Raw genomic sequence first — 55,541 nt, forward strand, 5'->3', positions numbered from 1 at the left:
CTTCGGTCAGGTTGGCGATGACCTCGGCGCGCTGTTCGGCGCGGCTTTCTTCCAGGATGGCGCGGCGCGAGACGACGATATTGCCGCGGCGACGGTCCATTTTCAGGATCTGGAAGGGCTGCTTCAGACCCATCAGCGGGCCTGCGTCGCGCACGGGGCGGACATCGACCTGGCTGCCGGGCAGGAAGGCCACGGCGCCGCCCAGATCGACGGTGAAGCCGCCCTTGACGCGGCCGAAGATGGCGCCTTCGACGCGCTCTTCCGCGGCATAGGCTTTTTCCAGGCGGTCCCAGGCTTCTTCGCGGCGGGCTTTCTCGCGCGAGATGCTGGCTTCGCCGCGGGCGTTCTCGACGCGGTCAAGGTAGACCTCGACCTCGTCGCCGACGGCCAGCGTGGCGTCTTCGCCGGGGTTTGCGAATTCCTTCAGATCGACGCGGCCTTCCATCTTGTAGCCGACGTCGATGATGGCCTGGCCCGCCTCGATGGCGATGACCTTGCCCTTGACGACCGAACCTTCGTCCGGGGTGTCGATTTCGAAGCTTTCTTTAAGGAGGGCTTCGAATTCCTCCATCGCAGCTTTGGTGCTCATGCGAACAGGTTTTCCTTTACAAGTTTTTCTGGCCATGCGGTTGGCTCCGCCGGTCTTTATGGATGCCTTGAACGCGCAAAGGGTCGCGGCTTGCGGCCCGACCCCTTCGTGATGTGGCCGGTTCCGGCCCCGTCGCTTGTTCAGACCGGCGCCATATAACCGAAACCGGGCGATATGGCAAGCAAAACCGGCAATTCAGGCAGCACCGGCGATCTCGTCCGCAAGGGTGCGGACCAGCCGGGCGGCGGGCATGGCGCGCGCCCGCGCCGCCCCCGTCCCGGCCCAATGCGCCGCGTAATCGCTGCCGCCGGCCACGGCATGCAGCGCCTTGGATGCATCGTAGGCAAGCGGGTAATCGGGCGCCTCGGGCGCGCCCTCGGCGGCACCCAGCCGGGTCAGGCGGTTTTCCAGCCCCCGCGCCGGACGGCCCGAGATCGCGCGGGTCATCACCGTCGCTCCACCCTGCCCCAGGCGCTGGCGATAGGCCTCGTTTGCCGCCGATTCCGGGCAGGCGACGAAACCCGTGCCCATCTGCACCGCCGCAGCGCCCGCCCGCAGGAACCGGGCCGCATCCGACCCGTCCATGATCCCGCCCGCCGCGACCACGGGCAGGCCCAGCGGCAGCAGCCGCGCCATCAGGGCTGCGGTGGAAAGCTGCTCATCCGCGCCGTCGGGGTCGAAGATGCCGCGATGGCCGCCGGCCTCGTATCCTTGGGCGATGACCGCATCGAATCCCGCGTCGCGAATCGCCTGCCCTTCCTGGACCGAGGTCGCGCTGGCGATCAGCATCGCCCCCGCTTCGCGCAGCGCGGCGGTGATTTCGGCACCGGGCAGGCCGAAGTGAAAGCTGACAAGCGCGGGCCGCGCATCCAGAACGGCGCGCAGCATCGCCCGATCCCTGCGCAGGCTGGGATAGATCTCGGCCAGCGCGGCGGGCGGCGTGGCGCCGTGGCGGGCGAATTCGGGGGACAGGTAATCCAGCCAGGCCGCTTCGCAGGCCGCATCGCGCCGGGCGGAATCGTGCCAGAACAGGTTGACGCCATAGCGATTCGAACCCAGCAACCGCGCTGTTTCAGCCATCACCCGCGCGGCATCCGCCGCCTTGGAGGTGCCAAGGCCAAGCGTGCCAAGCGCCCCTGCCCCGCTGACCTCGGCAGCCAGCAAGGGCGTCGCAATGCCCGCCATCGGGGCCTGGATGACGGGAACGGACAGGTCGGAAAGCTGGAAACGGGTCATCGCTGGATCCTTTGCTGCACAAGGGCGATCGCCTGCGCCACGGCCTCGTCGATGGTCATGGCGCTGGTGTCCAGTACGGTGGCATCCGCCGCGGCGCGCATGGGGGCGGTGTCGCGGGCAGCGTCGCGGGCGTCGCGTTCGCGCAATTCGCGCAGGACGGTGGCCTCGTCCATGCCCAGTTCGGCCGCACGACGCCGTGCGCGCACCTCGTCATCGGCGACGACGTAGATCTTGGCCTCGGCCTCGGGGCAGATGACGGTCCCGATGTCGCGCCCGTCCAGAACCGCACCCGGACCCGAACGGGCAAACTGGCGCTGAAAGGCCACCAGCGCGGCCCGCACCTCGGGGATGGCGGCCACCTGCGACGCGGCCTGGCCCGCCGCCGCGCTGCGCAGGTCGTCGCGCGCAAGATCCTCGGGCGTCAGGCTTTGCGCCACTTGCACCGGATCCCCGCCCTTGACGCCCACGGCGCGGTAAAGCAGGCCGGTGTCCAGATGGGCGAAACCGAAATGCCTCGCCAACGCGCGGGCGATGGTGCCCTTGCCCGAGGCTGCGGGGCCGTCGATGGCGATGGTGAATGACATGTCGAACCTCGCGCCGTGTTTCCTCGCCCTTTGGGCGGTTCTGCTCTCTCGCCCTTCGGGCGGTTCTGCTCTCTCGCCCCTCGGGCGGTCCTGGTTTCTCGCCCTTCGGGCGGTCTTTGCCTCTTCGTCCCGCCCGGACTTTGCGCCCCCATCTCGCACAGGGTGCCCCCGATGGTCCAGACCCGTTACGGGCGCGCTGCGGAAAACGAGTTGTCCTTCAGGCCGATTTAGACCAAACCTCGAAAGGGTGAATAACGAGGAGTGCATCCGGCCATCTCGTCGTGGGCCGGTTATCCGTTTATGATTAACTATGTCGAACGCCTGATGTATGCCCCCACGATCGATGAGGCATGGAAAGCCCTGACCGACCGCTTGCAGGAACTGGGCGTGCCCTATGCGCATTACGCCCTTGCACGCGTGCTGGATTCCCACGCCGAGCGGCTTTGCACCGATGTCATCACCCTGTCCAACCTGGAACCCGAGTTGCAGGACAGGCTGTCGGATCCCGAATATGTCGCCACCGCGCCGACGGTCCGCTGGCTGCATGAGCATTCGGGCATCATCACCTGGGACTGGGTCCGCGAACGGCAGGCCAGGGGTCTGCTGACCAGCGCCGAGGAACAGGCCTTCACCAGCCTTGCCCAAAGCGGCTTTCAGGCAGGCTATGCCATCGGCATGGCGGGGATCGCGCCGCGCCTCAACGGCGGTATCGCCATATATGGTCCGCGCGGCATGACCCAGGACGAGATGGACCGGATCTGGCGCCGCCACGGGCGCGAAATCGTCGCGCTGGTCGGGCTGGCGCATATGCGCTTTGCCTCGCTGCCCTCGAACCTGGCGCTGGACCAGTTGACGCCGCGTCAGCGCGAGGCGCTGGAATGGGTCTCGCACGGGAAAAGCAGCCAGGAAATCGCCCGGATCATGCAGCTTTCCCCGGCAACGGTCGAGAAACACCTCAGGCTTGCGCGGCAGGCCCTTGGCGTCAGGACGACGGCGCAGGCGGTGATCCTGGCGATGGCGCGCAACCAGATCTTCATCGGCGACCGCAAACCCCCGCAGACCGCGCTGCCGCTGCTGCAACTGGTCTGAGGCTGCGAGCGGGTCCGCCGCGACCGCGCCAAAGGAGCCGGGCCATTCCGGGATTTCCCGCCGGTCCCCCGAACGTCCCGAATACAGCGGATCTTGCGCATTTCAGGACAGGGAACCGACATTCCCCCTTGCTGAAAACACCTTGACGCATTGGCCAGGAATGCAAAGGCGCCGGACCTTTCGGACCGGCGCCTTATCTTTCGGCATATGCCGGACGGATCAGCCGCCCGTGCGGGTCTTGGCGACCTCGGCAGCGAAATCTTCCTCTTTCTTCTCGATGCCCTCGCCGACGGCGATGCGGGCATAGCCGGTCACTTCAAGCCCGGCGTCGCGGGCCGCCTCGGCCACGGTCACATCGGGGTTGATGACGAATTTCTGGCCCAGCAGGGTGACTTCCTCGAAGAACTTCTTCATGCGGCCTTCGATCATCTTCTCGATCACGGCCTCGGGCTTGCCGGATTCGCGGGCCTGCTCGGACAGGACCTGCTTTTCACGCTCGACCAGCGCGGGGTCAAGGTCGGCCTCGGACAGCGAAGCGGGGCTGGTCGCGGCGATATGCATCGCGATCTGCTTGCCGACTTCCTGCGCCTTGGCGGCATCGCCGTTCAGCGCGACCAGGACGCCGATCTTGCCCATGCCTTCGGCAGCGGCGTTGTGGACGTAGGACACGATGGTCTGCCCTTCCAGCACATGCATCCGGCGCAGGGTCAGGTTTTCGCCGATACGCGCGATGGCGTCGGTCACGACCTGCTCGACCGGGGTGCCGTTCAGATGGGTCTGCTTCAGCACTTCCACCGTCTCGCCGGTGGACAGGGCCACGTCGGCGATCTCGCGCACCAGTTTCTGGAAATCGGCGTTCTTGGCGACGAAATCGGTTTCCGAGTTCAGTTCGACCGCCACGCCGCGCCCGTCGCGGACCGCAACGCCCACCAGCCCTTCGGCAGCGACACGGCCCGCTTTCTTGGCGGCCTTGGCCAGACCCTTGGTGCGCAGCCAGTCGATCGCGGCTTCCATGTCGCCGTCGGTCTCGGTCAGCGCCTTCTTGGCGTCCATCATGCCCGCGCCGGTCGTTTCGCGCAGGTCCTTCACCATCGCAGCGGTGATAGCCATCGGATGTCTCCTTGCTTTTCAATGCGTCAGGCGGGGTTATCCCCCCGCCTGATGTCAAACGGATGAACCAGAGGCCCGGATCAGGCTTCGGCCACAGCCTCTTCGGCGGCTGGCTCGGCCAGTTCCTCGGCGGGCGCCTCGTCCAGCGCGCCAAGATCGACGCCGGCGGCGCCCATCTGGGCCGACATGCCGTCAAGTGCGGCGCGGCTGACCAGATCGCAGTAAAGCGCGATGGCGCGGGCAGCGTCGTCGTTGCCCGGAATGATGTAGTCGATCCCCTTGGGCGAGCAGTTGGTATCGACCACCGCCACGACCGGAATGCCCAGCTTGTTGGCTTCCAGGATCGCCAGGTCTTCCTTGTTCACGTCGATGACGAACAGCAGGTCGGGCAGGCCGCCCATGTCGCGGATGCCGCCCAGGCTGGCTTGCAGCTTGGCCTGGTCACGCTCCATCCCCAGGCGTTCCTTCTTGGTCAGGCCTTCCGCGCCTGCGCCAAGCGTCTCGTCGATGGCCTTGAGGCGCTGGATCGACTGGCTGACGGTCTTCCAGTTGGTCAGCGTGCCACCCAGCCAACGGTGGTTCATGTAGTATTGTGCCGACTTTTCAGCGGCTTCGGCAATGGCTTTCTGCGCCTGGCGCTTGGTGCCGACGAACAGAACGCGCCCGCCCTTGGCAACGGTATCGCGCACGACCTTCAGCGCCTGCTCCAGCATCGGAACGGTCTGGGTCAGGTCGACGATGTGGATGCCGTTGCGGTCGCCATAGATATATTGCGACATGCGCGGGTTCCAGCGCTGCGTCTGGTGGCCGTAGTGAACGCCAGCTTCCAAAAGCTGACGCATCGAGAAATCGGGAAGCGCCATATCATGTCCTTTCCGGTTTGCGCCTTGGCAGGGCTTTCAGGGCATTCGCCCCAACCGGTGGACCTTTGGCGGATTTTTCCCGCCTCGGCCCGACCCTGCCTGTGAAGTGCCTGCGATCTAAGCCGGCAGACCGGGATTATCAAGGCATAAAATAGTGTGGATTTTCAGCATCTGCGGTAACCGCCGGTTAACCCCTGGCTGCCATGATGCAGGCAAGGAAAGGATTCGCAGATGATTCATCGCAAGACGGGACCGCCCTCAAAGCGCGGCGAAGGCCGCCTGCTGGCGTCGGGTCCAGCGCAGGTCCAGACGGACGCCCTCATCGGTGATCCGCTCGCCGGTCACGACGCCCTGCTGGTGCAGCCAGGCGCGGCGGCGCCCGTCGTGCAGGTCAAGGGTGACGCTGGCGTCCGCCAGGGGATCGTCCAGCGCCACGGCCAGCGCGGATTCGATGGACAGCAGCAGGTCGTCCAGCCCCTCGCCCGTCAAGGCGCTGACGGCCTGAACGCCCTCGGTCCGGGCGTCGGTCCGGCGCAACGCCGCGCGGGTTTCGGGGCCAAGCGCGTCGATCTTGTTCCAGACCTCGATCAGGGGAACGTCCTCCTCGACCCCCAGGCTTTCCAGGATTTCGCCGACATCGCCCGCCTGCTCCTCGGTCTCGGGATGGCTGATGTCGCGCACATGCAGAATCAGGTCGGCCTCCAGCACCTCTTCCAGCGTGGCGCGGAAGGCGGCGACCAGCTGATGGGGCAGATCGCTGATGAAGCCCACCGTGTCGGAAAGAATCACCTGCCGCCCCGAAGGCAGCCGCAGGCGGCGCATGGTCGGGTCGAGCGTGGCGAAAAGCTGGTCCTTCGCCAGCACCTCGGCGCCAGTCAGTCGGTTGAACAGCGTGGATTTCCCGGCGTTGGTATAGCCGACCAGCGCCACGATCGGATAGGGCACCTTCGCGCGCGAACGGCGATGCAGGTCGCGGGTGCGCACGACGCGGTCAAGCTGGCGGCGCAGGCGCACGACCTGCTCGTCGATGGCGCGGCGGTCGGCCTCGATCTGGGTTTCGCCGGGGCCGCCGACAAAGCCAAGCCCGCCGCGCTGGCGTTCAAGGTGGGTCCAAGCCCGCACCAGCCGCGTGCGCTGATAGGCCAGCGCGGCCAGTTCGACCTGCAAGACCCCTTCGCGGGTCTGCGCGCGGTCGGCGAAGATTTCCAGGATCAGCGCCGTGCGGTCCAGGATCTTGACGCCCCAGTCGCGCTCCAGGTTGCGCTGCTGCACCGGCGTCACCGGCCCGTCGATCAGGACAAGGTCGACCCCTTCGCCATCGGCCGCCGCAGCAAGGTTTTGCGCGATTTCCCGACGCTTGCCGGAAGAAAACAGCATCCCCGCGTCGGGGTTGCGCAGCCGGACGACCTCGGCACCCTCGACGGTGATGGCGGGCAAGGCATGGGCCAGCGCCACCGCCTCTTCCAGGGCCAGATCCGCCGAGCGGCGGGTGCGCGCATTGCCCAGATCGGGATGCAGGACATAGGCCCGTGCAGGGCGGGCCGCGGTCTCTGTCGTTTCGCTCAATCAGTCCTCGCCATCGTAAAGGCTGATGGGCTGGCCCGGCATGATGGTCGAGATCGCATGCTTGTAGACCAGTTGCGATTGCCCGTCGCGGCGCAGCAACACGCAGAAATTGTCGAACCAGGTGATGACGCCCTGCAACTTGACGCCATTGATCAGGAAGATCGTGACCGGAACCTTGTTCTTGCGAACATTGTTGAGGAACGCATCCTGAAGATTTTGCTTGTCGCCGGCCATCTAAGCCTCCCGGTTCCGGTTTTATTTTCCCAACTGATAGGTGAGCGCGCGGGGGCATGCAAGACAGCGCAGCGATTTGTCTTGCAGGCCGGGCGGTTTCTAGCGCCGCCAGATCTCAGGGTTGAAAAGGGCAAGCAGGGCCAGCGTCTCGATCCGGCCCAGGATCATGGCACCGGCAAGGATGGTTCTGGCGAAGGCGGGCAGCCCGGCCCAGCCGCCCCAGGGGGTGCCCGCACCGCCCTCGATCACCGGGGCCAGGGAAAGGGTGCCTGCAAGCTGGCCGGTGTTCGTCAGCGCGGCGATGGCAAGGATGGTGGCGTCCTCGAACTCGATTCGCTGCAAGGACAGCAGGCTGACGATCACCGCAAGCGACAGCGCGAAAAGCATGAAGAAGACAAAGGCCAGGAAGGCGCCCTCGCCCCGCATCCACCGGGCGGTCCGTCCGCCCCCGCCGACGGAATGGGGATGGGGCAGCTTTTCCATTTCCCGCAGCGCGTGGGCGGCAAGGGCGTGGACGCGCAGCAGCTTGACCCCACCCGCCGCAGTCGCGACCCCGCCGCCCATGATCGCCAGCCCGGCAAGCAGCAGGCCCGGCGAATCAAAGCCCGACCATTGCCGCGCGCCCGGCCATTCGACCGAATTCCAGCCGGTCGTCGTCAGATAGCTGAGCGCGTTGAACAGCCCGCCCCAGGCGGCCGCCAGCGCCCGGACCGGCTGACCGGCGTGGCCCGGATCGGGGGCTTCGATCACCTCGATGAAATGGCGGGCCAGCAGGATCAGCGCGACCAGCACGACGACGCCCGCAGCCAGCCGCAGTTCGGGGTCGTGGCGCAGGGTTTCGCTGCTGCGCAATTCGGCGCCTCCGGGCCAGAAGCGGCGCGACAGGGCAAGGATCAGAAAGGCGAAAACCGCCACCTCTCCGGCAATGCCGCTGGCCACGGGCGCGACAAGGATGCCGCTGGTCGAAAGCGTGCCCATCGCCCGGCCAAGCGCGGCAAGGCCGGGATCGCCCAGCATCAGCAGCAGCACCCACAGGCCCAGCGTCAGCCCGGCATAGACGGGGGCGACGGCGGCACCGGCTTGCAGGATGCGCATGGCCGGATCCGCGCCGCCGGCGCGCGGCGCGCCCAGGCGGTGGCCGCGGTCGGGCACGATCTCGAACCCGCCGATCCGCAGCGGCGCCATGATCGCGGTCGCCGCGACCAGCATGAACAGCCCGCCCAGCCACCCAACCAGCGCCCGCCACAGATGCAGGGGCGCGTCCAGCGATTGCGGTTCATGGAGCGAGGCGCCCGTCGTCGTCAGGCAGGACACCATTTCCCACCAGGCATTGAACAGGCCGGTTTCGGGCAAGGCGATCCACAGCGGAACGGCCAGGATGACGGGCACAAGCGTCACCGCCGCCAGCAGGTTCAGCAGCATGGCCCGCGTCCCGACGGCAGCGGGGGCGGCCAGCCCCGTCACCGCGGCCAGCGCCAGCAGCACCCCCGCCGAGATGGCGAAGGTGCCCGCCATCCGCCCATCCCCCAGGGCAAGCGAATAGGCGGCAGGCACCAGCATCGCCAGCGCCCCGATCGCGGCCAGCAACACCGTCAGCGGCAAGCGGGCAAGCAGGCGCATTCCGCCCCCTCAGAAGAAATCGATCGAGACCTGCAACAGGCGCTCGACCTCGGGCACGTCGCGGGACATGGCGAAAATGACCAGTATGTCGCCCTCGTCTATGCGCAGATCGCCATGTGGTTTCAGCAGCTTGTCGCCCTTTTTTACCGCGCAGAGCAGCGCCCCCTCGGGAAATTCGACATCGCGCACCAGGCGCCCCGAAACGGGCGAGGTCGAAAGAGCCTGCGCCTCGATCACCTCGGCCTCGGCATCGCCGATCAGGTAGATGTCGCGCACCCGCCCATGCCGGACATGGCGCAGGATCGTCGACACGGTCGTCGTCCGGGGGTTGACGAAGGCGTCGATGTTCAACGCGCCCATCAGCGGCATCATCGTCGGATCGTTGACCAGGGAAATCGCCAGCCGCGCACCGGCCTGCTTGGCCCGCACCCCGGTCAGGATATTGGTATTGTCGTCGGCGGTCACGGCCACGATGGCGTCGGCGCGAGCGATTCCCGCCTCGTCCAGAAGATCGGCCGACAGCCCGTCGCCGTGCAGGACGACTGTGCGGCGCAGGATCTCGGCGGCTTCCTCGGCACGCGCGCGGTCGCGTTCGATCAAGCGGCAATGGATGCGCTGCGGCAGGGCTTCCAGCGCGCGGGCAACGGCAAGGCCGACATTTCCGGCGCCGACGATGACCACCCGTTCCTGTCTTTCGGGCGGCTTGCCGAAGATCTCCAGCGTGCGGTCCAGATCCTGCGACTGGGTGAAGATATGGACCTGATCGCCTTCAAAAAGCTGATCGCCCGGCTCGGGCGCGAACAGGCGGCCATTGCGGCGGATACCGGCGACCAGCGCGCTGAGCGTGGGAAACATCTCGTCAAGCTGGCGCAGCGGGGTGTTCAGGACAGGGCAATCCGGGTCCAGCGCAATTCCCAGCAGATGCAGCCGCCCGTCCAGGAAAACCTCGGCGTCGAAGGTCGAGGGGGTCGTCAGCCGCTGCATCACCGCCTGCGCGACCTCGCGTTCGGGGCTGATGACGACGTCGATGGGCAGGTGGTCGGTGCGGTAGAGATCGGAATGAATCGCCTCAAGGTAGGCGGGCGAGCGCAGCCGGGCGATCTTGCGCGGCACCTGAAAGACGCTGTGGGCGACCTGGCAACTGACCATGTTCACCTCGTCCGAATGGGTGGCGGCGATGACCAGGTCGGCGTCGCGCGCGCCCGCGCGGTCAAGCACGTCGGGATGGCTGGCAAATCCGGTGACGGCGCGCACATCCAGCACGTCGGCGGCGCGGCGCGTCAGTTCGGCATCGGTGTCGATCACGGTAACGTCGTTGCGTTCGTTCGACAGGTGGCGGGCGATGTTCCAACCCACCTGGCCCGCCCCGCAAATGATGATCTTCATGCAGCCCTGCCCGCCTTTCGCGCCACTGCCCGCAGCCTATCCCAAGACGAATCGTTAACGCAAAGGGGGACGGAACAGAACAGGGTTTCGCCGGTCAGCCGCCATCGCCTTCGACGCGCACACCGCCGACGACGCCAAGGGATTTCAGCTTGCGGTGCAGCGCGCTGCGCTCCATCCCCACGAATTGCGCGGTGCGGCTGATATTGCCGCCGAAGCGGTTGATCTGGGTCAGCAGATATTCGCGCTCGAACAGTTCGCGCGCCTCGCGCAGGGCAAGGCTGGTGATCTGGGGGCCAAGCGCCAGCACGTCGCTGGCATCCACACCGCCCGACTGCGCCTCAAGCTCGGACGGCTGGATGGGATCGGCGCTGTCGGCCAGGATCAGCACCCGCTCGATCACGTTGCGAAGCTGGCGGATGTTGCCGGGCCAGTGCATGGATTGCAGCGCGGCGACGGTGTCTTCGGGCAGGTCGCGCAGCGGCAGGCCCTGCCCCGCGTTGAACTGGCGGATGAAATATTCGGCCAGCAGCGGAATATCCTCGCGCCGGTCGACCAGCGAGGGCACGGCGATGGGAACCACGTTCAGCCGGTCGAACAGTTCCTGCCGGAAACGCCCCGCGCCGATTTCACCCGACAGATCGCGATTGGTCGAGGAAATCACGCGCAGATCGACCCGCACCTTGTCGGCGCCGCCCGCGCGGGTGAATTGCTGTTCGGTCAGCACGCGCAGGATCTTGGGCTGCGTGCCCAGCGGCATATCCGCGACCTCGTCGAAATAGATCACGCCGCCGTGGGCCTGTTCCAGCAGGCCCGGCTCGACCCCGCGGTCGGGGGTTTCGCGTCCGAAAAGCACCTCCTCCATCCGCTCGGGTTCGATCGAAGCCGAGGAGACCGTCACGAAGGGCCGGTTCGCGCGCGGCGACAACGCATGGATATAGCGCGCGGCCAGTTCCTTGCCCGTGCCCGGCTCGCCCGTCAGCATGACGCGGCCATTCGACTTGGCGACCTTGTCCAACTGGTCGCGCAGCCGCCGGAAGGCGGTCGAGTTGCCCAGCATGTCGGCGGGCCGCGCCTCGCCCCGTTTCAGCGTCGCGTTTTCGCGGCGCAGGCGGTTGGTTTCCATCGCGCGGTTCACCACCACCATCAACTGGTCGATGTTGAAGGGCTTTTCGATGAAATCATAGGCCCCCTGCTTGATCGCGGCCACGGCGATCTCGATATTGCCATGCCCCGAGATGATGATGACCGGCACATCGGGGTTGTTGCGCTTGACCTGCTTGAGGATGTCGATGCCGTCCATGCGGCTGTCCTTCAGCCAGATGTCCAGCACCATCAGCGCAGGTTCGGCGGCGTTCAATTCGCTCATGGCCTGGTCCGAGTTCGCGGCAAGCCGGGTCGTGAACCCCTCATCCTGCAAGATATCCGAGATCAGCTCGCGGATGTCCTTTTCGTCGTCGACAATCAGAATATCGTTCATTTGATCGCTTCCTGCTCGTTCTTGCTGCGCCGGCCCGACAGGCGCAGCGTGTGACGCTCGCGCAGCAGCTTGATTTCAGCCATTGCCCCCTGACCGCCGGGGGCGTCGGTCAGCACGAAGGTGCCGCCATGTTCCTCGACGATCTTCTTGACGATGGGCAGCCCCAGCCCCGTCCCGCCCGGCTTCATCGTCACATAGGGATCCAGAAGGCGGCTGCGGTCGTCGGGCAGGCCGCCGCCGTTGTCGATGATGCGGATTGTGACATCGTCGGGCTGCGCGTCCAGCATCACGTCGATCCGCGGGAACCAGCCTTCATCTGATTGGTTTTTCGCATATTCGTCAACTGCTTCCCCTGCGTTCTTCAACAGGTTTGTAAAGACCTGATGCATCATGCCGGGATCGCAATCGACGATGACGGGATCGTCGGGAATATCGGCCTGCAAGGCGCCGCGCAGCGCGTCCTGCTGGATCAGCGCGGCATCGCGCAGAAGCATGGCCAGGTCTGTCTCCTGCCGGTCGGGTTCGGGCATCCGGGCAAAGCGAGAAAATTCATCAACAATACGCCGCAAGTCATTGGTTTGACGGATGATGACTTCGGTATATTGCTCCAACGCCTCGCGTTCGTCCCCGGCGATCTTGCCGAATTTGCGCCGGATGCGTTCCGCCGATAGCTGGATCGGGGTCAGGGGGTTCTTGATCTCATGCGCGACGCGGCGGGCGACGTCGCCCCATGCCGCCATACGCTGCGCGCTGACCAGTTCGGTCACATCGTCGAAGGCGACGACATAGCCCTCAAGCCCGCCCGCCGCACCGCGCCGGATGGACATGCGCACCAGCAGGCTTTCCACGCGCCCGTCCCGCGACAGGCGGATTTCGTCCTGCACGGTTTCGGCCACCGAATGCGACAGCCTTTCGAACAGCGGCGCGAATTCGGGCACCGCCTCGCCCAGCAGGCGGTCGTGGTCGCGTTCGGGCACCAGCCCCAGAAGCCGCATGGCCGAGCGGTTGAGAAAGTCGATCTCGCCCGCCGCATCCAGACCGATCACCCCCGAGGTGACCGAGGACAGCACCGAATCGAACAGCCGCCGCTGGTCGTCGGCGGCGCGGTAGCTGTCCATCAACTCGATCCGCTGACCCTTGAGCTGGCGGGTCATGCGGTTGAAGGATTCGCCAAGGGTCTGGATCTCGTCCCCGGTCTGCGTCTCGGGGATTTGCAGGTCCAGATTGCCTTGCCCGACCTGCTCGGACGCCGCCGCCAGCCGCCCGATGGGCCGCGACAGCCGTTCGGCGAACCACAGCCCGAACCAAGTCGCCGCCGCCACCAGAAGCAGCGCAAACCCAAGATAAAGCAAGGAAAATTCCAGCAGGACCCGGCCGCGTTCCTGTTCCAGCCGCTGATATTCGCTGACCGTCAGCCGGGTGTCGTCCAGCAAGCCCAGCAGGCTGCCGTCCACGTCGCGCGTGACGTAAAGGAAACGGTCCGGGATCGGCGCAAGCGGTACCAGCGCGCGGAATTCGTTGTTCGGCCAGTCCTCGATCAGGACCATGCCGCTGGCGTGGGATTCGTTGAAATCCTCGGCCGAGGGGGGTTCATACCAGAACTGATAGCTGCGTTCGCCCCGCGCGCGGATCTCGCCCCGCCCGTCGATGACATAGGCCTCGCGCAGGCCGCGCTGGATCTGGCCCTGCAACTGGCCCAGCAGCAGGCGCAATTCGCCGTCGTCCAGCATGGGATTGGCACGGGCGGCCTGGCGCAGGGCACCCGCCAGCAGTTGGGCGTCGTTGGTCAGGTCGCGGCGATGTTCGTCCTGATAGGCCTCGGCGGCGGCAAGCGAACTGGACACCACCTGCTGCACCCGGTTCGAGAACCAGCCCTCCAGCCCCATGATGAAGGTCAACCCGGCAAAGACCGCGACCAGGATGGTTGGCACGACCGCGATCCCGGCAAAGACGGTGACCAGCCGCATGTGCAGCCGCGACCCCGCCGCCGACTTGCGCCGGGCCATGACGATGCCGGCCACGCGCGCGACCAGCATCCCCGACAACAGCAACAGATAGATCAGGTCGGCCAGCAGGATCAGCCGCAACGCGGTGCGGCCCAGGACGTCGCGGGTGATCTCGCTCATGGCAAGGAAGGTCAGCGCGACCAGCACCGGGCCAAGCACGGCCAGCCCGACGACGGCCACGTTTTGCAGCTTGCGCTGGCGGCGCAACTGCTCAAGCCGTTCCCAGGTTCGCCGTGTCAACGCGCCTGCCACTTTCCCGCCTCCACCGCTTGGCGCGGTTTTTTGCGTGGCCTCTGCGTGACGATCACGCGGCCATCTGTGGCGGTTTTACATCAGTTTGCGACGCCGTGTCACCTCAATATTCAGCTCGGTCAGTTTCTTGCGCAGGGTATTGCGGTTTATGCCCAGCAGATCGGCGCAACGAAGCTGATTCCCGCCGGTCGCATCCAGCGCGATCTGCAAGAGCGGCCTTTCCACCTCGCGGATGATGCGGTCGTAAAGCCCGGCGGGGGGCAGTTGATCGCCGTGCAGGTCGAAATAGCGTTGCAGATGCCCCTCGACCGAGCGCGCCAGCCGCATGTCCGCCGGATCGCCGAAAGCCGGGTCGGCCATCGCGCGAACGGGCTTGAGGGCGACAGGCTCGGGCCGGGGCGCGCTTGGCGCCGGCGTGACCGAACTCGGGGCGGATACCTGCGCCCCGCCCAGCGCCGCCTGCGCTTCGGCCCCGGTGATTTCCGGCCCGGCTGCGGTCAGGGCAAGGCGGCGCATCAGGTTTTCCAGCTCGCGCACATTGCCCGGAAAGGGGTGGGCGCGGATCAGGGCCGTCGCCTCGTCCGACAGTTCGCGCCGGGGCAGGCCCTGCGCGGCGGCGCGCGCCAGCAGATGCGCGGCCAGCGGCGGGATGTCGTCGATGCGCGAACGCAGCGGCGGCACGTTCAGCGTCACCCCCGCCAGCCGATAGTAGAGGTCCGCGCGCAGCCGTCCCATCGCCAGATCCGCCTGCGGCTCGGGTCCGGTGGTGGACAACAGCCGGGGGGCATGGGCGCGGTCGGTCCCGGTTTCCCAGCTTTCGACAAAGCCGATCAGCCGGGCCTGCGCACCGGGATCGAAGCTGGCCGGATCCTCGATCAGCAGCGTGCCCCCCCAGGCCACCTGGCCCGCGCGCTGGATCGCATCCTCGCCCGTATCGGCCGAGGTCAGGGTCGCCATGCCCGCCTCGCGCCGGTCGGAAAGGTCGTGGAAGGAACGCGCCACCATCGTCTTGCCCACCCCCGGCTCACCCGCGATCATCACGGCCAGGTCGGCGTTCAGCACACGGGCGACCAGCCGGAACAGGCCCTGCATCGAGGGCGCATGCCCGATCAGCGGCATCGTCGGATCGGGGGACTGGGCCGCCGCATCGGGGGCGCCATCGCCGCCGGGGCGCAGGTCCGCCCGCCGCACCCGCCGCGACAGCGCCTGGCCCGAACGCGCCATCAACTCGGGCAGATCGAAAGGCTTGGGCAGGTAGTCGAAGGCATCCGCCTCGGTCGCACGGATGGCGGTGACGATGGTGTTCTGGGCCGAGATCACGATCACCGGCAGGTCGGGGCGCAGCTTGCGGACGGCGGGGATGGTGTCGATCCCGTTGCCGTCGGGCATCATCACATCGGTGATGACCAGATCGCCCCGCCCTTCCTCGACCCAGCGGACCAGTTGGGCAAGGCTGCCGGTCGCGTGGACGCGGCAACCGGCACGGGTCAGCGCCTGCGTCAGCACCGTGCGGATGGTGCGGTCGTCATCTGCGATCAGGACTGTGCCGTCCATGTTGGGCCTTCCTTTCGTGGGTCTTGCGGATGGTTCATCGGGACCTCATGCCTTGGCCAGCGAGATGCGCAGGACCGTGCGGCCCGGCCGCGATTCCAGCGCCAGCCATGCGCCGTGGTCGGTCAGGATCTTGCTGACCAGCGCCAGCCCCAGCCCGGTGCCGTTCTCGCGCCCCGAGACGAAAGGCTCGAACACCTCGTCGGCGATGGTGTCGGGGATGCCGGGGCCGTTGTCCTCGATCTCGATCTGAAGGGGCAGCGACAGGCCCGAGGGGTTGGCGTCGCTCGGCGCCAGCCGCAGCGCGCCGTCGTAGAAGCTGCGCAGCCGGATCACCCCGTCGTCGCGGCCTGCCCGCGCAAGCGCCTCGGCGGCGTTCTTGACCAGGTTCATGCAGACCTGCACCAGTTGGTCGGCATCGGCCAGCGCGGGCGGCAACGAGGGGTCGTATTCCGTCACGATCCGCATCCCGCGCGCAAAACCGACGGTGGCAGAGCGGCGCACCCGTTCCAGCACGTCGTGGATATTGACCGGGGCAAGGCGCGGGCCGGTGGTGTCGCCGAAACGCTCGACCTGTTCCAGCAGCTTGACGATGCGGCGCGATTCATCGACGATCAGGTCGGCGAATTCGCGGTCGCGCGCGCCAAGGTTCATCGCCAGCAGTTGCGCCGCGCCGCGTATGCCGGCCAGCGGGTTCTTGATCTCATGCGCCAGCATGTCCGCCATGCCGATGGCCGAACGCACCGCCGAGCGCACCGCCGCCCCCTGCCCCAGCCTGCTGACCCCGTCCATCGGCGTGATCAGCACCAGGACCGAGCCTTCGGGGCTGTGACCGGGACCGATGTGGACGCTGGCCAGATGCGAGGAATGCCCCCCGGTGCGGTCGCCGATCTCGAACCGGACGCTGGCATGGGTCAGCACGTCATGGGCGGCGCGGGCGCGCGCGATCAGCGGGGCCAGCGGGGGAACGATGCGCAGCCGGGCCTGCATGGCGGGGCCTTCCAGCATCTGCCCCAGGGATGAGCGGACCGAGACGTTCAGGAACGGCTCGGCCAGGTCGTTCATCCCGGCGATGCGGCCCTGCGCGTCGATCACCAGCGCGGGCAACGGAAGCCCCGCCCAGTTGGGACCGACCCTGGCCGGGACGAAACCGTCAGCCATCGCCGCCCCTCGTCGCATCGGCAAAGCCCGCGCGGATCGCGGCAACGGTCGCCTGGGTGCTGGGCGCGCGCAGCAATTCGTCCCGGTTGGGGGCGGCATTGGCCTCGGCATACCAGCCCAGGTGCTTGCGCGCGACGCGCAGGCCAAGATCGGACCCGTAGAGGGACAGGATGTCGTGATAATGCGCCTCGACCGCGTCGGCCAGCGCGTGGCCCCGCGGCACCTGCGGCGCGGGTGCGCCCCACAGGTCATGGGCGATCTGTGCCAGCCGCCAGGGCGCGCCCTGCGCGCCCCGTCCGACCATGACCGCATCCGCGCCCGATTGCGCCAGCGCGCGGCGCGCGCTTGCCGCATCGACGATATCGCCATTGGCGACCAGCGGCGGAGGGTCCGGCAGGTTCGCGACGGCCTGTTGCACGGGCCGGATCGCGACCCAATCGGCGCTGCCCTTGTAGAACTGCGCGCGCGTGCGGCCATGCACGGTCAGCATCCCGACCCCCGCCGAGGCCGCCCGACGCGCCAGCTCCGGCGCGTTGAGGCTGTCCTCGTCCCAGCCCAGCCGCATCTTCAGCGTCACCGGCAGATCGACCGCGCCCAGGACCGCATCCACCAGCGTCAGCGCATGGTCCAGATCGCGCATCAGCGCAGCGCCCGACAGGCCGCCCGTCACCTTCTTGGCCGGGCAGCCCATGTTGATGTCGATGATCCGCGCGCCCATACCGGCCACGATCCGCGCGGTTTCGGCCATCGCGCCCGCCTCGCGCCCGGCGATCTGGACGCTGACGGGCAGCGCGCCCTCGGTCAGGGCCTTGGCGCGCACGGCGGCGCGGGTCGAGGGGCGCGGCGTCACCATCTCGGTGGACGCCACCATCTCGCTGACCATCAGCCCCGCGCCGTGGCGCGCCACCGCCCGGCGAAAGGGCAGGTCGGTGATCCCCGCCATCGGCGCCAGGAACACCGGCCAGCCCAGCGCAACGGGGCCAAGCGTGATCGGGCGGACAGGGGTGGGCGTGGTGGTCGTCATGGTCTCAACTCGTATGCGCAGGGGGTCGGGGCAGGAACAACGGGCCGCGAAGAAAGCCGCGCCCGTCGCGAAAGCCGCGGCCGGTTGCGTGTTATTTAGGCGTTCTGCACGAAAATTGTGCAAATCACATCCGCCGCGATCTCGCAACCGTGAGGCGGACGTGCCATATTGACGCTGGCGCAGGCCAGAGCAAAGGCTAGTCTGGCGCGAAAATCCGGGGCACAGCAGGAAAACGCCATGTTCTTGTCGGTATTCGATATGTTCAAGATCGGCATCGGGCCGTCGTCCTCGCATACGATGGGACCGATGGTGGCGGGGTCGCGCTTTCTGGACGCGCTGCGGGCGCAACCGTTCCGCACCCAGGGGCTGCGCGCCAGCCTGCACGGCAGCCTCGCCTTTACCGGCAAGGGCCACGCGACCGACCGCGCCACGATCCTGGGGCTGGCCGGTTTCGTCCCCGAGACGATGGACAGTGACAAGGCCGAGGCCGCGCTGGCTGCCAACCGCAAGTCCCGCATCCTTTCGCCCGACGGCCTGGGCGATCTGCGCTTCGACCCCGAAATCGACCTGGTGCTGGATTACGACCGCACCCTGCCGGGCCATGCCAACGGCATGATCCTTTACGCGACCGACAGCCAGGGCGACGTGATCTTTCAGCAGGTCTATTATTCCATCGGCGGCGGCTTCGTGCTGACCGCCGAGGAACTGGAGGCCCGCGGCGACGACACCCGCAGCGACGCCGCCCCCCGCGTGCCCTACCCCTTCGCCAGCGCCGCGCAGATGCTGCAGATGGCGCGGGAATCGGGCAAGCCCATCGCTGCGATGAAGCTGGAAAACGAGCTTGCCTTTCGCAGCCAGACCCAGATCCGCGAGGGGATCGCGCGGGTCTGGCAGGTCATGCGCGACTGCATGGAACGCGGGCTGACGACCCCCGGCACCCTGCCCGGCGGGCTGAACATCCCCCGCCGCGCCCCCGCCATCATCGAGGCCCTGCGCCGCGAGGCGGGCATGAACCTGACCGCGCCCCATGTCATCAACGACTGGATTTCCACCTATGCGATGGCGGTGAATGAAGAAAACGCGGCAGGCGGGCAGGTCGTGACCGCGCCGACGAACGGGGCGGCGGGGGTGGTGCCCGCCGTCATCCGCTATTGGCTGGACCATGTGCCCGGCGCCTCGGAAAAGGCGCTGGCTGATTTCCTGCTGACGGCAGCAGCGATCGGCGGGCTGGTCAAGCATAACGCCAGCATCTCGGGCGCGGAATGTGGCTGCCAGGCCGAGGTCGGCAGCGCCAGCGCGATGGCGGCGGCGGGGCTGGCCGCCGTCCTTGGCGGCACGCCCGAGCAGATCGAGAACGCCGCGGAAATCGCGCTGGAACATCACCTTGGCATGACCTGCGACCCGGTCGCCGGGCTGGTCCAGGTGCCCTGCATCGAAAGGAACGGCCTTGGCGCGATCAAGGCCATCAGCGCCGCCAGCCTTGCCCTTCGCGGCGACGGGCGCCACTTCGTGCCGCTGGACGCCGCCATCGAAACGATGCGCCAGACCGGGCAGGACATGTCGGAAAAATACAAGGAAACCTCGCTTGGCGGCCTTGCCGTCAACGTCCCCGAATGCTGAACCGTTTCGTCGGCATGCGCCCGCTTAACGAATTCGTGACCCTGCCATCCGCGCTTGCCCACGGGCGGGGGTTCCTGTAGCCAGAATGCAAGAAAACACGTGGAACGGGGACAGATTGACATGAAATTCCACCCGGCACTTGCCGCATTGTCGATGACGCTGGCCGTGGCCGCTTGCGGCGATTTGCCCTTTGGCCAGTCCGAACCCGAAACGCCTGCTCATTCGGGACCGCCCACGGTTTCCCCGCTGGATCAGCCCATCCAGACCAGCGACGAAGGCCGCGCCATCTCGACCGCCGAGGCGGCGACGATGAACACCGCCCTGTTCCGCGCATCCGGCAACGGCGGCGCCTGGGCGGTCACCGTGGGCAACGACATGGCTGTGCTGGAACGCGCGGGCCAGCGTTCGGTCGGCGTGCCGGTGCGCCGCATCACCTATGCGCAGGGGGTCGAGTTCATCGGGCAGATGAACGGCCGGACCTTCACCGTCAACATCCGGGCGCAGGAATGCACCGAGGCGGGTTCCAGGCAGAAACAGCCCTTCACCGCCCGCGTCTCGGCAGCCGGCCAGCGGCTTGAAGGCTGCGCCGGGCCGACCGATACGATGCCCACGGCGCAGGTTCGTGCCTCGACCGGCGCGCCGGCAGCGACGCGGCGCGCAACCCCTGCCCCGGCGCCCGCCCCGGCACCGGCAGCGGCATCTCAAGAAACCCCCGCCGAGGCCGAGGCCGAAACGCCCGACACCGCCAGCGAAACGCCGCAAGCCACGCCGCAGACGCCCGCCCCGGCAGCGACGACGCCTTCGTCGCCGACACCTGAGGCCACGCCCGAAGCCGCGCCGCAGGACGATGGCGATCAGGCCCCCGCCGCCCCGGTCCTGCCCCGGACCACCCCGTCCGAGGATGCGCCGGGGCAGGAAGCCCCCGCCGCGACCACCGGAACGGGCGGCGCAGCGACGACGGGCGGCAGCGCGTCCGATACGGGACCCTCCACGGGCACGAATGGCGCAGGGACGACCGGCGGCAGCGCCTCGGGCACCGGAACGGGGGGCACCGGAACGGGAACGACCGGCGGCGCGGAAACCGGCACGACCGGCAGCAGTCCCATCCTGCCGCTGCCCGGCGATACCGGCGGCGACGAAGAGGACGAATAAGCACCGCCGCGCCCCCGCGGCAACGCCGGGGCGCGCGTATCTGGCAGCCAACAGCAAGGACGCGATCTCGGAAGGACCCGCCATGCCACTCAAATCACCACTGACCCGCAGGTTGCTGGCTTCGGTTCTGCCCGTCTCGATGCTGCTGGGCATCGGGTCGGGGGCCGCGCTGTCCAACCCGCTGATCGGCCAGAACATGAACAGCTACGGCCTGCCGGGCGGCATCGACACCCCCACGGCTGAAATGCTGCCCGATGGCACGCTTGGCGCGACGCTGTCCTATTCGGATCTGGCGCGGCGCAATACCGTCGTCTTCCAGGCACTTCCCCGGCTGACCGTCGCGCTGCGCTATGCGCGCGTGAACACCGACCCCGAACAGGGCGGCGACCGGCGCGGCTATGTCTGGGACCGCAGCTTCGACCTGCGCTATCAGTTCCTGGACGAGGACGAAAACGGCTGGCGCCCCGCGATGGCGGTCGGTTTGCAGGACATGATGGGGACCGGCATCTTCAGCGCCGAATACATCGTCGCGACCAAGACGATCACGCCCCGCCTGCGCGTCAGCGCGGGTCTTGGCTGGGGGCGGCTGGCCACGACCGGGGATATCGGCTCGACCTTCGGTTCGCGCCCCGCGCCGGACGACGGGCTGGGCGGCAAGCCCAATTACAAGGAATGGTTCCGCGGCGATGTCGCGCCCTTCGTCAGCGCGACATGGCAGGCGACCGACCGGCTGAACGTCACCGCCGAATATTCGGGCGACAATTATGCCTGCGAGACCGGCCTGACCGAGGATTGCCGCCGCCGAGAATGGCGCAGCGACGGGGATGAGCTGAAGAACAAGCTCAACTTCGGTTTCACCTACCGGATGGGCCAGCATTACCAGCTTGGCGGCTATCTGCTGGGCGGCAAGCAGGCCGGGCTGCAATTCAGCGTGGCGATGAACCCGCGCGACGCGGCCTATCCCTCGGGGCTGGAATCCGGCCCTGCCCCGGTCCGCCCGCGCCCCGCGCCCTCGGCCGATCCCGAAGGCTGGTCGGGTGCATGGGCCAGCGACCCGACCGCGCAACCCGCGATCCAGAAGGCGCTTGGCGATGCGCTGGCCAAGGAAGGCCAAACGCTGGAAAGCATGGCGCTCAGCGCCAACCGCGCCGAGGTCCGCATCCGCAATACCCGCCATATCCAGCAGGCCGAGGCGATCGGGCGCACCGCGCGGCTGATGACGCGCGCGCTGCCGCCTTCGGTGGAAACGCTGGTCATCACCAGTTCCGAGGACGGGCTGCCGACCTCATCCGTCACCCTGCGCCGTTCGGATGTCGAGCGGCTGGAGAACACCGAGGCAGGCCAGATCGCCAACGCGGCCACCCTGACCGATGCCAATCCGCGCCCCGGAGACCTGGTCTATACGCCGGGTCTTTATCCGAATTTCCGCTGGGCGTTGCAGCCCTATTTCTCATCCTCGCTGTTCGATCCCGACGACCCCTTCCGCTACGAGATCGGGGCCGAGGCGCGGCTGCGTTACGAAATCACGCCGGGCCTGCTCATCTCGGGGACCGTGCGCCAGCGCGTCCTGGGCACCACCAAGCAGGAAGGTCCGAGCGGCATGTCGCCGGAAGATTACCTGAAAGATGGCCGCGACATCGACCCCAGGACCGGCGTGCCGCGCGTGCGCTCGGACAGCCGGATGTATGCGGGCAACAAGTCGCCCACCATCCCGGAACTGACGCTGAACTGGTATGCCAAGCCGTCCGAGGCGGTCTATACCCGCGCGACCGTAGGCCTGCTGGAACGCACCTATGGCGGCGTTTCGGGTGAGGTGCTGTGGTATCCCGTCAACTCGCCCCTGGCCATCGGGGCCGAGATCAACCACGTCAAGAAGCGCGACTTCCGCAATGCGTTCGAGTTCCGCGACTATGAGGTGACGACCGGCCATGTCTCGGCCTATTACGAGCTGGGCAACGGCTTTCTGGCGCAGATCGACGCTGGCAAGTATCTGGCGGGCGATGTCGGCGCGACCGTCACCATCAGCCGCGAATTCGCCAACGGCTGGCAGCTTGGCGCATGGGTCACCAAGACCGACATGAGCGACAGCGACTTCGGAGAAGGTTCCTACGACAAGGGCGTCAACATCTCGATCCCGCTGGCATGGGGCACGGGCGATCCTTCGCTGCGCCGCGTGGGCGGTTCCATCCGGTCGCTGTCGCGCGACGGCGGTTCGCGTGTGCGCGTGGGTGGCCGGTTGTATGAGACGGTCCGCGACAGCCACTCGGGCACGCTTTACCAAGGTTGGGGGAAATTCTGGAGATGATGGGCAAGTTCACCCGCGGCGCCTGTGCATTGGCCGCCCTTTCGCTGCTGGCGGCCTGCGGCAACGACAGGTCGCAGCAAAGCGCGTCGCCGCTTGGCATCCTGGGCCAGGTCGCGTCGCAGGCCATCGCCGAGCGCAACGCCGAACCAGCGGCGGCCCCCCGCAGCCCCTCGGACATCGCGGCCGAGGCGCTTTCGGTCAACCCCGGCCCCCTGATCCTTGTCGGGCTGGAAAGCATGGGCACCACGCAGGCGATGGCCATGACCGGCCAAAATGGCGACATGCGCACCTACATGACCCCGAACGAACAGGCGCTGATCCTGCGAAACGGGATGCTGTCCGGCACGCGGGGCCTGGGCAACGACCTGTCGGTGGCCGAGGCCGCGCAATCGGCGGCGCTGATCCGCGCGGGCCGCAGCGGCCAGGCGCAGCGCACCATGCGCTACTACACCGGCGACGGGTTGGAACGGCCCCTGCCGATGACCTGCACCATCGGCCCCGGCCCCAATGCGGGCGTCATGGTCGAAAGCTGCGAGGGGCTGGGCGCGTCCTTCCAGAACAACTACATGGTCTCGGGCGGGCAGATCACGGTTTCGCGCCAATGGATCGGCCCGGCGCTGGGCTATGTGACGATCCAGACGCTGCGTCCCTGACGCAAGCCCTGACGACAGCGAAAGGCCCGCCACCGGCAACGGTTGGCGGGCCTTTTCATTGCCCTGACGGGTCGCGGCAAGGCACGGCGCAAAAGAAAAGGGCCGACCCGAAGGCCGGCCCCGATCAGGCAATGCCCACCGATTATTCGACGGTGGTGTCGCCGCCGTTGTCATCGTCGTCCGATGCGACTGCGGCGATGATGCCCAGCAGCAGCAGAGCCGGCACGATGAGGCCAGCATTCGAGGAAGCCGGACGCTCTTCGACAACAACAGGCTCGACTTCGACGACCGGGGCGACGTAGCCACCAGCCAGAGCGGTCGATGCGGTCATGCCCAGAGCGAGGGCAAAAGTAGCAAATTTGGTCATGATCATGCTCCGTTCAGTACTTATGAAGGTTGCCTGGACCGGCAACATCCAAGGGACAGTTGCACAATCCCAGTTACTTGGAAAGCCGGATTGAGATGCCCGCGCTGCGGCATCGGGCCAAGTGTTGCATTATAGCCAGAGTTGGCGGCATCCGCGCACAACTTGGTGAATTCGCACGATTTTGCCGATCCGGGGATCACCGGCATCACGTCCGAAACGGCGCGCAATCCATTGTTATCAAATGATGAATAACAGCACGATCGTTCTGAAATGGAAACCGTGCCGTTTCGGTGTCCCAATCCGCCTGGCACCTTTCGCGGGCTGGCGCGTTAACAGCCGTCAACCCGCATTGTCGTCCTGCATCGACAGGCCCGCCGGGCGCCTCTCCGTGGCGGTTTCCTGCCGGGATCTTGCCCCGAGAATGCACGCGAATCGCGCCCGAAGAGGGGGAATCAGACCGTCAGGCGCCCGAATCCGCGCCCGCTGTATCCGCGCCTGCGGCCCGGCATGCGGGGCACAGGCCCAGCAGTTCGATGGTTCGCCGCTCGATCAGGAAATCGCCTTTCGCCGCCAGCAGCTTCAGCGCGTCGTGCAGTTCGGGCGTATCGGCCTCGGCCACGGTTTCGCAGTTGCGGCAGATCAGGAAGGCGGGCGAATGGTCATGGCCGGGCGTATGGCAGGCGGTATAGGCGTTCAGCCGCTGGACGCGGTGGGCCAGTCCCTGCTCGACCAGGAAATCCAATGCGCGATAGGCGACCGGGGGCTGGTTGCCGAAACCGTCTTCGGACAGGCGTTGCAGCACCTCGTAGGCACCCATCGCGCGATGCGTTTCCAGCAGGATCTCAAGCGCGCGGCGGCGCACCGGAGTCAGGCGCGCGCCCGCCTTCTTGCTGCGCTGCTCGGCCGCGTCCAGCATGGCGGCGGTGCAGGCGTCATGATCGTGGTCGTGAAACGGATCGACCGGCATTCCCTCATCCCCCATCGTGATCCTTGCGGTCATCGCCGGTGCGGCCCGGCCAGGGTCTCTATAACCCAAGCTGGGCGGCAAGGCCATGCCGGTAGAATCGGGGGGTTTCGGGGAACAGCCCGGCATCCTGCGCTGGCGTCACGGGGAAACCTGCAACGGGGCGCTATTCAAGCGACTGAATATAATACGGAAAAAATGGGATGCGGCAAATTTTCGCTGCGGATCCTTATTCCCGACTATTTCCCTTTGACATTCCAGAGAGTTTTAATCAGATTAACCATAGCGCGACACTGAGAGGACACGCAAATGACTGCGACACGCCCAGCCGAATTCACCCGCCCAGGGATCACCGCCCTTCACCGCCTGCCCGAACATGATGCCACCGAACTGACCAACGGCGGCAATCAGGCGCTGATCGTCCTGGGCGATCAGGTCTATAACCTGCGCATCACGCGCGCAGGCAAGCTCATCCTCACGAAATGATCTCTCAGCCGCGCGGCTTGCGCGGTCCGGTTCCCTCGGGACGCGCCCTCTGATTGGGGGCGCGTCTTTTTTCTGCGCCGGGCTTGCCTGCGCGCGGCTTGTCAGACGCCTGTTTGCCTGCCCCCGATTTACCCGCCGCCGATTTACCCGCCCACGGCTTGCCCCGCTGTCCCCCAGGCGCACCCGCCTTGCCATCCCCGTCGCGGCGCGCGAAGGGCTTGCGGTCGCCGTCTTCACGTTTGCGGAAAGGCTTGTCGCCGTCACGCCGGGCAAAGGGTTTGCGTTCGCCGTCCTCGCGCTTGCGGAAGGGCTTGCGTTCGCCGTCGCGCGCATCGGGCCTGCGCTCGTCCCCGTCGCGCCGGGCAAAGGGTTTGCGTTCGCCGTCTTCGCGCTTGCGGAAGGGCTTGCGTTCGCCGTCGCGCGCATCGGGCCTACGGCCCTCGGCGCCCCGGCTGCGAAAGTCGCGCGGGGTTTCCTCGGCCTCGCCCGTCAGCAGCCCGCCAAGCTGGTCGCGCAGCACCTTGCGCCGGACCTCGCGGACCTCGTTTTCCTCCATCCCGACCAGCTTGAAGGGGCCGTAGCCGATGCGGATCAGGCGGTTCACCGTCATCCCGACATGGGCCATCGCGCGGCGAATCTCGCGGTTGCGGCCCTCGCGGATGCCGACGGTCAGCCAGGCGTTCGCGCCCTGCTGGCTGTCCAGCTTGACCTCCATCGGGGCGAAATCCTCGCCCTCGATGGTGACGCCGCGGCGCAGCGGGTCGAAGGTCAGGTCGGTCGGGCGCCCGTTCACGCGCACCCGATAACGCCGCAGCCAGCCGGTCGCGGGCAGTTCCAGCCGCCGCTTTAGCTCACCGTCATTGGTCAGCAGAAGCAGCCCTTCCGAGTTCAGGTCCAGCCGCCCCACCGTCATCACGCGCGGCAGGTCGCGCGGCAGCGCGTCGAACACCGTCTGCCGCCCCTTCTCGTCCGAGGCCGAGGTCACCAGCCCGGCAGGCTTGTAGTAAAGCCACAGCCGCGTCGCCTGCGGCTCATCCAGCGGCTTGCCATCGACCGCGATCCGGTCCGAGGGCAGGACGTCCAGCGCGGGGCTGGCGATCTTGTCGCCGTTCACCGTGACGCGGCCTTCAAGGATCATGCGCTCGGCCTCGCGCCGGCTGGCAACGCCCGCGCGGGCCATCACCTTGGCGATGCGTTCGGGGGTGGTTTTCGGGGCAGCAGTTTGGGGGGCGGGGGTGGTTTCTTCGGTCATCGCGATCTCCTGCGCATCTCTGCGGTGGCAAAGCTGGTGCTTTATACCCCAACGCCCAAAACGCAAAGCGGTTCTTGCATCGAATGCCCGCAAGCGCCAGAAAAGCGCATGATCCCCTTCCGCAGCCATATGCCCGCCGCCCTGGCCGAGGCCCGCGCCGCCGCCCTGCGCGGCGAGGTTCCCGTGGGTGCTGTGCTGATCGGGCCGGACGGGCGCGTTCTGGCGCAGGACGGCAACCGCACGCGCGAACTGTCGGACCCCACCGCCCATGCCGAGATCCTGACGATCCGCGCCGCCTGCCGCGCGCTCGGGTCGGAACGGCTGCCCGGCGCGCGGCTTTGGGTGACGCTGGAGCCCTGCCCGATGTGCGCCGCCGCGATTTCCGCCGCGCGTATCGCGACGCTTTACTACGGCGCGGATGACGTAAGGATGGGCGGGGTGGCGCATGGGGCGCGGGTTTTCGACCACCCCCAATGCCATCACCGCCCGCAGGTCTACGACGGTATCTCGGCCAGCGAATCGCGGGATCTGCTGCGGAATTTCTTCGCGCAAAGGCGATAACGGCGCGCAGGTGATTGCGAAAACCTGCGCATCCCGCTTGCGCTGCATCGCGGCGAAGATAGGATGCCTTCAACCGGGCGCAGGCCCCGCATGGGAGACAGACATATGTTTTCGAAGATTCTGGTCGCGAATCGTGGTGAGATATCGATTCGCGTCTTGCGTGCTGCGAACGAGTTGGGCAAGCGGACGGTCGCGGTTTACGCGGAAGAGGACAAGCTGAGCCTTCACCGTTTCAAGGCGGACGAGGCCTATCGGATCGGCGAGGGGCTGGGGCCTGTGGCAGCCTATCTGTCGATACCCGAGATCATCCGGGTGGCGAAGGAATCCGGCGCGGATGCGATCCATCCGGGCTATGGGCTGCTGTCGGAAAACCCCGAATTCGTGGATGCCTGCGAGGCTGCCGGGATCGCCTTCATCGGGCCAGGCGCCGACACGATGCGGGCGCTTGGCGACAAGGCATCCGCCCGGCGCGTGGCGATCCAGGCGGGCGTGCCGGTGATCCCGGCGACCGAGGTGCTGGGTGAGGATTTCGACGCCATCCGGGCCGAGGCCGAGGTGATCGGCTATCCGCTGATGCTCAAGGCGTCATGGGGCGGCGGCGGGCGCGGGATGCGGCCCATCGCCGGTCCCGATGAACTGGTCGAGAAGATCCGCGAGGGCCGGCGCGAGGCCGAGGCGGCCTTCGGCAATGGCGAGGGCTATCTGGAAAAGATGATCCTGCGCGCCCGCCATGTCGAGGTGCAATTGCTCGGCGACAGCCACGGCGGGCTTTACCATCTCTATGAACGCGACTGCACCGTGCAGCGCCGCAACCAGAAGGTGGTCGAGCGCGCGCCCGCACCCTACCTGACCGACGCACAGCGCGCCGAGGTCTGCGAACTCGCGCTGAAGATCGGCCGCGCCGTGGGCTATCGCAACGCCGGCACGGTCGAGTTCCTGATGGATATGGACACGGGCGCCTTCTACTTCATCGAGGTGAACCCGCGCGTTCAGGTCGAGCATACGGTGACCGAGGAGGTCACCGGCATCGACATCGTGCAGGCCCAGATCCTGATCGCCGAGGGCGCGACCCTGACCGATGCCACCGGCGTGGCCGCACAGCAGGACATCCGGCTGAACGGCCACGCGCTGCAATGCCGGGTGACGACCGAGGACCCGCTCAACAACTTCATCCCCGATTACGGCCGCATCAGCGCCTATCGCAGCGCCACCGGCAACGGCATTCGCCTCGACGGCGGCACGGCCTATTCCGGTGGGGTGATCACGCGCTTCTACGACAGCCTGCTGGTCAAGGTCACGGCGCACGCCCAGACCCCGGCGCAGGCCATCGCGCGCATGGACCGGGCGCTGCGCGAGTTCCGCATCCGGGGCGTGGCCACGAATATCGAATTCGTCATCAACCTGCTGAAACATCCGACCTTTCTGGACGACAGCTATACCACGCGCTTCATCGACACCACGCCCGAACTGTTCGCGTTCCGCAAGCGCCGCGACCGGGCGACGAAGCTGCTGATCTATCTGGCCGACATCACCGTGAACGGCCACCCCGAGACCGCCGGGCGCGGCGCGCCCCCCGCCCGCGCCCGCATCCCCGCGCCGCCCGCCCCGCAGGCCGATCCCGCGCCGGGGACGCGGCAGTTGCTGGACGAACAAGGCCCCAAGGCCGTGGCCGGTTGGATGCTGGCGCAAAAACGCCTGCTGATCACCGACACCGCCATGCGCGACGGGCACCAGAGCCTGCTGGCGACCCGGATGCGCTCGATCGACATGCTGCGGGTCGCACCCGCCTATGCCTCGGACCTGCCGGGCCTGTTCAGCGTCGAATGCTGGGGCGGGGCGACTTTCGACGTGGCCTATCGCTTCTTGCAGGAATGCCCCTGGCAGCGCCTGCGCGACCTGCGCGCGGCCATGCCCAACCTGATGACGCAGATGCTGCTGCGGGCCAGCAACGGCGTCGGCTATACCAACTATCCCGACAATGTGGTGCGCTTCTTTGTCCAGCGCGCGGCTGAGACCGGCATCGACGTCTTCCGCGTCTTCGACAGCCTCAACTGGGTCGAGAACATGCGCGTCGCGATGGACGCCGTGATCGAATCCGGCAAGGTCTGCGAGGGCACGATCTGCTACACCGGCGACATCCTCGACCCCGGGCGCGCAAAATACGACCTGCAATATTACCTGAAGATGGGGCGCGAACTGCGCGACGCGGGCGCGCATATCCTTGGCCTCAAGGACATGGCGGGGCTTCTGAAGCCCGCCGCCGCCGGGGTGCTGGTGCGCGCGCTGAAGGACGAAATCGGCCTGCCCGTCCATTTCCACACCCATGACACCGGCGGCATCGCGGGCGCGACCATCCTTGCGGCGGCCGAGGCCGGCGTCGATGCGGTCGATTGCGCGATGGACGCCTTTTCCGGCGGCACCAGCCAGCCCGCATTGGGGTCCGTGGTCGAGGCGCTGCACCACACCCCCCGCGACACCGGGCTGGACATCGGCGCGGTCCGGCGCATCAGCAACTATTGGGAAGGGGTGCGCGACCAATATGCCGCTTTCGAGGCCGGCCAGCGCGCGCCCGCATCCGAGGTCTGGCTGCACGAGATGCCGGGCGGCCAGTTCACCAACCTCAAGGCGCAGGCCCGCAGTCTGGGGCTGGAGGACCGCTGGCACGAGGTGGCCGAGGCCTATGCCGAGGTGAACCGGATGTTCGGCGATATCGTCAAGGTCACGCCCTCGTCCAAAGTGGTGGGCGACATGGCGCTGATGATGGTGGCCCAGGGACTGAGCCGTGAACAGGTCGAGGATCCGGTGACCGAGGTCAGCTTCCCCGATTCGGTGGTCGACATGATGCGCGGCAACCTCGGCCAGCCCCCCGGCGGCTGGCCCGAGGCCCTGCAACGCAAGGTCCTCAAGGGCGAGGCGCCCCTGACCACCCGTCCCGGCGCCACCATCCCCCCGGTCGATCTCGAGGCCACGCGCGCCGATCTGTCGGGCGAGTTGGAAGGCAAGCCCGTCGACGACGAGGACCTGGCCGGTTACCTGATGTATCCCAAGGTCTTCCTCGACTACATGGGCCGGCATCGCCTCTATGGCCCGGTGCGCGTGCTGCCCACCCGCGCCTTCTTCTACGGCATGGAACCGGGCGAGGAGATCTCGGCCGAAATCGCCCAAGGCAAGACGCTGGAAATCCGCCTGCAGACCATCGGCGAGACCGACGAGACCGGCGAGGTCAAGGTCTTCTTCGAACTCAACGGCCAGCCCCGCGTGATCCGCGTCCCCGACCGCGCCGCGCGCGCCACCGCCACCGCGCGCCCCAAGGCCGACCCCACCGACCCCGGCCACATCGGCGCCCCCATGCCCGGCGTCGTCGCCAGCGTCGCCGTCACGGCAGGCGCAAAGGTCAAGCCCGGAGACCTGCTGCTGACCATCGAGGCCATGAAGATGGAAACCGCAATCCACGCCGACCGCGAAGGCACAATCAAGGCCATCCACGTCACACCAGGAACCCAGATCGACGCAAAAGACCTCATGGTCGAAATCACCTGACGCGCGAAGCGCGCCCCCTGCCCAGCGGCAGCGTCCGGGCCGGGCTTTGCCCGGCCCGACCCCCTTCCGGTCCAACCCACCGGACCGGACCCCGGCGACACGGGACCAGGGGCCGGCAACCCGCGCCGGGTCCTAGCCCGCCCCTTCCCGCCTGCGCCGCATCCCGGCCTCTTGCCCCAGCGCGATCAGGCAGGTCAGCGCCATGAACCCCGCCGAGGCCCACAAAACCCCCGCGGCCATGCCACCGTCCAGCAGATAGCCATACAGCACCGGCCCCGCGACCCCGCCCACGCTGAACCCGGTCGAGACGATGCCGAACACGCGCCCCTCGGACCCCGCCGGGGACGCCGCCCGCACCAGCATGTCTCGCGACGGCGCGATGCAGCCCGTCAGGAACCCCGCCAGTCCCAACGTCGCGATCAGCGCATGGCCCGGCAGGGGCAGCAGCACGACGGCGGCGATCAGGACCGCGGCCAACCCGAAGACGGCCGCGCCGACGACCCCGTGGCGCCGCGTCCTGTCTGCCAGAACGCCCCCCGCCAGCACGCCGAAGGCGCTGGCGAAGAGGAAGGCGGTCAGGGCGAGATTGGCGGTCGGCAGAGGCACCTCGAAACCCTGCACCAGCGCCGAGACCAGGAATCTCTCGATCGCGCCGGTGCTGAGCGCCAGCAGCAGGAAGAACAGCGTCAACACCATGATCGACCGGATGGCCTGCCGCGAAAAACCCGCGCTCGGGGGTGCGCCGGTTTTCCTGGCCGGTCCCGGAACGGGCGCAGGCAGCACCGGCGCGCCCCTGACGACCAGCACCGCCAGCACCGCAAGGCCGATCCCCGCGCTAAGTGCGAAAGCGGGGCGCAGACCGAAGGCGACCGCCACCCAGACCAGAGCCAAGGGCGCCAGCGCATTGCCCAGAAAACCCGCGAAGGTATGGACGGAAAAGGCCCGGCCCATCCGGTCGGGCGACATGCCCCGCGACAGCAGGGCGTAATCGCTGGGGTGATAGACCCCGTTCGCCACCCCCGCCAGCGCCATCGCGGCGACCAGAACGGGAAAGACGGGCCACAGGACCAGCAGCGCAAAGCTGGCACTGCCCAGCGCCAGCGCCGCCATCAGCAGGCGATGCGCGCCAAGCCGGTCCACCACATAGCCAAGCGGAGCCTGCACCACGGCGGTGACGATGCTGAAGACCCCGATCGCCAGGCCAAGATCGACGAAGCTGACCCCCATCGCGGCGGGCAGCAGGGGCAGCAGCGCGGGCACCGTCATGATGTGGAAATGGCTGACCAGATGCGCCGCCGAAACCTGCGCCAGCAGCCCGCGCTGCGAAATCCTGCCTGCCGTCATTTCGATTCCCGTCCCGATCCGGGCTGGCCGCCCGCGCCTTCATAGTCGCTGGGCAGGCCCTTTGAAAGCCCGCCGCCCCAGGACGGGAACCGTGGCCCCTTCTAGGCGATCTCGCCCGAGACGACGCGGATCGGCGCCTTGGGGTCGCGGCTGGACAGGAAGGCCGGACGGGGTTTTTTCGCCGCGAACGGCTGGCCCAGCCGATTCGACCAGGCGTTATAGACGAAAAACGCATTCGAGCGCGAAAACGGCGTGATGTTCCCGTTCGAGCCGTGCATCGTGTTGCACTCGAACAGGATCACCGTGCCCGCCTTGCCCGCCGCGTATTCGATGCCGAAACGGTCCGCCAGTTCGGTCAGCGCGTTGGGACTGGGCACGCCGATCTCCTGCTTCTTCAGTGAGGATTTGTGATTGTCCTCAGGCGTCTCGCCCGCGCAGGAAATGAAATGCCGGTGCGAGCCGGGCATCAGCATCAGCGGCCCGTTCAGCGCGTCGTTGTCCGTCAGCAGGACCGAGGCCGAGATGGCGCGCATCCGGGGCATCCCATCCTCGGCGTGCCATGTCTCGAAATCGGAATGCCAGTAGAACTCCTTGCCGGTAAAGCCGGGTTTGTAGTTCAACCGGCTTTGGTGCAGGTAAAGGTCGTCATCCAGCAGGAAACGGATCTTGCCCGCGATACGGTCGTCGCAGGCCAGCCGGTTGAACAGCGCGCTTTCGTCATCCAGCCGGAAGACGGTGCGCACCGCATCCGATCCCGGCTCGGTCACGACATTGTCGGCCTGCAACTGCGCCTGACCCGACCGCAACCGGCGCGATTCCTCTTGCAGGCGGGCGACCTCGGCAGGGGTGAAAAGGTCGCGCAGGATCAGGAAGCCGTTTCTTTCGTATTCGGCGACCTGCTCGGGCGCCAGCGGCGCATCGGGACCGGGTTCGCCCCAGACGACCGGGTCCTTGCGTTCAAGCCAGCGTTCTTCGGCCATCCGCGTGGGATAGTCGTCGGTTCGGGTTTCGGTGATGGTCATTCTCTCCTCCTTCGTGGAACTCAGGCGGTTTCGGTCGCGCAGGCGTAAGAGCCGTCCTCGCGATGGACCTCGGTGCCGGTCACGGGCGGGTTGAAGCAGCAGGCCAGAACCAGTTCCGAGCGCGCGCTGAGCCGGTGGCGGTCGTTGAGGTCCAGCGCATAGACCACGCCGGGGCGGATCTGGTGGGTGGTGCCGGTGGCCAGGTCCTCGATCGTGCCTTCCCCCGAGATGCAATAGACGCTTTCGAAATGGTGCTTGTAGTGAAAGACGTGGCTGGTCCCCGGCTGGATCCGGGTGATGTGGAAGGAAAAGCCCATCCCGTCGCCGGCCAGCACCAGCCGGGTGGAATCCCAGCCCTCGGCCTTGACCAGGCGTTCGGTCTTGCGGGCGTCTTCCAGGTCGCGAACGATCATGTTTCTCTCCTTGTCTTATTCTGCGGCGGTGCGGGCGGCATCGCCTGCCAGCACGGTCTCGAAGGCGCGGGCCATGATGTTCAGGCCGCGGTCCAGTTGTTCGGCGGGGATCGTCAGCGGGCACAGCACCTTGACGACCTCGTCATGGGAACCCGAGGTCTCGATGATCAGCCCCTGGTCGAAGCACTCGGCGCAGATCTGCCCGGCCAGATCGCCGTCGCCGGTGTCGATGCCGCGCATCATGCCACGGCCGCGCAGGCCCATGTCGCGGGCATCGGCGATCTCTTTCAGCCGTTTCTCAAGATGATCGGACTTGCTGTTGACTTCATTCGCGAAAACATCGTTCTTCCAGAATTTCTCCAGCGCCACGCGGGCGGTGACGAAGGCATGGTTGTTGCCCCGGAAGGTGCCGTTGTGTTCGGCGGGCGCCCAGATGTCGTATTCGGGCCGGATCAGGGTCAGCGCAAAGGGCAGGCCCATGCCCGACAGCGACTTGGCCTGCGTGATGATATCGGGCGACAACCCGAAGCCCTCGAAGGAAAAGAAGCTGCCGGTGCGCCCGCAACCCGCCTGGATGTCGTCGACGATGAACAGCGCGCCATGCTTGCGGGCGATGGCCTGGATCTTGCGCAGCCACTCGGGCGAGGCCGCGTTCAGGCCGCCCTCGCCCTGCACAGGCTCGACGATGATGGCGGCAGGCGCGTCGATCCCGCCCGAGGGATCGTCGAGCATCTGCTCCAGCATCTCGGCGGTATCGACGTCGGCGCCGAAATAGCCGTCATAGGGCGCGCGGTGGACGCCATTCAGTTCCACGCCCGCACCCCCGCGCTTGCCCGAATTGCCGGTCGCGGCCAGCGCGCCAAGGCTCATCCCGTGAAAGCCGTTGGTGAAGGCGATGACGTTGCTGCGCCCCGTGACCTTGCGCGCCAGCTTCAGCGCGGCCTCGACGGCGTTGGTCCCCGTCGGGCCGGTGAACATCAGCTTGTGGTCCATGCCGCGCGGGCGCAGGATGATGTCCTCATAGGCGGTCAGGAAGTCCTGCTTGGCGCGGGTGAACATGTCCAGCCCGTGCGCGATCCCGTCCGAGGTGATGTAATCGACCAGCGCCGCCTGCATGTCAGGGTCGTTGTGGCCATAGTTCAGCGAAGAACAGCCCGCCAGGAAGTCGATGTATTCGCGCCCGTCGCGCCCGTGGATGGTGGCATTGCGGGCCTTGTCGAAAAGCGCGGGAAAACTGCGCGAATAGGACCGCACCTGGCTTTCGATGCGGTCGAAGGTCTTGATGGTATTGCTCATGTCAGCCTCGTCTTTGGGACGGCGATCCGGGCCGCGCGGCCCGGCAGCGTTCAAGCCCTCAGCCCGCCTCGCGGCGGATGGGACCGATCGTGACCAGGAACTCGGTATCGTGCCGGCCGTCGAAATGGTCGTCGCGCGTGAAATGCGGCTTGCGCGACATTGCGGCGTCCTGCGCCGCGGCGATCGAACGGAACAGCCCCCACGAAGGCACGTTGTCATCGGTGATCGTGGACTGGATGCGCGTGACGCCCTTGCAGACGTCGCGTGCCAGAACCTCGGCGATCAGGCGCTTGCCCAACCCCCTGCCCCGCGCGCCGGCAGCCGTGCAGACCTGCCAGACGAAATAGGTATCAGGGTCCGAGGGCGGGATATAGCCCGAAAGCCAGCCCATGATCTCGCCATCCCTTTCGGCGATGGCGCAGGTGCCCGCGAAGTGGCTGCATTGCAGCAGGTTGCAATAGACCGAGTTGCCGTCAAGCGAAGCGGTATCGGCAACCAGTTGCCAGACCCTTGGTCCGTCCCGGTCGCGTGGCGCGCGGATCACGATCCCCGCATCCCCTTCCGTTGCCTGCCGGTCTTCAGCGGCTACTGCAAGTTGCATCAAGCTCCTCCGCAATTCGTTCGGGAACTTACTTAGCTTGTATGAAGCATATGTCAACAGGGCGGAAACCCGGATTTGACGGGTTGACATAGATTATATGTTTAAAACCAATGATTAACATCGGAAATTTGTCACTCCTTACCTGTTTCGTGTGCAAACTTCTGCGGCTGATTTTGGAATTTGATTAGATTATGCTAATGATTCCTGCTGCCATGCGGCGTCCTTGGCGGATTGCGCCCTTGACCCCTTCGCCCCGCTGCGGGACACAGGGCGGCATGGACGATCCCGCGCAGAACATCCCGGCAATGGAAAGCGAACTGACCCGGCTGCTGGTCCGCCGCCGCTCGGTCCGGGCCTATCTGGACAGCCCGGTGCCGCTGGCCGATCTTCAGCGGATGTGCAGGCTTGCAAGGCTTGCGCCCAGCGGGGCGAACCTGCAACCGGGCAGCTTTCACGTCCTGACCGGCGATCCGCTGCGGGCGCTGACCCGTGCGCTGCAAGGCGCCATCGACGCGGGACAGCCGCAAAGCCGCGAATATTCCTATTTCCCCGACCCGATGCCGCCCCATCTGAAGGCCCGCCAGCGCGCGGCGGGATTCGCGCTTTACGGCGCGCTTGGCATCGACAGGCGCGACATTGCGGGCAGGCGGGCGCAGTTCCGGCGCAACTACGGGTTCTTCGGCGCGCCGGTCGGGATGGTCGTCACCATCCGGCGCGACATGGGCAAGGGCTGCTTCATGGACCTGGGGATGAGCCTGATGGCCCTGCTGCTGGCGGTCGAGGACATGGGCTATGGCGCCACCGGCATCGGCGCGCTGGCCAATTACGGGCCGGTCGTCCACCGTCACCTTGCCCTGCCCGGTGACGAGTTGGTCGTCTGCGGCGTAGCCATCGGGCGCCCCGACCCGCAAGCGCCCGAAAACGGCCTGCGCACCGCGCGCGAGGACCTGCCCGCCTTCGCCAGCTTTCGCGGCTTTCCGGGTTAGCCGCGCATCAGCAGCGCGGTGCCGATCCCGCCCGCCGCCGCGATGGCGGCAAGCCCGGTGCCGCCGCCACGCCGCAATGCGTGAAACAGCCGCACCGCCAGCACCGTGCCCGAGGCCCCGATAGGATGGCCCCGCGCCAGCGCACCGCCCTGCGGGTTGACGATGGCGCGCGGCAGGCGGGATTCGCGCTGGCAGGCGATGGCCTGGGCGGCGAAAGCCTCCATGATCTCGGCCTGCGCCAGCCGCGCGACGGGGGTTGCGGTCGCCTGCAACAGTTCGCGGATCGCGGCGACCGGGGCAAGGCCGGGCAGGCAGGGATCGGCGCCGAGGCTCTGGCCCGCGACGATCTCGACACCCTCGCCCGATCCACCCCCCGCCAGCCGCGCCGCCACCCGGTCCGAGACGACGAGGCAGAACGCCGCCGCATCCGCCGCGACCGCCGTGGTGGCCGCGGTCACGCTGCCCGCCAGCACCTGCGCGCGGGCGCATAGCGCGGGCGACAGGCGGCGGGCAAAGGGATCGACGCCTTGCCCGGCAATCGCGACGATCTCGGGCAAGGGGCCTTGCGCGCGGCGCGCAATCGCGGCGGCATGGCTGGCGATGGCCCAGCCTTCCTGGTCCGCGCGCGTGATCGAAAGGGCGCGCGCCAGATCCTCCGCCGCCTGCGCCATGCCGGGATCGCGGTCGGGCCAGGGGGTGAAAGGCGGCTGGTCATAGGGCTGGGGCGCGCGGCCATCGGCGAAGGTGCGCAGCCGCAGGGGGCGGCGGGAATAACTTTCGACCCCGCCCGCCAGCACGATTTCATGCTGGCCCGCGCGGATGAGGGCCTGCGCCAGCAACAGGGCGTCCAGCCCTCCGCCGCATTGTCGGTCGATGCTGAGGCCCGCGACACGCTGCGAAAGGCCCGCATCCAGCGCCACCAGCCGCGCCGGGTTGCCGCCCGCGCCAAGCGCATTGGACAGCACCAACTCGCCCACGGCATCCGCGCGGGTCCCTGCATCGCGCAGAACGGCCCGGATCACCGGGCGCGCCAGTTCCTGCACGGACAGCGCCCGAAACGCCCCGTTGCGCGGCACGACCGCGCTGCGCCTTGCGGCGATGACAACGGCCCGCGTCACGCCAGCGCCGCCAGCGCGCACAGATCGGGCTTGCCGGCGGGCAGCATGGGCAGGGCGGGCAGGAAGATCACCCGGCGCGGCGCGGCATGATCGCCAAGCCGGGCGCGGCAGTCGTCGCGGATGCGGCGGGCAAGGCCGTCGTCCGGCGCCCCTTCGACAAAGGCCAGGACGGCATGGCCGCGCATGGCATCGGGCACGGCAACGGCGGCGGCAAGGCGGGCGGGGGCGCAAGCGGCGATGCGGGTCTCGACATCTTCCAGAAAGACGTTGCGATCCGCCACGGTGACCATGCGGCTGCCGCGCCCGCGCAGGAACAGGTTGCCGCCCGCATCCAGCATGCCGATGTCACCCACGCTGATATAGTCGCCCCGCCGTTGGATATCGGGCAGCCCGGCTTCCTCGTAGCCCTGGAAAAGATAGGGGCTGGCGACCCAGATTTCGCCTTCGGGGGACAGTTCCAGCCGCACGCCGGGATATGGCTTGCCCACCGATCCGGGCGGGGTCGCACCATCGGAGAGCGTGACGAAACTGGTCTCCGAAGCGCCGTAGAACTCGGCGATCCGGGCGTTCGGGCATAGCGCCTGCATGGCGGCGCGGCTGGTTTCGTCCAGCTTGCCGCCGCCGCAGATGACATGACGCAACGCGGGCAGGTGCGTGTCACCCGCAAGCCCCAGCATCCGGCGCAACTGCGCGGGCGTGGCGTAAAGGATGCTCGCGCGCCCCTCGTGCAGCGCGCGAAGCTGGCTGCGCGGCCCGTCGCCCGCCAGCACCATCAGCCCGGCCCCCAGGTGCAGCGCCTCGGTCGCGGCGTAAAGCGACAGCGAATGGCCCAACTGCCCAAGCACGGCGTAGCAGTCCCCCGGCCCCACGCCCAGCAGGTCGCGGTTGACCTCGAAACTGGCGATCCATGACGCCTGGCTGCGCCGGATCGTCTTTGCTCCGCCGGACGAACCGGAACTTTGGCACAGCACCAGCGCCCGGCCCGCTACGCCGCGCGTTATGGTGGCGGGGTCGGCATGGCTGGCGCGAATGGCGCAGCGCTCGCGCAGGCAGTCCAGCAGGTTGCGCAGCGCGGCGCGGTTCTGGCCTTGCGTCCCGGCGGATCGCAGGCGGGTTTCAGCGGGGCAGGAAAACCACTGCGCGCTCAATAGCGGGGCCGGGTCGCGTCGACCGCCTGCCGCCGCCAGGCGATGGATTGCGGGCGCACCCGCGCCAGCGCCGAGACCAGCATCCCCGTCACCCCGGCCTTGAGCAGATCGCCCGGCAGGAAGGCCCCGGCCAGTTTCAGCGCGGTGGGAAAGCTCTCGCCCAGCACCACCGCCATGCCGATGGCCCCCAGCGGATACAGCACGACGATCCCGCCCAGCGCCGCGCCCAAGGCCGCGCCAAGCCCGATCCAGGGCAGGCGCACATGTTCGACGAACAGCCCCGTCGCCAGCGCCGCCACCGGAAAGCCCAGCGCAAAACCTGCGGTGGGCGAGGCAAAGACGCCCAACCCCCCGCGCCCGCCCGCAAGCAGCGGCAGCCCCAGCGCGACCAGCGCCACGAAAAGCAGCGTCGCGGCAAAGCCCCGCCGCGCGCCCAGCACCGCGCCCGCCAGCATGACGCCAAGCGTCTGCGCGGTGACCGGAACGCCGAAGGCCAGCGTGATCTTGGGCACCAGTCCAAGCGCGGCGATCAGCGCCGCGAAAAGGGCGATATGGGCGATGTTGCGTTCCATGAGATCCTCCGGCCAGGGGTTTCGCCGCGAAACCTACGGTCAGCGCGGCGGCGGCGCAAGGTGGGGCCTTGCGCGGTTGTGCAATGCGCCGGATCGGTTAGGAAGGGGCAGAACCCACGATAAGGCATGACGATGGAGCATTCCTTCCTGCAACTGGCGCTGATCGGCGCGGCCTTCGTGATCGCGGGGCTGGTCAAGGGCGTCACCGGCATGGGCCTGCCCACGGTGGCGATGGGGGTGCTGGGGGCGCTGATCTCGCCCCTTGCGGCGGCGAGCCTGCTGCTGGTCCCGTCCTTCGTCACGAACCTGTGGCAGTTGCTTGCCGCGCCGTCCTTCGCCGCGCTGCTGCGGCGGCTGTGGCCGATGATGGCGGGGGTGCTGGCGGGAACGGTGGCGGGTGCGGCAGTGCTGGCGGGCGGGGAAACCGGCATGGCGCGCAAGGCGCTGGGGGCGGTGCTGCTGGTCTATGCGCTTTACACCCTGCTGGCGCGGCCCTTCCGCGTTTCCGCGCGTGCCGAACCGTGGCTGTCGCCCGCGGTGGGCCTGATCACCGGGACGATCACCGGCGCAACCGGGGTCTTCGTCATCCCCGCCGTGCCCTACCTGCAATCGCTGGGCTTGCAGAAAGAGGACCTGGTGCAGGCGCTGGGCCTGTCCTTCACCACCTCGACCGTGGCTCTGGCCTTGGGGCTGGGGGTGCATGGCGGCTGGCAGGGGGGCCACCTGGCGCTGTCGGTGCTGGCGATCCTGCCCGCAATGGCGGGGATGTGGCTGGGCCAGCGCCTGCGCCACCGCATCAGCCCGGCGGTGTTTCGCCGCTGCTTCCTGCTGGTGCTGGCCGCGCTGGGGACCGAGATGCTGCTGCGCTGACCGCCCCCTGCCCGGCTTTCCTGACGCCTGCCTTCGTCGGATCATGGGCCAGCAGCCGCAGGGCGTTCAGCGTGACCAGCACGGTCGCCCCGGTATCGGCCATGATCGCGATCCACAGGCCCGTGATCCCCAGGATCGAGGTCACCAGGAACACCGCCTTCAGCCCAAGCGCCAGCGCGATGTTCTGGCGGACATTGGCCATCGTCGCGCGCGCAAGCCGGATCAGCGCGGCCACGTCGGTCGCGCGATTGCGCAGGATGGCGGCATCGGCGGTCTCAAGCGCGACATCGGTGCCCGACCCCATCGCGACGCCGACCCCGGCCTGCTTCAGCGCGGGTGCGTCATTGATGCCGTCGCCGACCATCATCACCGGGCCTTGCCGCGAAAGCCCTGCGATGGCGTCCAGCTTGTCCTGGGGCATCATGCCCGCGCGGAAATCCATGCCCAGCCCCCCGGCGATGGCCGCGGCGGTGCGGGGATTGTCGCCGGTCAGCATGATCGCGCCGACGCCCAGGTCGCGCAACTCTGCGATGGCCTGCGCCGCATCGGGCCGCGCTTCGTCGCGCATGGCGATCAGGCCCAGCGGGCGGTTGTGCCGAAAGACGGCAACGACGGTCTTGCCCTGCGCTTCCAGCGCGGCGATCCGGTTCTGCTGCCCCGGCTCGACCCCGCCCATCCCGGCGGCATGGCCGGGCGAGGCGACCCAGGCGGTCGTCCCCCCGACCTCAGCCTGCGCGCCCTTGCCGGGGATCGCCTGCGCGCCGCTTGCAGGCAGGGGCGCGATGCCTTCGTCCGCCATCCTGCGCAGGATCGCCTGCGCCAGCGGATGGGCCGAGCCTGCCTCGACCGCGCCGGCGGTGGCCAGCAGTTCGGCCTCGCTTGCGCCCGAGGCGGGCAGCAGGTCGGTGACGGCGGGCCTGCCAAGCGTCAGCGTCCCCGTCTTGTCGAAGGCAACCCGCGTGACCTGCGCCGCCGCCTCGATCACCGCGCCGCCCTTCAGCAACATCCCCCGCCGCGCGCCCGAGGACAGGGCCGAGGCGATGGACGCCGGGACCGAGATCACCAGCGCACAAGGGCAGCCGATCAGCAAAAGCGCCAGCGCGCGATAGGTCCACACCCCCCATTCGCCACCCGCGGCCAGCGGCGGCACCAGCGCGACCAGCAGGGCCAGCCCGACGATGGCAGGCATATACCAGCGCGAAAAGCGGTCGATGAAGCGTTCGGTGGGCGCGCGGGCTTCCTCGGCATCCTCGACCAGACGGATGATGCGGGCGATGGTGTTGTCGGCGGGGTGCTGGCCGACGCGGATGCGCAGCGCGGCCTGGGTGTTGATCGAGCCTGCAAAGACCCCCTCGCCCGGCCCGCGCGTCAGCGGCACGCTTTCGCCCGTCACCGGGCTTTCATCGACGCCCGAGACGCCCTCGACCACCTCGCCATCTGCCGGGATACGCTCGCCGGGGCGCACCAGCACGACCTGGCCGATGCGCAGATCGGCGGCGGGAACCTCACGCAAGGCGCCGCCCTCTTCCAGCAGCGCGCTGCGCGGAACCAGATCGGCCAGCGCACGGATGCCGCCGCGCGCCTTGCTGGCGGCGACGCCCTCCAGCAGTTCGCCCAGCGCGAACAGGAAGACGACCAGCGCCGCCTCTTGTGCCGCGCCGATGAACAGCGCGCCGGTGGCGGCGATGGTCATCAGGCTTTCGATGGTGAAGGGCTGGCCCATGCGCAGCGCCTGAAGGGCACGGCGGGCGACAGGGGCAAGGCCGATCAGGCAGGCGGCGAAAAAGGCCCAGTATCCGGCATTGCCCGGCACCGCCGCGCCGATCAGCGCAGCCGCCGCCAACAGCGCGCCGGACAGGATGACCAGTCGGCCCTTCGCCATGCGATACCAGCCCATGTCGCGGTCCGAGGGGTCATCGTGGCCGACCCCCGGCACCTTGCGGGGCGCGATGCCATAGCCCAGCTTGCGCACGGCATCCTCGACCGCGGCGGCGCCCGCACCGTCCAGCGCCATGTCCAGCGAAAGCCGCTGGGTCATCAGCGCGATATTCACGCCGCCGACGCCCGGCAGGCCCTGGACCGCCTTCGTCACCTTTGCGGTGCAGGCCGCGCAATCCATGCCCGTCACCGTCCATTCCCATCTTGTGCGCTGCTGCGTCATCCGTCGGTTCCCCTGCGCCCGGCCACCATCGGCGGCAAGGCTTGTCATCTTCGATTCGGGAACCTAATTGCTCTAGCAGCTATAGCTTCAAGGGGTATTTCGCGATGCTGACCATCGGCAAGCTTTCGCAGGCCACCGGCGTCAAGGTGCCGACCATCCGCTACTACGAACAGATCGGACTGCTGCCCTCGCCCGACCGCAGCCGGGGCAACCAGCGTCTTTACGACAAGGCGGCGCTGGACAGGCTCAGCTTCATCCGCCATTCCCGCGACCTCGGCTTTCCGCTGGACGCGATCCGCGAGTTGCTGGGCCTGGCCGACGACCCCGGCCGTTCCTGCACCGCCGCGGATGAGATCGCGCGACGCCAGCTTGAGCAGGTGAACGCCCGCATTGCCCGCCTGATGGCCCTGCGGGACGAATTGGGGCGGATGGTCCGGCAATGCTCGAACGGCACGGTGGCCGATTGCCGCGTGCTGGAGGTCCTGGGCAATCACGCATTCTGCGCCCATGACCATGCAGGCAGGGCATGACAGCGGGATATTTGCAGATATCGGGCTGACGCCAAAGGAAAATCCCGCTTGCCGTCCGCCGCGCACAAGGCCATTAGAAAAGGCATCGCAATCGCCCCGGACGGAGCAGACGGATGACATATTTCCCCAGATGGCCCCTGACCCGCAACGCCGTCGTCCTGCCGGATGAGCGGCTGCCGTGGGGCGCGACGATCCCGATGGGCATCCAGCATCTGGTGGCCATGTCCGGCTCGACCATCCTCGCGCCCCTGCTGATGGGGTTCGATCCCAACCTGGCGATCCTGTTTTCGGGCATCGGGACGCTGATCTTCTTCGTCTGCACCGGCGGCAGGCTGCCCAGCTACCTGGGATCGTCCTTCGCCTTCATCGCCGTGGTGATCGCGGTGACCGGCTATGCGGGCAGCGGACCGAACATGAACATCGGCCTCGCGCTTGGGGGAATCATCGCGGCGGGGGCGCTTTACGCGCTGATCGGACTGGCCGTCATGGCCACCGGCACCCGCTGGATCGAGCGCCTGATGCCCCCCGCCGTCACCGGCGCCATCGGCGCGGCCATCGGCCTGAACCTCGCGCCCGTGGGGGTGCAGGGCATACAGGGCAGCGGGCCGCATACGCTGGTCGCATTGGGAACGCTGCTGGCGGTGGCGCTGTTCTCGGCCTATGGCACGGTGGCGATGCGGCGGGTCTCGATCCTGATGGGCATCGCGGTGGGCTATACGGCCGTGCTTGTCCTGGGCAACGGGATGGGCCTTTTGCCCGCGATCGACTTCGGCCCGCTGGCGGCGGCGCCCTGGCTGGGCCTGCCCGCCTTCCAGAAACCCGTGTTCGAAACCTCGGCCATGTTGCTGATCGCCCCGGTCGCGCTGATCCTGGTTGCGGAAAACCTTGGCCATATCAAAGCCATCGGCGGCATGACGGGTCAGAACATGGACCCCTATATCGGGCGCGGCTTCGTCGGCGACGGGATCGCCACGATGGTCTCGGGCGCGGGCGGCGGCACGGGTGTCACCACCTATGTCGAGAACATGGGCGTCATGGCCGTCACCCGCGTCTTTTCGACGCTGGTCTTCGTGGTCGCCGCGCTGGTGGCCATCGGGCTGGGGTTCTCGCCCAAGTTCGGCGCGCTGCTGCGCACCATCCCCGACCCGGTTCTGGCGGGGCTGGCGGTCGCGGTCTTCGGGCTGATCGCGGCGGCGATGATCCGGTTGTGGGTCGACAACCGGGTCGATTTCTCGGACCCGCGCAACCTGTTCACGGTGGGCGTGACGCTGATCTTCGGAGCGGGGGATTTCTCGTTCTCGATCAGCGGTTTCGCCATCGGCGGGATCGGCACGGCGACGCTGGCCGCGCTGATCCTGTATCAACTGCTGGGAATCGGGCGCAGGGGCTGACGGCCCCCGCCCCTAGCGGGCCTGTATCGATTCCAGGTATTGCGCCAGGTTGACCAGCCGCACCGGCGTCTGCGTCGGAATGCCGTCGCCGGCGTCATACATGACCGAGCGCCCTTCCAGCAGGTCGCCGAAGGCCGGCATCTCGCGGTCCGAACTGCCCATCGTATAGCCATAGATCTTGCCCATGACCTGCAAGCGGGGAAACTCGCCCCCGTTGCGCTGCGCGATGGTCGTCAGGTTCATCCGCTGCGCCAGTTGCGGAGTGGCGGCGTCGGGGTCTCCGGTCCCGTCCGCCCCGTGACAGGACGCGCAATAGGTAAGGTAATCTGCGCGCCCGCCGCCTTCCTTCGGTTCCTGCATGCAGGCGGCCAAAAGGAAAACTGGCGCGATCACGGCAGTAGCTGCGATGGTCTTGGCTGGGGTCATGAGGCTCTCATCCGGGTTGCGGTTTTGGCGCAGCATATCGCAAAGCCCGGACAAATACATGGGCTGATCCGGAATTTCCGCCCCCGCCCGCCGTCCCCCGGCGAAGGCGCGCGCAAGGCACGGGGCATACGGATGGAGCAGCGCAAGATTCACGCGCCTTCCCCCTTGTGCAGCGCGCCGAGGCAAGCTATCTAGCCCGACACGGGCGATTAGCTCAGCGGTAGAGCGCTTCGTTCACATCGAAGATGTCAGCGGTTCAAATCCGTTATCGCCCACCATGTTTCAAAGGCGCTAAGGCTGGTTCAACGACCGCCTGGCGCCTTTTTCATGCTGTTCCCGACGTTCTGCTACCGATTCCACGACATGACATGCGGCGGCGCGCGACCAGAGAGCCAAAGCCTTCATGCTTCGTCTTGATTTCAAAGAGATGATGGCGGAGACGAAGGGATTCGAACCCTCGAGGCGGTTTCCCGCCTGCACCCTTAGCAGGGGTGTGCCTTCGACCACTCGGCCACGTCTCCGCTGAGCGGTATATGAGGCAAAGGCCAGAGAAACAAGACCTTTTTCCAGAACAATACCCCTAACCAAAAACTTGTTGTTTTCCTTCATTTTCTCGGAACTAAACGGGAACTGCACATGATTCTCGTGCAAAATCCGTGCAGAATGTTCCTGTGACGTTCGATCACTAGATCCCGTCCTACTGATTGTGGCCTCAGGCACTCTTACAGAGATAAGCTGTTCGGTTGCCGGGGTCGGCGACCAAGTCCTAGGCTACAGCCCCGCCGACCATGGAGCTACCCGCTCGCCGATCCCCGCCCTCAGGGTGCTGGCGATTCGCTTCAGCTCATCTGATCGCAAGCCGGAATTTGTGATGTTGAGGGCCGCCCACCAGGCGCGATGTAGCATCTCCCCTTTGGGGTGCGAGGCGCAGGCAAGGCGCAGCGCCTCGGCTACCCCTTCAAAGCCCCGAACATCCTCATAAACCGTATCTTTCACAGCCTTATCGAGGCAGTCCAAGGCATCTGACAGGGCTTCATCGGCGGCAATCTGCTCCGACCATGCGCCGCCAAAACTGACGTTGGATAGCTGTCGCTTTCTGTCCATTTCGCCACCTTGCCCCATGAGAACATTTAGGGAACATATGACGCCGGCCAAAGATTCTGCAAGGTGCGATATGGGACCCTTCCGAACCCTCTACATCGACATGAACTCTTTCTTCGCGAGCGTTGAGCAGCAGCTTGATCCGTCGATCCGTGGTCGGCCAGTGGCAATCACCGCAATGGAAAATGAGAAGGGTTGCTGCGTTGCTGCCAGTTACGAGGCAAAAGCCTTCGGCGTCAAAACCGGAACCAGCGTCCCTGATGCACGGCGCCTGTGCCCCGGCATCGTGTTCCTGCCGTCCCGCCACCGGCTCTATGTCCGGTTCAATTTGCGGGTCGCCGCTGTGCTAGACAGGTATGCCGAGCTGGAGCGGATCCGTTCGGTGGACGAATTCCAGATTGTGCTATCTGGCGATGCAACCGATCTGGATGGCGCAGGTAAACTGGTCGCCGCACTGAAATCCGCCGTATCGGCCGAGGTGGGGGAATGCCTCAGGTTCAGCGCAGGGATCGGGCCAAATCATCTGCTGGCCAAGATTGCCGGAAAGCTGGAAAAGCCTAACGGCTTTCAGTGGCTGTGGCCCGGTAATATGCCTGATCGGATCGCCCATATGATGCTGGACGATTTGCCGGGGATCTCGACCGCAATGAAGGAGCGCCTGGAGCGGGCGGGGATCCGCGATGTCCCGTCACTCTGCCGGCTGGAGCCTCGCCACGCCCGCGCGATCTGGCGATCCGTCGAGGGCGAGAGATTCGTGCGATCGCTGCAAGGCGCGCCCATCCCCTTGGTCCAGACCACGCGCGGCGGTTTCGGCAACAGCAAGGTGCTGGCGCCGGAGTTTCGCGATCCTCTATCCGCCTACCTTGTCTCTCGATGGTTGGTCGAAAAGGCCGCGACCCGCCTGCGCCGCGAGGGCCGGGTCGCCGCGCGCTTCAGTTTGCATCTTTCCCCGATGGGGCGGCACACCTGGTCCGCATCCATGCGCTGCGCAGCAACCCAGGACACGCTTGAGTTCATGCGGATCAACCGGGCGCTTTGGCGCATGGCATGGCCTTCGATCAGGGGGCGCAAGCTGGCCGGGATCGGGGTGCATCTCAGCGACGTGGATTTTCTCACGGCGCGGACGGGCGACCTGCTGCTGCCAATCGCACCTGCGGAGAGGACACAGGGCGAGCGGATTTCAGCAGCCGCAGATTTCATCAACCAGCGCTTCGGCGCAGGCACAATCACCTTCGGGATCAACCAGCCGCATCCGGGTTTTTTTGAGAGGGGATGATCCATCATTCGAGGATCCGCAGCGTCCCGTCTGGCAAGGGCCGCTGCAACATTTTCGCGACATCCCACGGCGCCGACATCCATGTTTGCCATTCGTCTGCCCGCAGGATCACTGGCATCGCCTTGGGGTGGACAGCGCCGACCTCCGCGTTCGGTGGGCAGGTCAGGAAGCCGAACAGATCATCCGTAGTCTCGCCGTCCCTCACCTTGCGAATACTGGTCCATCCGCGAACCTCGATCCCGGCGAACATCATTGGCTCACCGCGGGCTGGCTCGAACCAGACCGGTTTACGGTCCTTACCAGGCTCACTGAACGCTTCGATAGGCACGAGGCAGCGATGGGCCGGAGCTATCCACCTCCGCCAATGCGGACTGGATGTGTTTCGGATGTTGGTCACGCCGCTGTCGCGCCCAGAAGCTGGCAGGTATTGCGGTGGCGTGGGCATGCCCCAACGTGCCTGGACAATTTCTGGGCCATCATCACCACTGCGGATGATCGGCGCGAGCCGGTCGGGATAGGCTTCGGCCGGCCAAGGGTGATTGCCGGTTCGGTCTGCCGATGGAAACAAGCTGACGATCTCTGCTGCGGTTGAGCGGGGTCGATAAAGGTTGCACAAACTTAACGGCCTCCAAGCTGTAAGAACTCAGGCGGAATAGATCTGATCTCGGCTGGAATTGCAGAAAAAGGCCCCGAATGACCGAAGCAGGCGGGGCGAGAGCGCCTTCAGGAAAGTATAAGCCTAACGTCAGACGGGCGAAGGGGTTCCCTAATCCCTCGCCCCGCCCACGACGACCATGATCCCGACCACGACAAACGCGGCATAGGCTACCTTCGCAACCTCCCACATCATCGCGTCACCGCCCTGCCCGACAGGACCTCGACCTTGTCGCCACACATCAGCAGCGCGAGGCGATCCTGGCGCCACAGGCTTTCCACCTGCACATCGCTGATCGAGCCGGACGTGATCAGCGCCGGACGGTCGCAGGGGTCCGCCAGCCAGTCGAAATACGTGGTCGGCCCTTACCGGCCATTCACCATCGCGCGGATTCTGTCTGGCGGCATACCCAGAAGCAGTCATTCGACAGCGCGTGCGGCAATTCCAAGCCTCTTTCGCCGGCAACGCGGACGAAGCCGCCGCTCGGACCGCCCCTAGACCTTTTCAAGCAGGCCTCGGAAACTTGGGATCGATTGCTTGCTTCACGTTAGATAATAAAAGGAGTGGCGGCGCTCGAGACGGAAATCTCTGGCCAGCTTCTCTTCTGGGGCATACGAATGATCCTCTACAAAACGATCGCCTTGCAGTATGGGCGCTATCTCACAACCGGACAGCCCGGCGACGAACATGATCCCGTTGGGCACAAGGTTCCGACAGAGGAAACCCGCACGCAGCGGCAGGGCATACTCCACGATCTCACCGCGGCACGGATTTACCTGCTCGACCATCGAGCTGCAAACTATCTCGACAGCCTGCGAATGGATGTCCAGGGCAGGCCGTGGGAGGATCCGCAGGAAACCCACATTCGTGACTATGTCCTCGAAGTTGATTTCCCCCAAGGTCTTGTCTGGGTCGAATACGACAGCCGAAACCTATGGGAGAACCGCATTGCGCGCGGTCTCACCACCATGAGCAAAGAGGAGCTGAGTATCTGGCATCAGCGGGGATTCTTGTTCGACAATCGGTCTCCTGACACGATGACCGTGCGACTGTTCTCTGCCATGACCGATCATAGCTTCCTGGACTCACCCCTCACGCTGGTCCTGAATAAGTCGCAAGGCGGTCGCCCGGACTTTGACGATGCGAGCTGGCAACCTCAGATGAACGTCATCTCGGCGCATTTGCAGCTCGGCACCGGCAACCAAGTGGACGAAGTGAGGGACTTCCTAGAGGAGCATAAAGGCCATCTCGGCTACGAGATGGTAATCGGTTTCATGCTATTTGCGGCGCTCGCAGCGCGCGAGGACGATCTTTTGACACAAGAGATGCCGAGCCTCTCGGCTTCGCAGACGAAGACGGCACGTAAATTCGGCAAAAGCTGGATGACTGAGACGCTCCGGTCGCATGTCACGATTCGGATCGGTCCTGCTGGTGAACGGCACCTCACCGAGCGCGAGGCGCGGCATCAGTTTGAAGAGGCGCAGGCTTCCGGCCGCGCGACACCGACGAAACACTGGGTTAGCGAGCACGAAAGGCGCTATGCGAATGGCAAGGTGGTACGGGTCCGCGCGCACAAGCGGGGCCGACTTCCAGATCAGGAGTTGCAGGTGCGGGTGGTGGGACCACGATTAGAGAGCTGAACTGCCCTGCAACTCCACCTGAAGCGGTTGAAATCAGCGGCGATGCGTGTGTTGTTGAGAGCGGCCCTGAGCTGCCGTTCAGGCCAAGTTCTGCTGATGACCGTTCACAGCCCTTCCGCGACATTCGTGACCAGCGCAACACCGCGATCAAGGCCGACACGAAGGGGAACAGGTGGACCTGCGGAACGGAGGGCACTGCAGAGAAGCATCCATGGTTGCGTAACCCTACAAGCAGGCGGGAGAAGCCTCGCAGTTCCAGCAACATGAGAGTCGGAGCGTGTCCAGTACGCCATAAGTACGACTTTGCATTGACAGTGCGCTTAAGGGCCAGCAACTTGTACGAATCTCGGGCGTTCTTTACCCGTCTAGCTTACAGAACGAGGACGACAAATTTGCGAATTACGAACGTTTCCGCGAAAAACTTCCGCACACTTCAAGACTTTTCCATTAACTTTAATCACAACTACTGCGCGATTTCTGGACGCAATAACTGTGGGAAGTCCTCAATACTAAGAATTGTTCAGCATTTTTTGGTGAAAAATAGTGACGACCCGTTCTTCATGTTCGATGAAAGTAAAATCGACTTCGCGAGTGACAAGACGAAATGGATCTTGAATAACGATGACGGAATAGAAGTCTCCATCTCAATCGATGTTCTTGAGTACGAGGATTCCGAAGTATTTTTCGTAATTAAATCTTACCTCGGAGACAAGGCAGCTGGCCGCACATACACATTAAAATTCACTCATCAATTTATAGATGAAACCACCACAAACCTAGCATGTCAGATAAACGGCAGTCAGGTTGAGGACCGCATTGGCAGCGAGATCCTGAAGAAGATACGAAGCACCAACTCTATTATCTTTCATAACTCTGTGATGCCTGGAAGGTCTTTCTATTTTGGTGGACAGAGGATGCTCGAGGTTGTCGAGGCTCACTTTTCAGCTGAAGATAGAAGCAAAATCTCTCGTGCTCAAACAACGTTGCAGAAGAGGATAAAATCCGCAACGAAGCAGCACAAAAGTGAAATTGATAAGCTACTCGGCAAATTAAAAGATAAATATCAGGTCGAACTTGCGACGGTCGATAGAGGGAAGCCTTCGTCTTACAGCCTAGAGGTGAAGTTGCTTGATAAAAGTGTTGATGTTCCGTTGAAGGACTGGGGCGCTGGAACACAAAATAGGACTCGGCTTCTCATGACACTGCTGGAAGCGATCAGAAAGAAAAGCCACACGGATGATCAAGAAAGGCTGACGCCTGTTCTCCTCGTAGAGGAGCCCGAAAGCTTTTTGCACCCGTCAGCTCAAAGCGATTTTGGGCAAGTGCTAGCAGGGTTGGCCGATGAGCATGAGATTCAGATTATCGCCACTACGCACAGCCCGTACCTTCTGAATATGAAAGAGCCATTGGCAAACACATTGCTCGACAGAAAGACTTTCCGAGGGGCGCTAAAGGAGACTGTGCGCATTTCTACTGATGGTGAAAGATGGATGCTTCCATTCTCGAAGATCTTGGGCGTTGTTCCGGAAGAGTTCCAAGAGTGGTCTCAGATATTCAGCGCTGGAACCGGCAAAGTAGTATTGGTGGAGGGAGACATAGACGTCGAGTACTTTGCGCACTTCAGAGATAAACATGCAGACATCTACAAAATTGGAGAAGATGTCGAGATCCTTCCCTACAATGGAAAAGATGCCCTAAAAAACACGCAAATCCTCAAGTTTATGATAGGTCGAATGGAAAGGGCGTTTATCACGTTTGACTTGGATGCCAAGGGTGAGGTTCAGAAAAAACTTGAGGCTTTGGAGCTGGTCGAAGGGAGGGACTTTTGCGCGATCGGAGAAGATTCCCCGGGTGGTAGATGCATAGAGGGATTGCTCCCTAAAACTATCAAGTCAGAGGTCTATGCTGATAACGCTGATCTTGTTCAGGCCATGGGGTCTGCCGATTCTAAAGAGAAGAATACTGCGCGGAACGCTTTAAAAACCAAACTACTTGAGGCCACGAAAAACTCTGGATTGCCCAGCAAGGATTTTCCTCAGTTCAAAAAATTATTCGACCAGATACATAAGGGGCTCTTTAGTGCGGATCCCTGATCCACATCTATTTCAGGAGGTCCACTTCGTGCGCATCACGGTCATTCGTCTAGGACACAGCGAATGACCGCTCCCCGCCCTTTTCGCCGATCTGACGAAAGGCATCACGCAGGTGCCATACCAGCGCTCGCTATAAGCGCTTCGCTCCCCGCTGCATCGCGAGGCACCCTGCCACCGTCAACGCCGATCACGACCATCACCCCGAGGGCGACAAGGGCGGCATCGGCCGCCCCTGCTATAAGCCAGGTCAGGTCACGCCGCCGATGCGCTTGACGATGCGCGACCAGATCGCGGTGACCCCGAACGTGGCCCCTCCACTGAGCAGGAGCGCCAGCCCGCCAGCGGTCCAGTCGGCAGCGGCAGAGATGGACAGGCAGATGTTATCCGGGCCGGTGAGTTGGGCGACCCCGGCGGCCACCAGCGCCCCGGACAGGGCGTAGAGGACGTATCGGGTTCCCAGGGCGATTACACCTTTGAGCATGGGTTATCCTTTCACATGGTGAGGTAAACGAGGATGGCCACGGCCACCGCGGCGATGATCATCACGGGCGTCATGTCAGGGTCGTGGTTGGGGGCGGGCTTCGGACTGCCTGCCGGATCGATCGACATGGAGATGGCCGTGTCCCGCACGGAGTTGACGCGGGACGACCAGCCCTTGCCGAAGCGCGACCACGTGGACAGGCCGCGCAGGAAGCCCATGCGCAGATCACAGGCCCGGTCGATCACCGCTTCGGGATGCGCCTGCCGGGCCGCCGCCAGAGTCTGCGGGCCGACCTTGCCGTCAGCCGTCACGCCGAGGGCCTGTTGCAGCCACCGCGCGCCGCGCGACACACCGCTGTTCACCGCCCCATCGAAGGCCACCAGATCGAGGCCGGGCGGCAGGTCGTCGCCCCGCACCGGGTCCCAGAAGTCGCGGCGATAGATCTGCGCAGCACGGGCGCGGGTCATGTTGCGGATATCCTCTTTCGGATAGGACCGCTTGCTGATGCCCATGTTCGTCTCGCCGCCGGGGTCTACCGGGTCGTTGACGTAACCCCCTTCCGAGGCCAGCACATGCGCAAGGCAGCGCTCGAAGTTGTCTTTCATGGCATTTCCTCACGAAAAAGCCCGCACGAGGCGGTGCCCGCGCGGGTGGAAATCGGTGTTTCGCCCAACTATTGCTGGCCGAAAGGGTGCTGATCGCCGATATGGGAATCACCATATCGGGCGATATCGGAATTCCGATATCGGGCGCAGCTGGCGATGTTGTAAGCGGTCGTTACAAGTTCAGCGCGGCGGGTGCGTTCGGTCGTTCCAATGCACCTGATGGCCGCGCCCGAGCAGGATCTTGATGTCGCGGTTCTGCTCGGCCATCATGTTTTTCAGATCGGCCAGCGTCTCGCGTGTGTCAGCCCGCTCGCGCTCGATCAGGCGCTCAAGGCGCGCAACTTCGTCAGCGTTCTTCGTCACCCTGCCCTCCAGTCTGATGAGCCATGCAATGCCGATCACCGCAGAGACGATGATCTGCCAGTATTCGCGGATTTCAGTCATCGCGCCCCCTTGCGCATGAGAAAACCCCGCGCGACGACGGGGCTGTAGAAAAGGACAGGTCGGTTCGGAAGGGCTGCACAAAAGGACAGGCCGAATAGGCAAAACTGCCTATATATCAACAAACCTGCACAAGGATAGGTTGTGAATGTGGTTATCGAGTATCGCTGTTTGCCAAGGCGCCCCGCCATGCCCGGCGGGGCGTTTGTTCTTTGGGTCAACCGATCCCGAACCGCCTGCTCAGCACGAGATATTGCGCCTCGATCTCATCCGGCGAGAGCGCGCGGGCATGGGCTTTGAGGTAGGTGATCTTGCCGATAAGGGACCCCTGCCACGACCCGGCACCTGCGCCGACCAGCGATCCGCGATAGTCGCCCGTGCCGGTCACGAACTCCTGGAGGGGGCTGGCGCTGTATTTCGCAAGGCCGCTGCCGCCCCGGAAGGCACAGATCAGGATGAACCAGTCCAGGTCCGTGCCGAGCGGGATCAGCAGTCCGGGGGCCGAGGCCGGATCGACTGTCTGGTCGTATGCCCGCAGCCGGGTTTCGTTTGTCGCTGCGACCGGCTGGATGTATTGATAGCCGGGATCATCGACATTGAGCGGCCCAAAGGACGTGAGCCAGCGCGCGCTTGCCGCCATGTTGGCCGGCAAGGCGTCGTATTTGCCAACCAGCACATAGGTCGTGACCGAGTGTCGGCTGGCCGGATTTGCAGCGGAGGCGTTTGCGATGGCGGTCGCGCCGTCGAAGACAATGGCGGGCGCACCACCGGGTCCGCCATTGGCCGACCAGGTCGGCGGCGATGCCTCGGAGCGGGTGTTGTCAAACAGGCGATCCCGCGCGCCCATGTTGCCCGTCGCCTGGATCACGGGCAACGCGGCGCCGTTGGCCGCCGAGATGCGCGCGGCATCGATCTCGTAGAGGATGTCCGATTCCAGGTCGGGAATGCGGGGATGGTTGGGCAGCGGGTTGGTGATCTCGCCGCCGTAGAGGATACGGGCCAGTGCCATAGTTAAGCTCCTTGCTGATACCAGCCGAGGGCAATGAGCCGGGGCTGGACGAGGTGATTGACGATTGCGGTATTGGCCGCGTCGTTGAGGTGGACCGCATCACGCGCCAGCGAAGGCGGCAGGTTGCCGATCTGCTGCGCATCCAGATCGGCCTGCGTCGGAGTGATGCCCGTATCCGTCCATACGTCATCCCCCAGAAGATAGGACTGCACGTCGATGACGATCCCGCCATAGGCTGCGGCCAGCATGTCGTTGTAATCCGCGATGCGCTGCCGCTCAGGGGCAGCCGGCGCCACGTCGCGATTGACGTAGTGGTTGAGCAGCAGGGAGCGCCTGTTGAGCGTCGGGATCCAGTCCACGGCCTCGCGGGTCAGAGCCATGACCCGCGCCGGATCGTTGAGGCCCGCGCCGTCGCCCGACACCAGATCGTTCTTTCCCATGTTGATGATGTGCAAGCCGTCAGAAAAAGGAGCGCCCCCAGTCGAGACGAAGGGACTGTCGGGCACGACAGGAACCGCAGCGCCGGGGATCCGCCGCTCGAAGACGAAACTGCCGCCAGCGGGGGCGGACAATATCCCCTCGACGCCTGCCACCACACCTGGATAGGGGTCGATGCTGGTGTGATACCGCAGCGAGCAAGAGACGTTGGTCATGCCGCTGGCCGGGATCACGCCGCCCGGAAAACTCAGCCGCGCGGGCCGGGCACCCATGCGGGCCAGAGACAGGTCCGCCGTGGTGCCGCCATCCCCGCCCGAGTAATAGGCTGCGCCGAGATCGTCAGCCATGTCTTGCAGGGCGAACCGCATGAACAACATGCTCGATGCACCCCAGGAGGCGATCTTGCCCATGTCCGACATGCGATCCACCGGGCGGGCAGGCTCGATGTTGCCAAGACGCTCGCGCAGGATGGACAGCGCGAACTCCGACGGCCCGCCATCCTCGTCATTGACCTCGATCCATGAGCGATAATCATCGTCATCCCCATGACGCAGGACGACGCCATAGGACACGCCGGGGAAACTTACCTCTCGGGCGATGGCCTTGTTGCGCCGCAGGGCATCCGTCATCATGGTCGCCGACCAGTCCGAAGGCCCGCCGTCTGTGTCGTTTGCCTCCAGCCAGGATCGATAGTTGTTGCCGTCGGCATAGGTCAGCGTGACAGCCCAGGACACGCCGGGGAAATCCGTCTCGCGCGCATCGGCCTTGCCGTCCAGATCATTCGTCAGCCGGTCAACGTCCTCAGCGCGCGCCTGCGTCTCGGCATCGAGATCGGACTGGTCGGCCTTAGCGGCAACCTCGTCCGCGACCGCATCCACGGCGGACTGGTCGGCCTTGCCCGCAAGCTCGCTCAGGTTGGCGAGCCGATGCGCCACGCCCCAGTAGGGATGGCTGTCAAACAGCGGATCGTCCACCTGATTGCCCGGATGTCGCACCTCCAGGCGACCGCCGTTGATGACCAGCAGCATGCGCGCATCTGTGGGCAAATTCGGCTGGCCGGCGGAGACGGCAGACGAACGGCTGGTGAAAAACCGCCCGCCGTTGGCGATGGATGCCTTGCCGTCAACCTCTCCCGCCACAGCATCAACGGCGGATTGATCGGCCTTGGACTGATCCAACTCTCTCGCAACCCGATTGATACCCTCTTCCAGTTCCTGCTTTTGCGCAGTCTGGTTCGGCGCCGCCCCGTGAAGGGGCAACGTAAACGGCGTGAATG

Annotated in this window: 49 protein-coding genes and 2 tRNA genes; 16 read left to right on the forward strand and 35 right to left on the reverse strand. The window is 66.0% G+C overall.

The genetic code is table 11. The features are described from left to right. From Q0O97_RS09610 to Q0O97_RS09620, 3 genes are all read right to left on the reverse strand, one after another. On the reverse strand, nucleotides 1-589 hold a 589-nt coding region (locus Q0O97_RS09610; RefSeq protein WP_294928013.1), incomplete at its 3' end, for a S1 RNA-binding domain-containing protein. A 195-nt stretch (nucleotides 590-784) separates the two neighbouring features. Next, nucleotides 785-1,825 carry a nitronate monooxygenase gene (locus tag Q0O97_RS09615; protein WP_294928016.1) on the reverse strand — a complete coding sequence of 347 codons (1,041 nt, stop codon included), beginning with the start codon at nucleotides 1,823-1,825 and terminating at the stop codon, nucleotides 785-787. Further along, nucleotides 1,822-2,409 (reverse strand): (d)CMP kinase, encoded by a 588-nt coding sequence (locus Q0O97_RS09620; RefSeq protein ID WP_294928019.1) that lies wholly within the window; start codon nucleotides 2,407-2,409, stop codon nucleotides 1,822-1,824. Before Q0O97_RS09620 ends, Q0O97_RS09615 begins: the two co-directional genes overlap by 4 nt. Before the next feature lie 300 nt (nucleotides 2,410-2,709). Between Q0O97_RS09620 and Q0O97_RS09625 the strand changes: the two genes are divergently transcribed. Next, nucleotides 2,710-3,498, forward strand: coding sequence for a LuxR family transcriptional regulator (locus tag Q0O97_RS09625; RefSeq protein ID WP_294928022.1), 789 nt, complete (start codon nucleotides 2,710-2,712; stop codon nucleotides 3,496-3,498). Between the two features lie 219 nt (nucleotides 3,499-3,717). Here the strand turns inward: Q0O97_RS09625 and tsf are convergent, their stop codons facing one another. The 11 genes from tsf to dusB all read right to left on the reverse strand — a co-directional run bounded on the left by tsf (nucleotide 3,718) and on the right by dusB (nucleotide 17,748). Next, nucleotides 3,718-4,608, reverse strand: a complete 891-nt coding sequence (gene tsf / locus Q0O97_RS09630; RefSeq protein WP_294928025.1) for a translation elongation factor Ts — start codon at nucleotides 4,606-4,608, stop codon at nucleotides 3,718-3,720. 80 nt (nucleotides 4,609-4,688) lie between these two features. Next, on the reverse strand, nucleotides 4,689-5,471 hold the full coding sequence (gene rpsB / locus Q0O97_RS09635) for a 30S ribosomal protein S2 (protein WP_294928028.1): 783 nt from the start codon (nucleotides 5,469-5,471) through the stop codon (nucleotides 4,689-4,691). A gap of 258 nt (nucleotides 5,472-5,729) precedes the next feature. Continuing rightward, complete coding sequence (gene hflX / locus Q0O97_RS09640) at nucleotides 5,730-7,037, reverse strand: GTPase HflX (protein ID WP_294928031.1); 1,308 nt, start codon at nucleotides 7,035-7,037, stop codon at nucleotides 5,730-5,732. Continuing rightward, nucleotides 7,038-7,271 (reverse strand): RNA chaperone Hfq, encoded by a 234-nt coding sequence (hfq, locus tag Q0O97_RS09645; protein WP_294928033.1) that lies wholly within the window; start codon nucleotides 7,269-7,271, stop codon nucleotides 7,038-7,040. It lies immediately after the preceding gene. A gap of 99 nt (nucleotides 7,272-7,370) precedes the next feature. After that, the gene (locus Q0O97_RS09650) at nucleotides 7,371-8,891 is read right to left on the reverse strand and encodes a TrkH family potassium uptake protein (protein ID WP_294928036.1); all 1,521 of its coding nucleotides are present in this window, start codon (nucleotides 8,889-8,891) and stop codon (nucleotides 7,371-7,373) included. Between the two features lie 9 nt (nucleotides 8,892-8,900). After that, entirely contained in the window at nucleotides 8,901-10,277 is a 1,377-nt protein-coding gene (trkA, locus tag Q0O97_RS09655) for a Trk system potassium transporter TrkA (protein ID WP_294928039.1), read from the reverse strand. 94 nt (nucleotides 10,278-10,371) lie between these two features. Further along, nucleotides 10,372-11,754: a sigma-54 dependent transcriptional regulator gene (locus Q0O97_RS09660; RefSeq protein ID WP_294928042.1), complete on the reverse strand. Its 1,383-nt coding sequence runs from the start codon at nucleotides 11,752-11,754 to the stop codon at nucleotides 10,372-10,374. Further along, complete coding sequence (locus tag Q0O97_RS09665; protein WP_294928045.1) at nucleotides 11,751-14,000, reverse strand: ATP-binding protein; 2,250 nt, start codon at nucleotides 13,998-14,000, stop codon at nucleotides 11,751-11,753. Before Q0O97_RS09665 ends, Q0O97_RS09660 begins: the two co-directional genes overlap by 4 nt. Nucleotides 14,001-14,087: 87 nt before the next feature. After that, nucleotides 14,088-15,566, reverse strand: a complete 1,479-nt coding sequence (locus tag Q0O97_RS09670; protein WP_294928047.1) for a sigma-54 dependent transcriptional regulator — start codon at nucleotides 15,564-15,566, stop codon at nucleotides 14,088-14,090. Nucleotides 15,567-15,611: 45 nt separating this feature from the next. After that, nucleotides 15,612-16,724, reverse strand: a complete 1,113-nt coding sequence (locus Q0O97_RS09675; RefSeq protein ID WP_294928049.1) for an ATP-binding protein — start codon at nucleotides 16,722-16,724, stop codon at nucleotides 15,612-15,614. Next, a complete protein-coding gene (gene dusB, locus Q0O97_RS09680; protein ID WP_294928053.1) occupies nucleotides 16,717-17,748 on the reverse strand; it encodes a tRNA dihydrouridine synthase DusB in 1,032 nt (343 codons plus the stop codon). The genes Q0O97_RS09675 and dusB overlap by 8 nt, the downstream gene beginning before the upstream one ends. 237 nt (nucleotides 17,749-17,985) lie before the next feature. On the opposite strand from dusB, the gene Q0O97_RS09685 reads away from it, so the two are divergent. The 4 genes from Q0O97_RS09685 to Q0O97_RS09700 all read left to right on the forward strand — a co-directional run bounded on the left by Q0O97_RS09685 (nucleotide 17,986) and on the right by Q0O97_RS09700 (nucleotide 23,478). Then, nucleotides 17,986-19,368 carry an L-serine ammonia-lyase gene (locus tag Q0O97_RS09685; RefSeq protein ID WP_294928056.1) on the forward strand — a complete coding sequence of 461 codons (1,383 nt, stop codon included), beginning with the start codon at nucleotides 17,986-17,988 and terminating at the stop codon, nucleotides 19,366-19,368. 120 nt (nucleotides 19,369-19,488) lie between these two features. Further along, nucleotides 19,489-20,520 (forward strand): hypothetical protein, encoded by a 1,032-nt coding sequence (locus Q0O97_RS09690; protein ID WP_294928060.1) that lies wholly within the window; start codon nucleotides 19,489-19,491, stop codon nucleotides 20,518-20,520. Between the two features lie 82 nt (nucleotides 20,521-20,602). Next, nucleotides 20,603-22,825 (forward strand): YjbH domain-containing protein, encoded by a 2,223-nt coding sequence (locus Q0O97_RS09695; RefSeq protein ID WP_294928063.1) that lies wholly within the window; start codon nucleotides 20,603-20,605, stop codon nucleotides 22,823-22,825. Next, a complete protein-coding gene (locus Q0O97_RS09700) occupies nucleotides 22,822-23,478 on the forward strand; it encodes a YjbF family lipoprotein (protein WP_294928066.1) in 657 nt (218 codons plus the stop codon). The genes Q0O97_RS09695 and Q0O97_RS09700 overlap by 4 nt, the downstream gene beginning before the upstream one ends. 142 nt (nucleotides 23,479-23,620) lie before the next feature. On the opposite strand, the gene Q0O97_RS09705 is transcribed toward Q0O97_RS09700, so the two are convergent. Together Q0O97_RS09705 and Q0O97_RS09710 are read right to left on the reverse strand one after the other, a co-directional pair. Next, nucleotides 23,621-23,845: a hypothetical protein gene (locus Q0O97_RS09705; protein WP_366125252.1), complete on the reverse strand. Its 225-nt coding sequence runs from the start codon at nucleotides 23,843-23,845 to the stop codon at nucleotides 23,621-23,623. Between the two features lie 460 nt (nucleotides 23,846-24,305). Further along, complete coding sequence (locus tag Q0O97_RS09710; RefSeq protein WP_294928072.1) at nucleotides 24,306-24,827, reverse strand: Fur family transcriptional regulator; 522 nt, start codon at nucleotides 24,825-24,827, stop codon at nucleotides 24,306-24,308. A gap of 291 nt (nucleotides 24,828-25,118) precedes the next feature. Between Q0O97_RS09710 and Q0O97_RS09715 the strand changes: the two genes are divergently transcribed. Continuing rightward, nucleotides 25,119-25,295 (forward strand): hemin uptake protein HemP, encoded by a 177-nt coding sequence (locus tag Q0O97_RS09715; protein ID WP_294928075.1) that lies wholly within the window; start codon nucleotides 25,119-25,121, stop codon nucleotides 25,293-25,295. A gap of 4 nt (nucleotides 25,296-25,299) precedes the next feature. Here the strand turns inward: Q0O97_RS09715 and Q0O97_RS09720 are convergent, their stop codons facing one another. Then, nucleotides 25,300-26,547, reverse strand: coding sequence for a pseudouridine synthase (locus tag Q0O97_RS09720; RefSeq protein ID WP_294928078.1), 1,248 nt, complete (start codon nucleotides 26,545-26,547; stop codon nucleotides 25,300-25,302). 111 nt (nucleotides 26,548-26,658) lie between these two features. On the opposite strand from Q0O97_RS09720, the gene Q0O97_RS09725 reads away from it, so the two are divergent. Next, complete coding sequence (locus Q0O97_RS09725; protein WP_294928152.1) at nucleotides 26,659-27,108, forward strand: nucleoside deaminase; 450 nt, start codon at nucleotides 26,659-26,661, stop codon at nucleotides 27,106-27,108. A gap of 105 nt (nucleotides 27,109-27,213) precedes the next feature. After that, nucleotides 27,214-30,648, forward strand: a complete 3,435-nt coding sequence (locus tag Q0O97_RS09730; RefSeq protein WP_294928081.1) for a pyruvate carboxylase — start codon at nucleotides 27,214-27,216, stop codon at nucleotides 30,646-30,648. Nucleotides 30,649-30,780: 132 nt separating this feature from the next. On the opposite strand, the gene Q0O97_RS09735 is transcribed toward Q0O97_RS09730, so the two are convergent. The 5 genes from Q0O97_RS09735 to ectA form a co-directional block, all read right to left on the reverse strand. Continuing rightward, nucleotides 30,781-31,992, reverse strand: a complete 1,212-nt coding sequence (locus Q0O97_RS09735) for an MFS transporter (protein WP_294928084.1) — start codon at nucleotides 31,990-31,992, stop codon at nucleotides 30,781-30,783. 101 nt (nucleotides 31,993-32,093) lie between these two features. Continuing rightward, complete coding sequence (thpD, locus tag Q0O97_RS09740; RefSeq protein ID WP_294928087.1) at nucleotides 32,094-33,014, reverse strand: ectoine hydroxylase; 921 nt, start codon at nucleotides 33,012-33,014, stop codon at nucleotides 32,094-32,096. A 20-nt stretch (nucleotides 33,015-33,034) separates the two neighbouring features. After that, nucleotides 33,035-33,427 carry an ectoine synthase gene (locus Q0O97_RS09745; protein WP_294928090.1) on the reverse strand — a complete coding sequence of 131 codons (393 nt, stop codon included), beginning with the start codon at nucleotides 33,425-33,427 and terminating at the stop codon, nucleotides 33,035-33,037. A 15-nt stretch (nucleotides 33,428-33,442) separates the two neighbouring features. After that, on the reverse strand, nucleotides 33,443-34,723 hold the full coding sequence (ectB, locus tag Q0O97_RS09750; RefSeq protein WP_294928093.1) for a diaminobutyrate--2-oxoglutarate transaminase: 1,281 nt from the start codon (nucleotides 34,721-34,723) through the stop codon (nucleotides 33,443-33,445). Nucleotides 34,724-34,781: 58 nt separating this feature from the next. Continuing rightward, nucleotides 34,782-35,324, reverse strand: a complete 543-nt coding sequence (ectA, locus tag Q0O97_RS09755; RefSeq protein WP_294928096.1) for a diaminobutyrate acetyltransferase — start codon at nucleotides 35,322-35,324, stop codon at nucleotides 34,782-34,784. Nucleotides 35,325-35,599: 275 nt separating this feature from the next. Between ectA and Q0O97_RS09760 the strand changes: the two genes are divergently transcribed. Next, complete coding sequence (locus Q0O97_RS09760; RefSeq protein ID WP_294928099.1) at nucleotides 35,600-36,310, forward strand: nitroreductase; 711 nt, start codon at nucleotides 35,600-35,602, stop codon at nucleotides 36,308-36,310. Here the strand turns inward: Q0O97_RS09760 and Q0O97_RS09765 are convergent. Genes Q0O97_RS09765 through Q0O97_RS09775 form a run of 3 tightly spaced genes read right to left on the reverse strand, consistent with a single transcriptional unit; the run spans nucleotide 36,307 to nucleotide 39,148 of the window. Then, the gene (locus tag Q0O97_RS09765) at nucleotides 36,307-37,428 is read right to left on the reverse strand and encodes a thiolase family protein (RefSeq protein WP_294928101.1); all 1,122 of its coding nucleotides are present in this window, start codon (nucleotides 37,426-37,428) and stop codon (nucleotides 36,307-36,309) included. The two genes, Q0O97_RS09760 and Q0O97_RS09765, sit on opposite strands and share 4 nt — an antisense overlap. Continuing rightward, a complete protein-coding gene (locus Q0O97_RS09770) occupies nucleotides 37,425-38,576 on the reverse strand; it encodes an AMP-binding protein (RefSeq protein WP_294928104.1) in 1,152 nt (383 codons plus the stop codon). Before Q0O97_RS09770 ends, Q0O97_RS09765 begins: the two co-directional genes overlap by 4 nt. Continuing rightward, entirely contained in the window at nucleotides 38,573-39,148 is a 576-nt protein-coding gene (locus tag Q0O97_RS09775) for a biotin transporter BioY (protein WP_294928107.1), read from the reverse strand. The genes Q0O97_RS09770 and Q0O97_RS09775 overlap by 4 nt, the downstream gene beginning before the upstream one ends. Nucleotides 39,149-39,280: 132 nt before the next feature. Here Q0O97_RS09775 and Q0O97_RS09780 point away from each other — a divergent pair, with 132 nt between their 5' ends. After that, complete coding sequence (locus Q0O97_RS09780) at nucleotides 39,281-40,018, forward strand: sulfite exporter TauE/SafE family protein (RefSeq protein ID WP_294928110.1); 738 nt, start codon at nucleotides 39,281-39,283, stop codon at nucleotides 40,016-40,018. Here the strand turns inward: Q0O97_RS09780 and Q0O97_RS09785 are convergent. Then, nucleotides 39,945-42,179 (reverse strand): heavy metal translocating P-type ATPase, encoded by a 2,235-nt coding sequence (locus Q0O97_RS09785; RefSeq protein WP_294928113.1) that lies wholly within the window; start codon nucleotides 42,177-42,179, stop codon nucleotides 39,945-39,947. The two genes, Q0O97_RS09780 and Q0O97_RS09785, sit on opposite strands and share 74 nt — an antisense overlap. A 104-nt stretch (nucleotides 42,180-42,283) precedes the next feature. Here Q0O97_RS09785 and Q0O97_RS09790 point away from each other — a divergent pair, with 104 nt between their 5' ends. After that, a complete protein-coding gene (locus Q0O97_RS09790) occupies nucleotides 42,284-42,709 on the forward strand; it encodes a helix-turn-helix domain-containing protein (protein ID WP_294928115.1) in 426 nt (141 codons plus the stop codon). 113 nt (nucleotides 42,710-42,822) lie between these two features. Then, entirely contained in the window at nucleotides 42,823-44,100 is a 1,278-nt protein-coding gene (locus tag Q0O97_RS09795) for a solute carrier family 23 protein (RefSeq protein WP_294928118.1), read from the forward strand. A 12-nt stretch (nucleotides 44,101-44,112) separates the two neighbouring features. On the opposite strand, the gene Q0O97_RS09800 is transcribed toward Q0O97_RS09795, so the two are convergent. Further along, nucleotides 44,113-44,526 carry a c-type cytochrome gene (locus tag Q0O97_RS09800; RefSeq protein ID WP_294928121.1) on the reverse strand — a complete coding sequence of 138 codons (414 nt, stop codon included), beginning with the start codon at nucleotides 44,524-44,526 and terminating at the stop codon, nucleotides 44,113-44,115. 203 nt (nucleotides 44,527-44,729) lie between these two features. On the opposite strand from Q0O97_RS09800, the gene Q0O97_RS09805 reads away from it, so the two are divergent. Further along, nucleotides 44,730-44,804: transfer RNA gene (locus Q0O97_RS09805), tRNA-Val, on the forward strand. A 153-nt stretch (nucleotides 44,805-44,957) separates the two neighbouring features. Here Q0O97_RS09805 and Q0O97_RS09810 read toward each other — a convergent pair. After that, nucleotides 44,958-45,047 (reverse strand) — tRNA-Ser (locus Q0O97_RS09810). Nucleotides 45,048-45,297: 250 nt separating this feature from the next. After that, entirely contained in the window at nucleotides 45,298-45,630 is a 333-nt protein-coding gene (locus Q0O97_RS09815) for a hypothetical protein (RefSeq protein ID WP_294928124.1), read from the reverse strand. Nucleotides 45,631-45,667: 37 nt separating this feature from the next. Here Q0O97_RS09815 and Q0O97_RS09820 point away from each other — a divergent pair, with 37 nt between their 5' ends. Then, a complete protein-coding gene (locus Q0O97_RS09820) occupies nucleotides 45,668-46,903 on the forward strand; it encodes a UMUC-like DNA-repair protein (protein ID WP_294928127.1) in 1,236 nt (411 codons plus the stop codon). 4 nt (nucleotides 46,904-46,907) lie between these two features. On the opposite strand, the gene Q0O97_RS09825 is transcribed toward Q0O97_RS09820, so the two are convergent. Further along, nucleotides 46,908-47,471 carry an SOS response-associated peptidase family protein gene (locus tag Q0O97_RS09825; RefSeq protein ID WP_294928130.1) on the reverse strand — a complete coding sequence of 188 codons (564 nt, stop codon included), beginning with the start codon at nucleotides 47,469-47,471 and terminating at the stop codon, nucleotides 46,908-46,910. Nucleotides 47,472-48,175: 704 nt separating this feature from the next. On the opposite strand from Q0O97_RS09825, the gene Q0O97_RS09830 reads away from it, so the two are divergent. After that, entirely contained in the window at nucleotides 48,176-49,198 is a 1,023-nt protein-coding gene (locus Q0O97_RS09830; protein ID WP_294928133.1) for a hypothetical protein, read from the forward strand. Nucleotides 49,199-49,461: 263 nt separating this feature from the next. Further along, complete coding sequence (locus tag Q0O97_RS09835) at nucleotides 49,462-51,291, forward strand: AAA family ATPase (RefSeq protein ID WP_294928135.1); 1,830 nt, start codon at nucleotides 49,462-49,464, stop codon at nucleotides 51,289-51,291. Nucleotides 51,292-51,538: 247 nt separating this feature from the next. Here Q0O97_RS09835 and Q0O97_RS09840 read toward each other — a convergent pair whose 3' ends face one another. The 5 genes from Q0O97_RS09840 to Q0O97_RS09860 form a co-directional block, all read right to left on the reverse strand. Beyond that, the gene (locus tag Q0O97_RS09840; protein WP_294928138.1) at nucleotides 51,539-51,772 is read right to left on the reverse strand and encodes a hypothetical protein; all 234 of its coding nucleotides are present in this window, start codon (nucleotides 51,770-51,772) and stop codon (nucleotides 51,539-51,541) included. 11 nt (nucleotides 51,773-51,783) lie between these two features. After that, nucleotides 51,784-52,377: a glycoside hydrolase family 108 protein gene (locus Q0O97_RS09845; RefSeq protein WP_294928141.1), complete on the reverse strand. Its 594-nt coding sequence runs from the start codon at nucleotides 52,375-52,377 to the stop codon at nucleotides 51,784-51,786. 180 nt (nucleotides 52,378-52,557) lie between these two features. Then, nucleotides 52,558-52,821, reverse strand: coding sequence for a hypothetical protein (locus Q0O97_RS09850; RefSeq protein ID WP_294928144.1), 264 nt, complete (start codon nucleotides 52,819-52,821; stop codon nucleotides 52,558-52,560). Between the two features lie 214 nt (nucleotides 52,822-53,035). After that, nucleotides 53,036-53,827, reverse strand: a complete 792-nt coding sequence (locus tag Q0O97_RS09855; protein ID WP_294928147.1) for a hypothetical protein — start codon at nucleotides 53,825-53,827, stop codon at nucleotides 53,036-53,038. A 2-nt stretch (nucleotides 53,828-53,829) separates the two neighbouring features. Next, on the reverse strand, nucleotides 53,830-55,541 hold a 1,712-nt coding region (locus tag Q0O97_RS09860; RefSeq protein ID WP_294928149.1), incomplete at its 5' end, for a hypothetical protein.

It is taken from the genome of uncultured Paracoccus sp., assembly GCF_945915435.1.
Lineage (GTDB): Bacteria > Pseudomonadota > Alphaproteobacteria > Rhodobacterales > Rhodobacteraceae > Paracoccus.

Coding starts and splice junctions, on each gene's coding strand:
- Q0O97_RS09615 (WP_294928016.1), bottom strand. CDS start 1,825: ATGACCCGTTTCCAGCTTTCCGACCTGTCCGTTCCCGTCATCCAGGCC.
- Q0O97_RS09620 (WP_294928019.1), bottom strand. CDS start 2,409: ATGTCATTCACCATCGCCATCGACGGCCCCGCAGCCTCGGGCAAGGGC.
- Q0O97_RS09625 (WP_294928022.1), top strand. CDS start 2,710: ATGATTAACTATGTCGAACGCCTGATGTATGCCCCCACGATCGATGAG.
- tsf (WP_294928025.1), bottom strand. CDS start 4,608: ATGGCTATCACCGCTGCGATGGTGAAGGACCTGCGCGAAACGACCGGC.
- rpsB (WP_294928028.1), bottom strand. CDS start 5,471: ATGGCGCTTCCCGATTTCTCGATGCGTCAGCTTTTGGAAGCTGGCGTT.
- hfq (WP_294928033.1), bottom strand. CDS start 7,271: ATGGCCGGCGACAAGCAAAATCTTCAGGATGCGTTCCTCAACAATGTT.
- Q0O97_RS09650 (WP_294928036.1), bottom strand. CDS start 8,891: ATGCGCCTGCTTGCCCGCTTGCCGCTGACGGTGTTGCTGGCCGCGATC.
- trkA (WP_294928039.1), bottom strand. CDS start 10,277: ATGAAGATCATCATTTGCGGGGCGGGCCAGGTGGGTTGGAACATCGCC.
- Q0O97_RS09660 (WP_294928042.1), bottom strand. CDS start 11,754: ATGAACGATATTCTGATTGTCGACGACGAAAAGGACATCCGCGAGCTG.
- Q0O97_RS09670 (WP_294928047.1), bottom strand. CDS start 15,566: ATGGACGGCACAGTCCTGATCGCAGATGACGACCGCACCATCCGCACG.
- Q0O97_RS09675 (WP_294928049.1), bottom strand. CDS start 16,724: ATGGCTGACGGTTTCGTCCCGGCCAGGGTCGGTCCCAACTGGGCGGGG.
- dusB (WP_294928053.1), bottom strand. CDS start 17,748: ATGACGACCACCACGCCCACCCCTGTCCGCCCGATCACGCTTGGCCCC.
- Q0O97_RS09685 (WP_294928056.1), top strand. CDS start 17,986: ATGTTCTTGTCGGTATTCGATATGTTCAAGATCGGCATCGGGCCGTCG.
- Q0O97_RS09690 (WP_294928060.1), top strand. CDS start 19,489: ATGAAATTCCACCCGGCACTTGCCGCATTGTCGATGACGCTGGCCGTG.
- Q0O97_RS09695 (WP_294928063.1), top strand. CDS start 20,603: ATGCCACTCAAATCACCACTGACCCGCAGGTTGCTGGCTTCGGTTCTG.
- Q0O97_RS09700 (WP_294928066.1), top strand. CDS start 22,822: ATGATGGGCAAGTTCACCCGCGGCGCCTGTGCATTGGCCGCCCTTTCG.
- Q0O97_RS09705 (WP_366125252.1), bottom strand. CDS start 23,845: ATGACCAAATTTGCTACTTTTGCCCTCGCTCTGGGCATGACCGCATCG.
- Q0O97_RS09710 (WP_294928072.1), bottom strand. CDS start 24,827: ATGGGGGATGAGGGAATGCCGGTCGATCCGTTTCACGACCACGATCAT.
- Q0O97_RS09715 (WP_294928075.1), top strand. CDS start 25,119: ATGACTGCGACACGCCCAGCCGAATTCACCCGCCCAGGGATCACCGCC.
- Q0O97_RS09720 (WP_294928078.1), bottom strand. CDS start 26,547: ATGACCGAAGAAACCACCCCCGCCCCCCAAACTGCTGCCCCGAAAACC.
- Q0O97_RS09730 (WP_294928081.1), top strand. CDS start 27,214: ATGTTTTCGAAGATTCTGGTCGCGAATCGTGGTGAGATATCGATTCGC.
- Q0O97_RS09735 (WP_294928084.1), bottom strand. CDS start 31,992: ATGACGGCAGGCAGGATTTCGCAGCGCGGGCTGCTGGCGCAGGTTTCG.
- thpD (WP_294928087.1), bottom strand. CDS start 33,014: ATGACCATCACCGAAACCCGAACCGACGACTATCCCACGCGGATGGCC.
- Q0O97_RS09745 (WP_294928090.1), bottom strand. CDS start 33,427: ATGATCGTTCGCGACCTGGAAGACGCCCGCAAGACCGAACGCCTGGTC.
- ectB (WP_294928093.1), bottom strand. CDS start 34,723: ATGAGCAATACCATCAAGACCTTCGACCGCATCGAAAGCCAGGTGCGG.
- ectA (WP_294928096.1), bottom strand. CDS start 35,324: ATGCAACTTGCAGTAGCCGCTGAAGACCGGCAGGCAACGGAAGGGGAT.
- Q0O97_RS09760 (WP_294928099.1), top strand. CDS start 35,600: ATGGACGATCCCGCGCAGAACATCCCGGCAATGGAAAGCGAACTGACC.
- Q0O97_RS09775 (WP_294928107.1), bottom strand. CDS start 39,148: ATGGAACGCAACATCGCCCATATCGCCCTTTTCGCGGCGCTGATCGCC.
- Q0O97_RS09780 (WP_294928110.1), top strand. CDS start 39,281: ATGGAGCATTCCTTCCTGCAACTGGCGCTGATCGGCGCGGCCTTCGTG.
- Q0O97_RS09785 (WP_294928113.1), bottom strand. CDS start 42,179: ATGACGCAGCAGCGCACAAGATGGGAATGGACGGTGACGGGCATGGAT.
- Q0O97_RS09790 (WP_294928115.1), top strand. CDS start 42,284: ATGCTGACCATCGGCAAGCTTTCGCAGGCCACCGGCGTCAAGGTGCCG.
- Q0O97_RS09795 (WP_294928118.1), top strand. CDS start 42,823: ATGACATATTTCCCCAGATGGCCCCTGACCCGCAACGCCGTCGTCCTG.
- Q0O97_RS09800 (WP_294928121.1), bottom strand. CDS start 44,526: ATGACCCCAGCCAAGACCATCGCAGCTACTGCCGTGATCGCGCCAGTT.
- Q0O97_RS09815 (WP_294928124.1), bottom strand. CDS start 45,630: ATGGACAGAAAGCGACAGCTATCCAACGTCAGTTTTGGCGGCGCATGG.
- Q0O97_RS09820 (WP_294928127.1), top strand. CDS start 45,668: ATGACGCCGGCCAAAGATTCTGCAAGGTGCGATATGGGACCCTTCCGA.
- Q0O97_RS09830 (WP_294928133.1), top strand. CDS start 48,176: ATGATCCTCTACAAAACGATCGCCTTGCAGTATGGGCGCTATCTCACA.
- Q0O97_RS09835 (WP_294928135.1), top strand. CDS start 49,462: ATGAGAGTCGGAGCGTGTCCAGTACGCCATAAGTACGACTTTGCATTG.
- Q0O97_RS09840 (WP_294928138.1), bottom strand. CDS start 51,772: ATGCTCAAAGGTGTAATCGCCCTGGGAACCCGATACGTCCTCTACGCC.
- Q0O97_RS09845 (WP_294928141.1), bottom strand. CDS start 52,377: ATGAAAGACAACTTCGAGCGCTGCCTTGCGCATGTGCTGGCCTCGGAA.
- Q0O97_RS09850 (WP_294928144.1), bottom strand. CDS start 52,821: ATGACTGAAATCCGCGAATACTGGCAGATCATCGTCTCTGCGGTGATC.
- Q0O97_RS09855 (WP_294928147.1), bottom strand. CDS start 53,827: ATGGCACTGGCCCGTATCCTCTACGGCGGCGAGATCACCAACCCGCTG.